Consider the following 55,601-nt stretch of genomic DNA (forward strand, 5'->3'; position numbering starts at 1 on the left):
AGCGCGCGGGCGGCCTTGCTCTGGGCGTTCATCGCGTCCTTCGAGGTCTTCTCGGTGACCTCGACCCCGGCGTGGACCACCGCCATGTCCGGCTTGCCCGTCGCGCTGCCCTCGCCGCTCACGGTCAGGACGGCGGGGCGCGGCGCGGCGGCCCGTACGGTTTCGGGACCGCTGGGCAGGGCGGCCGCCGCGGGAGCGGCGAGGGCGGGGAGCGCGAGGGCGAGCAGCGTGACCGCGAAGGCCTTGGCGGGGCGGGCGAGAGGCACGGGTGCGGTGCGGGCGAGGAGCATCGGTACGGTTCCTTTCGAGGGCGTGAGCGCGTCCCCGTGATCGGCGGGGGCGCGGGTGCGGCCCCGTCGACTCGGGGGCATGCGTATGTCCCGCATCCCAGCACCTGGCGATCACCACCGGCGGGCACCACACCCGCGCGTCACCTCTCTGGCCGCACCCGGGCCTGCGGGGGCGAACGCTCTCAACTCACCCGTTGCGCCCGCCTCTTGAGCGTCCCCATCCGCACCTCGGCCGGCAGCCGGTCGAGGCCGGCGGAGTCGCGGGCCGTGGCCAGCGCCTCGTAGGTCATCCGCTGGAGCGTCTCGCGGGGCGCGGCCTGCGCCTCCAGTACGAGCTGCACGCGTGCCTCGGGCGCACTGCGCCGGCCCACGAGCAGCACATCCGCCCGCTCGACCCCGTGCAAGTCCTCGGCCGCACCGGCCAGTACGCCCGCAAGGGCCCGCGCCCGCAGCAGCGCGCCCTGGCCGTCGCCGCTGTCCACGAGGACCTCGGTGAGCCGGTTGCGCCGGGCCTGGGCGATCAGCGACCACACCATCAGGCCGAACAGCAGTCCAAGCGCCCCGAACACGGCCGGCCACCACCAGGTGTCCTCGCGGTAGCGGTCCCGTGCGGACTCGGCGAGCAGCACATCGCTCCGGGCGTCGTAGAACCACCACTCCGGCAGCGGCCCGCCGAGCCCGGCGATCAGCACACTGCCGCCGAGGACCAGGAGCGCGAGCCCCACGAGCCCGATCAGCACACGGTTGGCGATCCGCAGCATGGCCTCAGCCCTTCCCCGGTCGTGACACGGTCACCGAAAGAGCGGGGCCCGCGACCAGGCCGAGGGACTTGATGCCCTCGCCGAGCGCGGCGTCCAAGTCGGCCCGTACCTCGTCGAGTTCGCGGAAGTGCGAGACCGCCCGCACCTCGACCTTCGCGCGGTACACACGGACCCGCACCGACTGCACCCCCGACACCTCCATCGCCCGGTCGCGCAGCACGAGCGCGGCGGCGGCGCTGTCCAGCCAGGCGCGGACGTCGGCGTTGCCGCTGCGCAGGGGCAGCGCGGAACGGTGTCCGGGCGCCGCGGCGAGGACGAGCAGACCGATGCCGAGCACGACGGCCACCGCCGCCCCGGCCAGCACCCAGGGGTCGTCCAGGGGCCGGCCGCCGAACTGTTCGGCGAGCTCCTTGCGCCAGGCCATCGCCGGCTGTTCGGCCCGCACCGCCGCGAGGTCGTAGAGCAGCAGCCCCGCACCGGCCGCGAGCAGCAGCGCGAGCACGCCCGCGGGGATCCGGCGCACGGACCACAGCCTGCCGCCGTCACCGTCCTCCTCGGGGGTGGCCACCGGGCCGTAGCGCGCGGCGGATGCCGACTGGTCGAGCTCGGACTGTGCCCGCTGGAGCACCTCGGCCTCGGCCTTCTCGCCCTTCTCGGCCTTCTCCAGGACGGGCAGACTTCGTGTGGTGCCCTCGCTCTCGGGGCCGGGCGGCGCCGCCCGGCCCTCCGGACCTTGGCTCATCGTGTCCTCCCCTGCGCCCGCGCGGGATGCAGCCGCTCCACCTGGACCGCCACCTCGGGCACGGTCATCCCCGCCAACGCCTCTACCCGCTGGGCGACTTGACGACGCACGGCCGCGCAGCGGGCGCCGATGTCGCAGGGGTAGCCGAGCTCCAGGGTGATCCGCGCCCGCACGACCAGATCCCGTACGCGCACCACGGCCTGCGGTGCGCCGGCCTCGGCGGGCACACCGGAACCGAGCGCCTCACGGGCCGCGTACGCGGCGATCTTCTCCACGACCCGGTCGGCGATGACGGTCGCGCCCCGCTCGCCCGCGGGCACCGCCCGCGCACCGGGACTGCCGGCCGCGCCCATCAGCGCCGCCGGTCGCCGCGTGACTCACCGCGGCCGCGGAACAGGTCACCGAGGTCCAAGTCCCCGTCCGCGTACCGCCCGACAAGGAACCCGAGCGCACCGAGCGCCGCCACGAGCAGGAACGCGCCGAACCCGCCGAAGTACGCGGCGAATCCGAGCGCCATCCCGGCGAGCAGCCCGATCGAGGCCCTGCTCATCTCGCCACCTCCGTCGCGGAAACCGCCATCGGAGCCGTCACTGGAGCCGCGTCTCGTCGTCGTCCTCCTCGTCGGGCAGCTTCACGTCGCCGACCGCGATGTTGACCTCGACGACCTCGAGCCCGGTCATCCGCTCCACAGCGGCGATGACGTTCTCGCGTACGGCACGGGCCACATCGACGATCGAGACGCCGTAGTCCACGACGATCTCCAGATCGAGCGCCGTCTGCACCTCGCCGACCTCGGCCTTCACACCCCGGGTCACGGACTTGGCGCCGGGCACCCGGTCCCGTACCGCGCCGAAGGTGCGCGCGAGCCCCATCGCGTGCACACCCACCACATCCCGCGCGGCGAGCCCGGCGATCTTCTCCACCACTCCGTCGGCGATGGTGGTGCGCCCTCGCGTCGCGGGATCGCCGCCGCCCCGCTTCTTCACCGTCCCGGCGGCGCCCTGTTCCCCGGGCGCGGCCTCCAGCGTCACTTCCTGGCCTGGTTGTGCGGTCTCGGTCATCGCGTATCCCCTCGCCACCGATTGCGCTCCTTCGCCCACCGTAAGTGCGGGTGCCCCGTCGGTCACCGGGCAAGCTGCATCCATGGACCCTTTGGCACAGGTGATTCGTCAACAGCTGCACCTGGGACGCCTGTTGCCGCTCGGCGGGCCCGCCGACGGGGCGTGGATCGCGGAGTCGGCGGCGCGCGCGGTCCTCGAAGGCGCCACCGCCGCGATACGGGGAGCGCGCGTCGATTCCGTACGCCTGGCGCTCGCCGACCCGGACACGGCCGCCGAGCCCGTGGTGCCCGGACCGCCGAGCGCGCTGCCGCCGGCGCCGCTGCGGGTGACGGCCGAATGCGCCGCGGCGACGGACGAGCCGCTGCCGGCCGTCGTGGGGCGGCTGCGGTCGGTGCTCGCGATCGCCGCGCATGGCCTCGGCCTGGTGGTCGAGGCGGTGGATCTGCGGATCACCGATCTGGTCGCACCCGGCGAGCTCACGGCCCGTACTCCCGCGCCGGGCAGGCGTGTTCCGACCGTACGCACGGACCGCGGCCCGGCCGCCCGCGCCGCCCTCGCCGTACCGGGGGTGACCCGGCTGACGGGGACGCAGGCGGGCACGGGCCGCGCCGTACAGATGCAGGAGCGGCGCTCACCCGGTGCGCTCGCGACGCGCCATCTCCGTATCGAGCTGGCAACCGCCGCCCATCACAACGCCCTCGAGGTGGCCCTCGCGGTCCGCCGCGCCGCTTCGGCGGCGCTCCCCGACCGGCCGACGGTGGCGGTCCTGGTCACGGAGGTCGACGGACTCGCGTAGGAGAACGGAGGCCGACGGACTCACGTAGAAGAACGGAGGCCGACGAACTCACGCAGGGAACGGAGGACCACGGACTCACGCAGGAGCCCGCCGGGAATGCTCAGTCGCCGATCCCCGCCAGATCCCGCAGCCGTCGCGCCTGCGCCGCGCGCTCGGCGACGCGCTGGTCCTCGTAGGAACGCTCGACCGCACCCTGCAGCAACGCCTTGGTCTCGACGACGGCGTCGCGCGGCGCGGCGAGCAGTGCGCCCGCCAAGTCGCGTACGGCAGCGTCGAGTTCGGCCGCGGGCACGACAAGGTTGGCGAGGCCGATGCGTTCGGCCTCGTCCGCATGCACGAAGCGCCCGGTGACACAGATCTCCAGGGCGCGCGCATAACCCACGAGAGAGACCAGCGGATGCGTACCGGTCAGGTCAGGTACGAGTCCGAGGCTGGTCTCGCGCATGGCGAACTGGGCGTCCTCGGCCGCGACCCGCAGGTCACAGGCGAGCGCCAGCTGGAAGCCGGCGCCGATCGCATGCCCCTGCACCGCCGCGACGGTCAGCACATCGCTGCGCCGCCACCACGTGAACGCCTCTTGGTACTCGGCGATGACCGCGTCCAACGACGCGTCATCGCCGCGTGCCATCTCCAGGAACGAGGGCTCGCCCTCGAACCCTTCCGGAGTGAATGCCTGCCGGTCGAGCCCGGCGGAGAACGACTTGCCCTCGCCGCGCAGCACCACCACGCGCACGCTGCCAGGCAGCGCCCGGCCGGCCTCCGTCAACGCCCGCCAGAGTGCAGGACTTTGGGCGTTGCGCTTGGCCGCGTTGGCCAGGGTCACCGTGGCGAGCGTGTCGTCGATGGTGAGCCGGACGCCGTCCTTGTCGAGGACGACGGTGCCGGAAGTGTCGTACGAGGTCATGAGCGTCTCCGCATGGCCGCAGTCAGATACAGCATTGAAGTGACTGCACAGTAACCACCCGGCCGGCCATGGAACCGACCGGGTGGCACCACCGAAGACCGATGAGCAGCGGGAAGGTCAGGAAGCTGCCTTCTTGCCCCGCGTCGCCCCGCCGCGTCCCCGCAGCGTGACCCCGGACTCGCTGAGCATCCGGTGGACGAATCCATAGGAGCGGCCGGTCTCCTCGGCCAGCGCCCGGATGCTCGCACCGGAGTCGTACTTCTTCTTCAGGTCTGCCGCGAGCTTGTCGCGCGCGGCGCCGGTTACCCGGCTGCCCTTCTTCAGAGTCTCGGCCACCCGTGCCTCCTCATGGGAAGTGCGCTCTGGACTTCTCATGATCACCCCTCCTGAGCGTCCTGGCCACCCATTCGGCAAGGTCCGTCCGGCCGGAATTCGCGCCTCCAAGGCGGTCCTCACAAGCGGAGGGAATGATTCCGGTGACCTTGGTTCACGCCGTCGAACAGGTCCATGAACGAATCGGCAGGTCAAGGCGCACAAGGTCACGGTCAACCGCACGCGGCCAGGCAAGCCCTTGATCCGGTGTACGACACACCGCGGTACTAGGCGATCTCACTCATACGAAGGATCACGCGTCAGCAGAATGATCCATACGAAGTGGATCAGCGGCATCCGTTCGGGTTCGGATGCCGCGTCCGGCCGGGTCCGGATGTCAGGCGAGCGCCACCAGGTCCTGGTAGTCCGCGCCCCACAGGTCCTCGACACCGTCGGGCAGCAGGATGATCCGCTCCGGCTGCAGCGCCTCGACCGCGCCCTCGTCGTGCGTGACCAGGACGACCGCGCCCTTGTACGTGCGCAGCGCGCCGAGGATCTCCTCGCGGCTGGCCGGGTCGAGGTTGTTCGTGGGCTCGTCGAGGAGCAGCACGTTGGCGGAGGACACCACGAGCGTCGCGAGCGCGAGACGGGTCTTCTCACCACCGGACAGGACACCGGCCGGCTTGTCGACGTCGTTACCGGAGAACAGGAACGAGCCGAGCGTCTTGCGGACGTCGACGAGATCGAGGTCCGGGGCCGCGGAGCGCATGTTCTCCAGGACCGTGCGGTCCGGGTCGAGGGTCTCGTGCTCCTGCGCGTAGTACCCGAGCTTGAGCCCGTGGCCGGGCGTGACCTCGCCCGTGTCGGGCTGCTCGACACCCGCGAGCAGCCTCAGGAGGGTGGTCTTTCCCGCGCCGTTGAGGCCGAGGATGACGACGCGTGAGCCCTTGTCGATCGCGAGATCCACATCGGTGAAGATTTCCAGCGAGCCGTACGACTTCGACAGACCCTCGGCGGTGAGCGGGGTCTTGCCGCACGGCGCGGGCTCGGGGAAGCGCAGCTTGGCGACCTTGTCGGACTGGCGCACCGCTTCGAGGCCGGAGAGCAGCTTCTCGGCGCGGCGGGCCATGTTCTGCGCGGCCACCGTCTTGGTGGCCTTGGCGCGCATCTTGTCCGCCTGCGAGTTGAGGGCCGCGGCCTTCTTCTCGGCGTTCTGGCGCTCGCGCTTGCGGCGCTTCTCATCGGCCTCGCGCTGCTGCTGGTACAGCTTCCAGCCCATGTTGTAGACGTCGATGTGGGAGCGGTTGGCGTCCAGGTAGAAGACCTTGTTGACCACCGTCTCGACCAGGTCGACGTCGTGGGAGATCACGATGAAGCCGCCGCGGTACGTCTTGAGGTACTCGCGCAGCCAGACGATCGAGTCGGCGTCGAGGTGGTTCGTGGGCTCGTCGAGCAGCAGGGTGTCGGCGTCCGAGAACAGGATGCGCGCGAGCTCGACGCGGCGGCGCTGACCGCCGGAGAGTGTATGCAGCGGCTGGCCGAGCACCCGGTCGGGCAGGCCGAGAGCGGCGGCGATGGTCGCGGCCTCGGCCTCGGCGGCGTACCCGCCCTTGGTGAGGAACTCGGTCTCCTGGCGCTCGTACTGCCGCAGCGCCTTGTCGCGGGTGGCGCCCTGGCCGTTCGCGATGCGCTCCTCGTTCTGCCGCATCTTCTGGATCAGCGTGTCCAGGCCGCGGGCGGACAGGATGCGGTCGCGGGCCAGGGTGTCGAGGTCGCCGGTGCGCGGGTCCTGCGGCAGATAGCCGACCTCGCCGGAGCGCGTGATGCTGCCGGCGGCGGGCTGGCCCTCACCTGCGAGGCACTTGGTGAGCGTGGTCTTGCCGGCGCCGTTGCGCCCGACCAGACCGATGCGGTCGCCCTTGGCGACGCGGAAGGTGGCGTTCTCGATGAGGATGCGGGCGCCGGCGCGCAGCTCGATGCCGGTGGCGGTGATCACGGGACAGACTCCAGGGCAGTGTGGGGGACGGCGAGGGCAGGACGACAGGGCTGAGGGACGTGTCGACGCCGCCTAATGCACAAGGAGAATGGCCATGCGGCCAGTCTAGCGGTGGGCTGCAACTGGTTTTGGGGGCGTGGCTGCCCGCGGATCGGGCCCCGCGGTGGGCCTATCGCGCTGCGGCCTTCGGGCCGGGCAGGGCGTTCCCCATGGGGCGGCGCTTCGGTGCGATGCGCCCGAGGTCGTCGACCGCCACCATCTGCGCGGACCAGGCCACGCTCTCGTCGGCGCAGGGCTGCGCGATCAGCCAGGCTCCGTCACCGCGTACGGCCCGCTCGGGTGCGAAGCCGCAGCCGCGGCGGGCGGGCAGCACCCAGCGCAGGTCCCCGTCGGCGCTGCGGTAGGCGGTGATCCGCTCGGGCGTCACCACGGCGATCATGCGCGCCGCCGGGTCGAGCGCCCGCAGCACCCCGTCGGCGCCGTGCCCGCGCAGCCATTTCGCCCCGCCCGGGATGGCGCGGTGCCACCGCACCCCGCCATCGCCGGCGTGCTCGGTGTCGGTCACCAGGCCGTCGTCCCACAGCACCGCCGCATGGCCGGGCGCGGGCAGCAGCGCGAGCGGCCGGCGTCCGTCGCGCGAGTGCGACCAGCGGGTGCGGCCGCTGTTCCGGTCGTACGCGTGGACCGCCTTGCCCTCGATACGGAGCCGGGGCTCGTCGGGAGCGGTCAGCGTGCCCCCGGGGCGGGCGGTGGCGTCCGCGTACCGCACCAGGCGGTCCCCGAACGGTGCGGGCCGCGCGTCCTGCGCCGCGGTGATCAGCGGGACGGCCGCCGCGAGGGCGAGCGCGAGCGGGAGCACAAGGCGGGCGGTACGGCGCGGCGGGCGCCGTGGGCCCGGCGGCCGGGGCGGTGCGTAGGGCCCGCCTGCGGGCCGGCCGTCGGCGCGGGGCTCCTGCGCCGGGAAAGTCACGGCTGCGGTCCCCATCGGTACGCCGCTCACGTACCCCCCTCTGTCCCTGGTGGTGGCCGGTCCGGCGGCTGTCCGTCCCCGGTGCGGGCCGGTGCCACTGCCGCCGGCCGGCTCCGGTCCGGCGCGCCTCGCGCGGCCTCGGATCAGGCGCAGAGCGTAGTCCCGGGCGTGGGCGCCGGGCGGCCCGGCGGCGGGCGACACGGCCGGGCGGGGACCGTGCGTCGCCCGTTCGGTCCTCTGCCCCACGCCGACACCGAACGGGCATAACAGGATAAAGAGGCCGATACTCGGCACTAGGAGGGTGGTGCGCCCGTGCAGTTCGACGACAACGCCAATCTGGACACCTCGGAGGTCCAGGACGTCCGGGGCAGCCGGATGAAGAGCAAGGCGGCCATCGGTGGCGGGTTCGCCGGCATCATCGCGCTGATCATGGGGCTCTTCTTCGGTGTCGGCCCGGACAATCTGGGACTGACCTCGGGCAACGACGACCCCACGGACACCGCGTCGAGCGCCGCCCAGGTGCAGCAGACCTGCCGCACCGGACAGGACGCCAACACCAAGGACGACTGCCGGATGGTCGCGGTGGTCAACAGCGTGCAGGACTACTGGCGCCAGGAGTTCCCGCGCCGCAACGCGCGCTACGGAGATGCGCAGACCGTGTTCTTCTCCGGGCGCGTCAACACCGCGTGCGGCGCCGCGACCTCGGCGGTCGGGCCCTTCTACTGCCCCGGCGACCGGAAGGTCTATCTCGACCTCGGCTTCTTCGACGAACTGCGCACCAAGTTCGGCTCCAGCGGCGGCCCGTTCGCCCAGGCCTATGTGGTGGCGCATGAGTACGGCCACCACGTGCAGAACCTGGCCGGCACCCTGAAGCGGGCCCAGGACGGGCGGACCGGCGCGAACAGCAATGCCGTACGGGTCGAGCTGCAGGCGGACTGCTACGCGGGCGTGTGGGCCAAGCACGCGACGACCACCCCGGACGAGGCCACCGGCCGGCCGCTGATCACCTCGCTCACGGACCAGGACATCCGCGACGGTCTGGACGCGGCGGCCGCGGTCGGCGACGACCGGATCCAGGAGCGGTTCCAGGGCCGGGTCACGCCGGAGAACTGGACGCACGGCTCGGCCGAGCAGCGCCAGCAGTGGTTCTACCAGGGGTACCGGACCGGCGACATGGCGCAGTGCAACACCTTCCGGTGACGACGGGCGGTGCCGCGTCGGCGTCCGGCGGGCGTTGTCAGTGCCGGGTGCCAGACTGAGCCGCAGGTCACATCCGCATGGAAATCCTCTGAGGAGTGGATCCCCATGGCACAGTCACCGACCATCACTCCGACCCTGCTCTACCAGGACGCGAAGTCCGCGGTCCGCCAGCTCACGGAGGCCTTCGGCTTCACCGAGACCGCGCTGTACGAGGGTGAGGGCGGCATCGTCGAGCACTGCGAACTCACGTACGGCAATGGCGTCGTGATGCTGACCTCCAAGGGCCGCGGCGGCGTCTTCGCCAAGGCGATGGAGCACGCGGGCCCGGCCGGCCTGTTCATCCATGTCGACGATGTCGACACCCACCACAAGCGGTCCGTGGAGCACGGCGTGGAGATCCTGATGCCGCCCACCGACCAGGACTACGGATCGCGGGACTACATGGCCCGCGATCTGGAGGGCAACGTCTGGAGCTTCGGGAACTACAGCCCGCAGGCGGGCTGACCCCGTCAGGCTCCCCCGGTGTGGACCTGGAAGGCCGCCCGCCGTACCGCCTTGGCAAGCGCCGGGTCGGGGTGGGCGGCCGCCAGCGCGACCAGGACCTGGACCGTACGGGGATGGCCGACAGCGCGGACCTCGGCGAGCAGCTGCGGGATCGTCGGCTGCACCGCCGCTTCCAAGTGCCGTACGAGCAGCGTCGCTTCGCCGTGGTCCGCGACCGCCGCGGCGGTGTCCACCCACAGCCAGGTGGACTCCTCGCGGGTGAGCACGGAGTGCACGTCCTCGGGGTCGCAGCCCTCCTGCTCGGCGAGCCAGATCAGGGCGTACGGACGAAGGAGCAGCTCGTCGGACGCGGCCCGTACGTCGGGTTCGGCGGGGGCGCCGACCACGCGCAGGGCCTCGAAGGCGAGGCCCCGGAGCAGCGAGTCCTCACCGCGGGCCGCGTCGAGGAGCTCGCCGACGGCGCTGCCCACGGGTCGGGCGGCGAGCCAGGCGCGGTATTCGGCGCGGGCGGCGTTGGGGCGCAGACGGGCGCAGCCGCGGAGCATGTCCTCGGCGGCCTGCTCGATGTTCCCCGCGGGGCTCTGCGCTGCCACGATGATCTGTTCCAGCTTGACCCAGACCGCCCAGCTGCCGAGCGGTGTCATCGTCGCCTGACCCTCGTCGCCCTCGTCGAGCGTCAGTGCGCCGACCGCGGCCAGGCCGGCGAGCGCCCAGTCGAGCAGCGGGGCCAGATCGGTGTCGGCCGGGACGGGTTCGGGCTGCGGCCCGTACGGGATCTCGCAGCGCTCGTCGCGGAGTTCGGTGACGCGCTGGCCGAGCAGGTCGAGCAGCTGGGGCAGCGGCACGGGGCCCTGCGAGAGCTGCAGGACGGACAGCAACTGCGGTACGGCCTCGATCACTTCGGACACCGCGGCGGGTGCGAGCTCGGCCGGTGCGGGGTGCACCAGGGACCACGCGTCGAACAGGGCCACCCAGCCGCGCAGGACCGCGGAGTCGTCCCGGTCCCAGGCGCGCAGCCGCCAGCCCGCGCGTGCGGTGTCTCCGTGCACCTCGATCAGTCCGGCGAGCCGCGCGGTGTCCCAGTCGGTGCGCACCTGCTGAGGCGTCAGCTCCAGTGCCGCGGCGGCCTGTTCGGCGGCGGCCGCGGTGAGGGCGCCGCCGGGCGCGGTGCGCAGCACGTTCGGCTGTCCCACGGCGCCGGTGTGGCCGGCCCAGCGGGCGATCCGCGCCGCGGAGGCCAGGCCCTCGCGTGCCATCGCGGCGAGCTCGGACGGGGCGGGCGTGCCCTCGGGAGGCCGGGGGGCGGGCCGGCGCCTGGCCCTGGGAGGCGCTGCTGCGGGGACGGGCGCCAAGGGGCGCGGGCGGACGATGCGGAGCCTGGAGTCGCGCGGGTTACGGGACGTCACAGGGTGCAGTCTTCCCGCTCCGACCCCGAAAACCCAATCGGGGGTCCGGTGTGGGGGCTTCGCCCCGATCGGCCCCCATCGGGGGACAGCGGCGCGCGAAGCCCGGCGGGCGGCGGAAACACCTGCTAGGGCGGGTGCTCGCCTGCGCCGGGCGGGCTTCCGGCGGATCGGAGGGGCCCGCTAGAGCAGCGGGGTGAGGAAGCGGCGCATGGTCTCCTCGTAGCCGCGCGGGTCCGCGTTCCACATCGCGCCGTGCGTGGCGCCGGGCACCGAGTGCAGGGTGATCAAGTCCGGGCGGCGGGCGGCGAATTCACGGGTCGCGGCCCAGGGCGCGATGGTGTCGTCGGGGCCGTGGAAGACGAGGACCGGGATGTCGACGGCGGCGGATGCGGCGACGCCCGCGGTCCGGTCGCCGCTCAGTCCGGTGCGGCCCTGTGCGGCGCGCACCGCGAGCGGAAGCAGCGGCGCGGGCGTCCGTCCTGCGGCGAGCGCGCGGACCGTGCCCTCCCAGTCGAGTACGGGCGAGTCGAGGATCAGTCCGCTGATGCGGTCGCGCAGGGCGGAGTGGGTCAGGGCGTGCAGCGCCATCGTGGCGCCCGTGGACCAGCCGTGCACGACGATGTTGCGGGCGCCGTAGCGCACGGCGTAGCGCAGGGCCGCGTCCAGGTCGCGCCACTCGGTCTCACCGAGATGGGCGAGGCCGTCCGGTGAACGGGGTGCGCCGAGGTCACCGCGGTAGGCGATGTCGAGCACGGGGATCCGCATGCCGTGCAGGAACTCCATGACGACCATGGGGTGTTCGCGGGTGGCGCCGAGGCCGTGCACGGTGATCACCCAGGTGTCGCGGTCCGCGGGCACGAACCAGGCGGGCAGCCCGCCGAGCTCGCCGGGGATGTCCACGTCGGCATGGTCGAGACCGAGGGCCGTACGTGGGTTGCCGAGGTGGACCTGCGGGGTGAGCCAGACCTTGGTGCCCACGTCGAGGGTGCCGTGGGTGACGCGGTCGAGGCGGCGTACGACGGTGTCGGCGGTGTGCGGGGCGTGCTCGACGACCGGGCCGACGACGGCGTGGCAGGCGTGGCCGGTCAGCCCGAAGACGCCGGGGCGCTGCGAGGCGAGGGAGCGGGTCAGGGCGACCTGGTGGCTCGCGGTGGCGTGCACCGTGAGTGCGGGGTCGGTGGGCAGCGGTTTGCCCGGCTCGACCTTCAGGGCGGCATCGCTGGCGTGGCGGCCGGCCGCGAGTGTGGCGGCGGCGCCTATCAGGGCGGTGACGGCTGCTGCCGTCGCGGTGGCGGGGCGCACGGGTCCAGTGTCCGTGTGTGGCCGGCTTGCGGCCAGTGGGCGGGGGCCGGCTGGGGCGGTTCGGCTGCGGTGCGGTTGCGGCTGCGGGCCGCCTGCGGTTCGGTCTCGTCGCCGGGTGCGGGTGGGTTGCGCCTGCGGCGGGCTGATTTCCCCTACCCGCCCCTTCCCGAAACCGGGGCTCCGCCCCGGCCCCCCCATCTGCGGAGCCCCTCGGGGTGGGTGGGACCGCGGGGGCTTCGCCCCCTGCACCCCCTGTCGCGCCTTAAGGGCGCTCGTCCTCAAACGCCGGACGGGCTGGGTCGGCCGGACCGGCTGGGGATTGCCCGTACCCCTTCAGCTTCTCCCCCACCTCCAGCAATTCGCCCTCGGAAAGCAAACGCGGGGCCCGGCCCGGCAGGGAGTTCGCCGTGAGCCAGAGGTGGGACATCCATTCGAGCTGGGCCGTGCGGTCGTAGGCCTGGGTGAGGGTGGCTCCGTATGTGACCGTGCCGTGGTTCTGCAGTAGACAACCAGTGCGGTCGCGAAGTGCGACGAGCATGTTCTCGGCCAATTCGGCCGAGCCGTAGAGCGCGTACGGGGCGACGCGGACCACTCCGCCGAGCGCGGCCGTCATGTAGTGGATGGGCGGCAGCTCGTCGACGAGGGTGGAGACGGCCGTCGCGTGGACCGCGTGGGTGTGGACCACGGCCCGGGCGTCCGTCGAGCGGTAGACCGCGAGGTGGAGCGGAAGTTCGCTGGTCGGGGCGAGTTCGCCGAGCGTCTGGCGGCCGTCGAGGTCCACCGCGATCGCGTCCTGGGGACGCAGCCGCTCGTACGGGACACCGCTGGGCGTCACGAGAACCAGGTCGCCGACGCGTACCGAGACATTGCCGGAGGTCCCGACGACCAGGCCCTCGTCCGCGGTCCTGCGGGCCGTCGCGACCAGCTCGGCCCAGGCCTCCGCGACCGCCTGCTCCTGCACACGCTCCTGCCACTCTCCTCGCACCATGGCCCGATCCTGCCAGGCCGTGCGGACGCCGCGACAGGGCAGGCGCCGCCACCTGCAGCGAGCGGCGGGAAGCCGGGCACTGTAGTGCGGAACGCCGACTTCCGAAAGGGTGTAAATGCGCATACGTACGGTTCTCTCCGGATTGGCCGAAGATCGACGGGCATCGACCGGCTTTCCAGTAACCTCTGGGGGATTTGTCATGCACGTCGCCATCCGGGGGGGAAATATGGCTCGTGGCATTTCGTCACGCCGTCACAGCCGTCGTCTGCGCATGCTGGCCGCATCCGCCGCGACGCTCGCACTGGGGGGAACGGCACTCGTCGAGGCACCCGCGTCAGCAGCCTCGAAGCCGAAGGGACATGACGTCTCCTCGCACCAGAAGAACGTGAACTGGCAGAAGGCCAAGTCCAAGGGCGCGAAGTTCGTCTACGTGAAGGCGACCGAGTCGCACACGTACAAGAACCCGTACTACGGCCAGCAGTACAACGGCTCGCGCCAGGCCGGGATCATCCGGGGCGCCTATCACTTCGCCCTGCCGAACAAATCGTCCGGCACCACCCAGGCCCGCTTCTTCGTCCGCAACGGCGGGGGCTGGCGCGCGGACGGCTGGACGCTGCCGCCGGCGCTGGACATCGAGTACAACCCGTACAGCAAGAAGAAGTGCTACGGCCTGAGCAAGGCGAAGATGGTCGGCTGGATCCGCGCCTTCAGCGACGAGGTGGTCCGGCAGACCGGCCGGCGGCCCGTCATCTACACCAATACGAACTGGTGGAAGCGGTGCACGGGCGATTACTCGGGGTTCGGGCGCAATCACGCGCTGTGGCTCGCGCGGTACAGCTCCTCCCCGGGACCGCTGCCCGCGGGGTGGTCGTACCCGACCTTCTGGCAGTACGACAACGGGGGCGCACTGCCGGGTGATCAGAATCTCTTCAACGGGTCATCCACGGCGCTGAGGAAGTTCGCGAGGGGTCGTTAAGCCCGATTTTGTGGGGATTGGCCGCATTCGCCAGGCTCGCGACGTGCGCCAACCCTCATTCCGGCCACCCTGGCGCCCGGCTCAGTTCACCTTCCGTTCACCCAGGTTGCCTACGTTCATCTGGCCACTGACATCGAACGATTGCCTGGGTAAATGGAACACTTCACGCTGCTGCTTGCGATTGTCGTCGCCGTAGCTCTCGTGTTCGATTTCACGAACGGTTTCCACGACACGGCCAACGCGATGGCGACGACCATCTCGACCGGCGCCATGAAGCCCAAGGCGGCGGTCGCCATGTCCGCCGTGCTCAACCTCGTCGGAGCCTTCCTCTCGGTGGAGGTCGCCAAGACGATCTCCAGCGGTCTGGTGAGAGAGGACGGGATCCAGCCCGAGGTGATCCTCGCGGCGCTCGTCGGCGCCATTCTGTGGAACCTGCTGACCTGGCTGGTCGGCCTCCCCTCCAGCTCCTCGCACGCCCTCATGGGCGGCCTGATCGGCGCCACCGTCGCCTCGATCGGCTTCAGCGGGGTCAACGGCGACGTCGTCGTCACCAAGGTGCTGATCCCCGCGATCGCCGCGCCCGTCGTGGCCGGTCTGGCCGCGATGCTGGCCACGCGCCTGACGTACAAGCTCGGCAAGAACGTCGGCGAGAAGTCCTCCGCGAAGGGCTACCGCGCCGGTCAGATCGCCTCCGCCGGTCTGGTCTCGCTGGCCCACGGCACCAATGACGCCCAGAAGACGATGGGCATCATCACCCTGGCCCTGGTCGCCGGCGGCGCGCTCGCGCCCGGCTCCAACCCGCCGGTCTGGGTGATCGTCTCCGCCGGTATGGCGATCGCGCTCGGCACCTACCTGGGCGGCTGGCGCATCATCCGCACCATGGGCAAGGGCCTGACCGACCTGCAGCCGCAGCAGGGCTTCGCCGCCCAGACCTCGGCCGCCGCGGTCATCCTGGCCTCGTCCAACCTGGGCTTCTCGCTCTCCACGACGCACTCCTGCTCGGGCGCCGTGATGGGTGCGGGTCTGGGCCGCAAGGGCGGCGTCGTGCGCTGGTCCACCGCGACCCGGATGTTCGTCGCGTGGGGTCTGACCCTGCCGGCCGCCGGTCTGATGGCCGCGGGCGCGGAGTTCGTGGCCCGGCAGGGCGACTGGGGTGTCGCGGTCGTCGCAGTCTTCCTGGTGGTCTCCTGCGCCGGCATCTGGCTGTACTCGCGCCGCCAGGTCGTCGACCACACCAACGTCAACGAGGTCGAGCCCGCCACGCCGGTGGCCGACGAGCCCGGTGTCGTGACCACCGCGATCGCCGCGGTGACCCCGCCGCCGACCGTTGCCGCGGAGGCCGCCGAGGCGCTCGCCTCGGACGTGCCCGTCGTCAAGACCACCATCTCGGCCCCGACGCCCGCTGCCGACTCCACGCAGCCGGCCGGTGCGACCGCCTGACGGCGTTCGCCCGAACAGTTAAGGAATCTGCAGCATGAAGATCGACTGGGCAGCTCTGGGCTCCGTCTTCGGAGTCAGTCTTCTGGCCACCGTGCTTCTCGTGGGTCTGTTCACCCTCGGCATCATGGGTCTCTCCAAGCAGGAGGCGGCCACCGAGCAGGGCGGTTCGGCCTCCCTGGCCGTCACCGGCGCGTACGCCTGCTTCGCGCTGTGCGCGGCGGCGGTGGCGTACGGGATCTTTCTGATCGTCACGTGAGGTCCGCCCTGTAAGGCGCACCTCTTCGAACCGCCCTGCGGCGAGGCCCTGATGGGTCGCCGCAGGGCGGTTTCGTGTGCGCCGGAGTACGCCCGCGTGTGTGTCTGCGCACACTCTTCCGTCGCAGGTCAACGCCGAGTTGACGGGTGTTCGCGGTGCGTGGTGGACTGCCGGAGCCAATACGGCAGCAGTAGAGGAAGCCGGTGTGAATCCGGCGCGGTCCCGCCACTGTCACCGGGGAGCAGTCCCCGGGAGCCAGGAACTCTCGCAGCCGTCTCCGTCGAACCAGGGCGCGGACACCCTGAGTGAGGACATAACGCCATGCCAGGCTGCATCGCTCTGCCAAGTACCTCCTGTACGAAGGTTCTTCGAGGCGTATCGGCGGTCTGATCCGTGGGTGCCGATCGCACTTTCGCGTACGGCGCCGCGGCCGGCCTGCTCGGCGATCTGCTCTTCGGTGATCCACGCCGTGGGCATCCGGTTGCCGCGTTCGGGCGCGCCGCGAGCGCTGTCGAGCGTGTCCTGTGGCGTGACAGCCGGGCCGCCGGCGCCGTGCACACCGCCGTCTGCGCGGGTGGTGCCGTGGCCCTCGGCGCGCTGGCCTCCGCCGCCGCCCGCCGCTCCCCCGCCGCATCCGTCGCCCTGACCGCCGCCGCCACCTGGTCGGTGGTGGGCGGTACTTCGCTCGTACGGGAAGCGCGGGCCATTGCCGCCGCCCTGGACGCCGGCGATGTCGAGGCGGCACGTGAGCGGCTGCCGCATCTGTGCGGGCGGGATCCCCAGGCCCTCGACGAGGCGGGTATCGCGCGTGCCGTGGTCGAGTCCGTGGCCGAGAACACCTCCGACGCGGTCGTGGGCGCGCTGGTGTGGGGGGCTGCCGCCGGGGTGCCGGGCCTGCTCGGGTTCCGTGCCGTGAACACCCTGGACGCGATGGTGGGGCACAAGTCGCCCAAGTACCGGCGCTACGGCTGGGCTTCGGCGCGCCTGGACGATGTGGCGGGCTGGCCCGGCGCCCGGCTCACGGCCGCCCTGGCCGTCCTCGCGGGTGGCGATCCGCAGGGCGCCGTGCAGGCATGGCGGCAGGATGCGGACGCGCATCCGAGCCCCAACGCAGGCCCGGTGGAGGCCTCCTTCGCGGGCGCGCTCGGCGTACGGCTGGGGGGTGTTCTCTCGTACGGGGGTCGAGTGGAGCACCGTCCGGTGCTCAACGACGCCGGGCGCGCCGTCCAAGTGGCGGACATCGAGCGGGCCGTACGGCTCGCCCGCCGGGTGAACTGGCTGGCCCTCGCCGTCTGTGTGGCGGCGGATCGGGTTGTGCGCGCCCCACGTGCCCGAACGCGCGCTCCACGGACAGGAAGAGGAACATCATGAGCGGTGGACTGCTGGTCGCCGGGACCACCTCGGACGCCGGCAAGAGTGTGGTCACCGCGGGGATCTGCCGCTGGCTGGCGCGGCAGGGGGTGTCGGTCGCGCCGTTCAAGGCGCAGAACATGTCGCTCAACTCCTTCGTGACGCGCGAGGGTGCGGAGATCGGCCGGGCACAGGCGATGCAGGCGCAGGCCGCGCGGGTGGAGCCGACGGCGCTGATGAACCCGGTGCTGCTCAAGCCCGGCAGCGACCGCTCCAGCCAGGTGGTCCTGATGGGCAAGCCGGTGGGCGAGATGAGCGCGCGCGGCTACCACGGGGGCCGACAGGAGGCGCTGCTCGGGACGGTCGTGGACTGCCTGGAGCAGCTGCGGAGTGCGTACGACGCCGTCATCTGCGAGGGGGCCGGGAGTCCCGCGGAGATCAATCTGCGCCGGACCGACATCGTGAACATGGGGATCGCGCGGGCGGCGCGGTTCCCGGTGGTCGTGGTCGGCGACATCGACCGCGGAGGTGTCTTCGCGTCCTTCTTCGGTACGACCGCGCTGCTCGCCAAGGAGGACCAGGAACTGGTCGCCGGGTATCTGGTGAACAAGTTCCGCGGGGATGTCTCGCTGCTCGAACCCGGCCTCGACATGCTCAAGGGGCTGACCGGGCGGGCGACTTACGGCGTGCTGCCCTATGCGCACGGGCTCGGGATCGACGAGGAGGACGGGCTCAGGGTGTCGCTGCGCGGTGCCGTACGGGAGTCCGAGGTCGCGCCGCCGGTCGGCGAGGAGCTGCTGCGGGTCGCGGTCTGTGCGATCCCGCTGATGTCGAACTTCACCGATGTGGACGCGCTCGCCGCCGAGCCCGGTGTGGTGGTGCGCTTCGTGGACAGGCCGGAGGAACTGGTCGACGCGGATCTCGTCGTGATCCCGGGAACCCGCGGCACCGTCGCGGCGTTGGAGTGGTTGAGACGGCGGGGATTCGAGCGGGCGCTGGGGCGCAGGGCAGCCGAGGGACGTCCGATTCTGGGGATCTGTGGCGGATTCCAGATCCTGGGCGAGCACATCGAGGACGAGATCGAGTCCCGCGCGGGAGCGGTGGACGGGCTTGGCTTGCTGCCGGTCCGGGTCCGCTTCCGGCGCGAGAAAACGCTGACGCGTCCAGTGGGCAGGGCACTGGGCGAAAACGTCGAAGGTTACGAGATTCATCACGGGGTCGCCGAAGTGCTCGGCGGTGAAGCGTTCATCTCTGATGACATTGGACAGAGTTTGGACGGCTGCCGGGTGGGCGGCGTGTGGGGGACGCACTGGCACGGGTCGCTGGAGAGCGACGCGTTCCGGCGTGCGTTCCTGTGCGCGGTCGCGGCGGACGCGGGCCGGCGTTTCGTGCCCGCGCCCGACACGAGCTTCGGTGCGCTGCGCGAGGAGCAGCTCGACCGGCTCGGCGACCTCATCGAGGAGCACGCGGACACCTCCGCGCTGCTCAGGCTCATCGAGACCGGTGCACCCGCTGGTCTTCCTTTCATCGCTCCGGGGGCTCCTTCATGACCGTTCTTCTTCTGTCCACCGCCGATACGGATCTGCTCGCGGCGCGGGCGTCCGAGGCGCCGTACCGCATCGGCAATCCGATGCGCGTGGACGTGGCCGAGGAGCTGCCCGGGCTCCTCGACGGCGCGGACATCGCGGTGGTGCGGCTGCTCGGCGGCAAGCGGGCCTGGGAGGACGGGCTCTCCGCGCTGCGTGCGGCGGGGATACCGACCGTGCTGCTCGGCGGCGAGTCCGTGCCGGACGCCGAGTTGATGGCCGAGTCCTCGGTGCCGGCGGGCGTGGTCGCCGAAGCGCTGCGGTATCTGGTGGAGGGCGGTCCGGGAAACCTCGCCGAGCTGGCGCGCTTTCTGTCGGACACCGTGCTGCTCACCGGTGAGGGTTTCGCCGAGCCGGAGAAGATGCCGGAGTTCGGGCTGCACGGCGCGTATGCGCGGGTGGAGGGGCGGCCGACGGTCGGCGTGCTCTTCTACCGCGCGCATGAGCTGTCCGGGAACACCGCGTTCGTGGACACCCTGTGCGCGGCGATCGAGGACGCGGGGGCCAATGCGCTGCCGGTGTTCTGCGGTTCGCTGCGCGGTGCGGACCCGGCGCTCTATGAGCTGATCGGGCAGGCCGACGCGCTGGTCGCGACCGTGCTCGCGGCCGGTGGCACGCATGCGTCCGAGGCGTCCGCGGGCGGGGACGAGGAGGCTTGGGACATCGGCGCCCTGGCGGATCTCAACATCCCTGTGCTGCAAGGACTTTGCCTGACCTCCTCGCAGGCCGCGTGGGAGGCGTCGGATGCGGCGCTCTCCCCCATGGACGCGGCGATGCAGGTGGCGATCCCGGAGTTCGACGGGCGGCTGATCACCGTGCCGTTCTCGTTCAAGGAGCAGGGGCCCGACGACGTCCCGGTCTACCGGGCCGATCCGGGGCGGGCCGCGCGCGTGGCCGGGATCGCGGTGCGCCATGCGCGGCTGCGGCACAAGGACAACGCGGAGAAGAAACTGGGCCTGGTGTTCACCGCGTACCCGACGAAGCACTCGCGCGTGGGCAATGCGGTGGGCCTGGACACCCCCGCGTCCGCGGTACGGCTGCTCGACGCGCTGCGTGATGCCGGGTACGGAGTCGTGGGGCATCCGGCCGAGGGCGACGAGCTGATCCACCGCCTGATCGAGGCCGGCGGACACGACGTGGAGTGGCTGACCGAGGACCAGCTTGCGGCGGCGCCCGCGCGGGTGCCGCTGGCCGACTACCAGGCCTGGTTCGCGCGGCTCGAACCCTCGCTGCGCGAAGGGATGCTGGAGGCGTGGGGCGAGCCGCCCGGCTCGCTGTACGTCGACGGCGAGGACATCGTGCTGGCGTCCCTGCAGTTCGGGAACGTCGTGGTGATGATCCAGCCGCCGCGCGGCTTCGGCGAGAACCCGATCGCGATCTACCACGACCCCGATATGCCGCCTTCGCACCACTACATGGCGGCGTACCGCTGGTTGGAGAACACATTCGGCGCCGACGCCATCGTGCACATGGGCAAGCACGGGACGATGGAGTGGCTGCCCGGCAAGGGCCTCGGTCTGAGCGGGAGTTGCGCTCCGGACGCCGTGCTCGGCGACCTGCCGCTGATCTATCCGTTCATCGTCAACGACCCGGGTGAGGGCACCCAGGCCAAGCGGCGCGGGCACGCCACGGTCGTGGACCATCTGGTGCCGCCGATGGCGCGCGCCGACACCTACGGGGACCTGGCGAAGCTGGAGCAACTCCTCGACGAGTACGCCCTGGTGAGCGATCTCGACCCGGCGAAGGCACCGGCCGTACGGGCGCAGATCTGGACGCTGGTGAAGGCCGCGGAGCTGCACCACGATCTGCATGTCGACGACCAGCCGGACGACGACGCGTTCGACGAGTTCGTGATGCACATCGACGGCTACCTCTGCGAGATCAAGGACGTGCAGATCCGCGACGGACTGCACATCCTCGGCGGCGGCCCGGTCGGCGAGGCGCGGGTCAACCTCGTGCTCGCGGTGCTGCGGGCCTCGCAGGTGTGGGGCGGTACGGCCCATGCGCTGCCGGGGCTGCGCGCCTGTCTCGCCGAGCACTTCGGTCTTGTGGAGAAGGAGCTGCTGGCCGAGCCGGGGGCCGCGGTGAAGGTCGCGGACGGGCTGACCTCGCTGGTCGACGGTCCCGCACGGACCGGCTCGGACGCGCTGGACCTGCTCGAGCAGCTGTGCCGGCGGCTCGCAGAGGGCATGGAAGAGCGGGGCTGGGAGCTCTCGGCCGTGCGCGCACTGGTGCGGGACGTGGTCGGTGTCGAACTGCCGCCCGCGGTCGCCGTGTTGGGCTTCGCCTGCGAGGAGGTCGTGCCGCGCCTCGCCCGGACCACGGACGAGATCGGGCACATCCTGCGGGCGCTCGACGGGGGCTATGTGCCCGCAGGGCCGTCCGGATCGCCGACGCGCGGTCTGGTGAACGTGCTGCCGACCGGGCGCAACTTCTACTCGGTCGACCCCAAGGCCATCCCCTCGCGCCTGTCGTGGGAGGTCGGGCAGGCGCTCGCCGACTCGCTCGTGGCGCGGTATCTCACGGACACCGGTGAGTACCCCAAGTCGGTGGGTCTCACCGTGTGGGGCACGTCGGCGATGCGCACCCAGGGCGACGACATCGCGGAGATCCTGGCGCTGCTCGGCTGCCGTCCCGTGTGGGACGACGCCTCGCGGCGCGTGACCGGGTTCGAGATCGTGCCCCTGGAGGAGCTGGGGCGGCCCCGTATCGATGTGACGGTGCGGATCTCCGGGTTCTTCCGGGATGCGTTCCCGCATGTGGTGGGGCTGATCGACGATGCGGTGCGGGCCGTCGCGGAGCTCGACGAGCCCGCGGCCATGAACTACGTGCGGGCGCACGCCGACGAGGACACCGCCGAGCACGGCGACCGGCGCAGGGCCACGGCACGGATCTTCGGGTCCAAGCCCGGCGCGTACGGCGCAGGTCTGCTGCCGCTGATCGACGCGCGCAACTGGCGCTCCGACGCGGATCTCGCCGAGGTGTACGCGGTGTGGGGCGGCTATACGTACGGGCGGGGGCTCGACGGGCGGGCCGCGCGCGGGGACATGGAGACGGCGTTCCGGCGGATCGCGGTCGCGGCGAAGAACGTGGACACGCGCGAGCACGATCTCGTCGACGCCGACGACTACTTCCAGTACCACGGCGGGATGGTGGCGATGGTGCGCCATCTGACCGGTGTGTCACCCGAGGCGTACGTGGGTGACTCGGCCGTGCCGGATCAGGTGAAGACGCGCACCCTCGGGGAGGAGACGCATCGCGTGTTCCGCGCGCGGGTGGTCAACCCGCGGTGGATGGCGGCGATGCGGCGGCACGGCTACAAGGGGGCGTTCGAGATGGCGGCCACCGTGGACTACCTGTTCGGGTACGACGCGACGGCCGGGGTCGTGGACGACTGGATGTACGAGAAGTTGGCCGCGGAGTACGTGTTCTCCGAGGAGAACCAGGAGTTCATGCGGAAGTCCAACCCCTGGGCGCTGCGCGGGATCACGGAGCGGTTGCTCGAGGCGGCGGACCGGTCGTTGTGGGCGTCGCCCGATGCCTCGACGTTGGAGCGGCTGCGGGAGCTGTATCTCCAGCTCGAGGGCGATCTGGAAGGTGACGGGGCGTGAACGTGGTCGCGACGACAAGGGAAGAGCTGGACGCCGAGTTGATGGTGGAGGCCACCGCATGAACACGCCCTATCCGTTCACCGCTCTCGTCGGGCAGGACGACCTGCGGCTCGCGTTGGTGATCAATGCCGTCTCCCCCGCCGTCGGCGGTGTGCTCGTACGCGGCGAGAAGGGGACCGCCAAGTCGACCGCCGTGCGGGCGCTTTCGGCGCTGCTGCCCGAGGTCGAGGTCGTGCCCGGGTGCAGGTTCTCCTGTGATCCGCAGGCGCCCGACGCCCAGTGCCCGGACGGGCCGCATGACGCGGCCGGCACGGTGGCGCGGGCCGCGCGGATGGTCGAACTGCCCGTCGGGGCCTCCGAGGACCGGCTCGTCGGGGCGCTCGACATCGAGCGGGCCCTCGCCGAGGGCGTGAAGGCCTTCGAGCCGGGGCTGCTCGCCGATGCGCACCGCGGGATCCTGTACGTGGACGAGGTCAATCTGCTGCACGACCACCTCGTCGACCTGCTGCTCGACGCCGCCGCGATGGGCGCCTCGTACGTGGAACGCGAAGGTGTCTCCGTACGGCATGCCGCGCGCTTCCTGCTCGTGGGGACGATGAACCCCGAAGAGGGCGAACTGCGACCGCAGTTGCTCGACCGCTTCGGCCTGACCGTCGAGGTCTCGGCCTCGCGCGAGCCCGACCAGCGGGTGGAGGTCGTGAAGCGGCGCCTCGCCTATGACGACGATCCGGCCGGGTTCGCCGCGCGCTGGGCCGACGAGGAGCGGGCCGTACGGGCCCGGATCGTGGCCGCGCGGGCGCTGCTGCCCTCCGTACGGCTCGGGGACGGGGTGCTGCGGCAGATCGCCGCGACCTGTGCCGCGTTCGAGGTGGACGGGATGCGGGCCGACATCGTGATGGCCCGTACCGCCACCGCGCTCGCGGCCTGGGCGGGGCGCGAGGAGGTCACGGCGGAGGACGTGCGGCAGGCCGCGCTGCTCGCTCTGCCGCACCGCAGGCGCCGCAACCCCTTCGACGCACCGGGCCTTGATGAGGACAAGCTCGACGAGACCCTTGAGGAGTTCGGGTCCTCCGACTCCTCGGACGGCGACGGCCCGGACGACGATCCGGATCCCGACGGCCCGGACGGCGGCGGGCGCCCGCCCGAGGACGGCGGGGACGACGGGGACGCGGGGCCTCAGGTCCCGCCGCAGTCCTCGGCTCCGCAGGCGCCGGACCCCAAGGAGTCGGACGGCAAGGAGCAGAGCGAGCAGTCCGCGTCCTCCGGAGCGGGTGAGCAGAGCCCGGCCGCGGCCGCCGAGCCGTTCCGCACCAAGCTGCTCAGCGTGCCCGGTACGGGCGCCGGCGCGGCCGGACGGCGGTCGCGGGCGCGCACCGACCACGGGCGGACCACGGGCGCACGCAGGCCTCAAGGTGCCCTCACCAAGCTGCACTTGGCGGCCACGGTGCAGGCCGCGGCGCCGCACCAGCGGGCACGCGGACGTGCGGGCCGCGGCCTCGTCGTCCGCAGGGACGATCTGCGGCAGGCGGTACGCGAGGGGCGCGAGGGCAATCTCGTGCTGTTCGTCGTGGACGCCTCCGGGTCCATGGCCGCACGGCAGCGGATGAGCGCGGTGAAGGGCGCCGTGCTCTCGCTGCTGCTCGACGCGTACCAGCGGCGGGACAAGGTGGGCCTGGTGACCTTCCGCGGCGCGGGCGCGGAGGTGGCGCTGCCGCCGACGTCCTCGGTGGATGCCGCCGCCGTACGCCTGGAAGCGCTGCCCACCGGCGGCCGAACCCCGCTCGCGGCGGGGCTGCTCAAGGCGCATGAGGTGCTGCGTGTGGAGCGCCTTCGCGATCCCGTACGCAGGCCGCTTGTGGTGCTCGTGACGGACGGGCGCGCCACCGGCGGGCCCGAACCGGTGGCCCATGCGGCGCGTGCGGCGGGTCTCTTCGCGGCCGAGTCGATCGCGTCGGTGACCGTGGACTGCGAGTCGGGGCCCGTACGGCTCGGGCTCGCCGGGCAGCTCGCGCAGGGGCTCGGCGGCACCGTCGTCACGCTCGACGAGCTGCGCGCGGACTCGCTCGCCGGACTCGTCAAGGATGTTCAGGACCACAGGAACCGGAGGGCCGCCTGATGCCCCAAGGACAGCCGGCCGTCGTGCCGGACGACGGGCTCACCACCCGCCAGCGCCGCAACCGTCCCCTGGTCGTGGTGCACACCGGGATCGGCAAGGGCAAGTCCACGGCCGCGTTCGGACTCGCGCTGCGGGCCTGGAACCAGGGCTGGCCGATCGGGGTGTTCCAGTTCGTCAAGTCGGCGAAATGGAAGGTCGGCGAGGAGAACGCGCTCAAGGTGCTCGGTGCCTCCGGCGAGGGCGGCAGCGTGGACTGGCACAAGATGGGCGAGGGCTGGTCGTGGATCCAGCGGGCGCCCGCCGAGGGCGAGATGAGCAACGAGGACAAGGCCCGCGAGGGCTGGGAGCAGGTCAAGCGGGACCTCGCCGCCGAGACGTACAAGCTGTATGTGCTCGACGAGTTCGCGTATCCGATGCATTGGGGCTGGATCGACACCGACGAGGTGGTGTCCGTGCTGCGCGACCGGCCCGGCACCCAGCACGTCGTCATCACCGGGCGCAATGCGCCGGCCGCGCTGGTGGAGTTCGCGGATCTCGTCACCGACATGTCCAAGGTCAAGCACCCGATGGACGCCGGGCAAAAGGGCCAGCGGGGCATCGAATGGTGAGCCGCCCGCGTTCGGCGGCGGGCTCGCCGGGCTCGGGCAGCGCCGTGCCGCGGCTGGTGATCGCCGCGCCCGCTTCCGGGTCCGGCAAGACCACCGTGGCGACCGGCCTGATGGCCGCGTTCACGGCGGCCGGTCTCGCCGTGTCCCCGCACAAGGTGGGGCCGGACTACATCGACCCGGGCTACCACGCACTGGCCACGGGCCGCGTCGGGCGGAACCTGGACGCGTATCTGTGCGGTGCGGAGCTGATCGCGCCACTGTTCGCGCACGGGGCGCAAGGGTGCGATCTCGCCCTCGTGGAGGGCGTGATGGGGCTCTACGACGGTGCGTCCGGGCAGGGCGAGCTGGCCTCCACGGCCCAGGTCGCCAAGCTGCTGCGGGCGCCCGTGGTCCTGGTCGTCGACGCCTCCTCGCAGTCGCGGTCGGTGGCCGCCCTGGTGCACGGGTTCGCGTCGTGGGACCCCGAGGTACGGATCGCGGGGGTGATCCTCAACAAGGTCGGATCGGACCGGCACGAGGAGCTGTTGCGGGACGCGCTCGACGAGTCCGGGGTGCCGGTGCTGGGTGCTTTGCGGCGCGTGGACCGAGTGAGCCAGCCCTCGCGGCACTTGGGCCTTGTCCCGGTGGCCGAGCGTTCCGCCGAGGCGGTGGAATCGGTGGCCGCGCTCGCCGCGCAGGTGCGGCAGGGCTGCGATCTGGAGCAGCTGCTCGCGCTGGCGCGCAGCGCGCCGACGCTCGACGTGCGGCCGTGGTCGCCCCGGGCCGCGCTCGACGCGGGCACGGTCTCGGCCTCCGCCGATGCGACCGGACCCGCAGCTGCCGGGCGTGACGCCACCGTCCCCGCAGCCGCCGGGCTCCACGCCACCGACGCCGAGGCTGCCGGACCCGGGGCTTCACGCGACGGCGACCCCTCCGTGCGGCAGCGGCCCGTCGTGGCGCTCGCCGCCGGTCCCGCCTTCACTTTCTCGTACGCCGAGCAGGCCGAACTCATGACGGCCGCGGGCGCCGAGGTCGTCCCCTTCGATCCGTTGCGCGACGAGCAACTGCCGGACGGGACCGCAGGGTTGATCATCGGGGGCGGTTTCCCCGAGATGCACGCGCCCGAGCTCGCCGCGAACGAGCCGCTGCGCAAGTCCGTCGCGGAACTCGCCCTGTCCGGCGCCCCGGTCGCGGCCGAATGCGCCGGACTGCTCTACCTGGCACGCGAGCTGGACGGCAGGCCGATGTGCGGAGTATTGGACGCCGAGGCGCGGATGTCGGAGCGCCTCACCCTCGGCTACCGGGAGGCGGTCGCAGTGACGGACAGCGTCCTCGCGGCGGCCGGGACCCGGACCCGGGGGCATGAATTCCACCGCACCGTGATCGAGCCGGGTGCGGGCCCGGCTCCGGCCTGGGGCATGCACGCTCCGGAACGCCGGGTCGAAGGATTCGTGCAGCAGGGCGTGCACGCGAGCTATCTGCACACGCATGCGGCAGCGCTCCCCGGCGCCGCCCACAGGTTCGTAGAGAGGTGCGCGCAGTGGACAGCGCAGTGAGCCGCAGGCTGATCGGGGTCGGAGTGGGCCCCGGCGACCCCGAGTTGGTGACGGTCAAGGGTGTACGCGCGCTGCGCGAGGCGGACGTCGTGGTGGTGCCCGTGATGGCGGCCCCCGACGGTTCGGACGGCGGGGAGCCGGGCCGGGCCGAGACGACGGTCCTGGAGTACGTGGCGCGCGAGAAGGTCGTCCGTGTGGTGTTCGCGCTCAATGAGCGCTCCGACCGCGGGCGCCGCGAGGCGGCCTGGGACGCGGCGGGCGCACGGGTGGCCGGGCTGCTCGCCGAGCACACCACCGTCGCCTTCGCGACGATCGGGGACCCCAATGTGTACTCGACGTTCACCTATCTCGCGCAGACCATCACCGAGCTCACCCCTGGTGTGGTCGTGGAGACGGTGCCCGGCATCACCGCCATGCAGGACCTCGCGGCGCGCAGCGGCGCCGTACTGACGGAGGGCACCGAGCCGTTGACGCTGGTGCCGGTGACCGCGGGCTCGGCGGCGCTCAAGGACGCGCTCGACGGTCCCGGCACGGTGGTGGCGTACAAGTTCGGGCGCCTCGCGCGGGAAGTGGCCGACGCGCTGCGGGAGTCGGGGCGGATCGAGGGTGCGGTCTGGGGCTCGGCGCTCGGTCTGGAGCAGGAGTCGATCCGGCCGGCGAGCGAGCTGGCCGAGGGGCCGCTGCCGTATCTGTCCACGCTGATCGCTCCCGCGCGGCGCGGGGACGGGCGCGGAGGGAAGCTGTGAACTCCCCGGCGTGCGATGCGGCGTGGAGGTGGACCGGGAACGCCCCGGTGTGGAGGAAGGCTGTGCACTCCCCCGCCCTGTCACTCCGCCGCGCCCACCACCAGCCAGATGAAGGCCACGCCCGCGACGGTGCAGAGCACCGTCGACTTGGCGGGGTGGTCGTGGTGCGCCTCGGGCAGGATCTCGGCCGCGGCCAGGTAGAGCAGGGCGCCGCCGAAGAAGCCGAGGTAGGCGCCGAGCAGTTCCTCGGGCAGCGTGAACAGCAGCGTGGAGGCCGCGCCGACCACCGGTGCCGCGGCGTCCGCGAAGAGCATGGCGACGGCCTTGCGGCGGGCGTTCCCGTACAGGCGCGTGATCGTGTACGTGTTGAAGCCGTCCGCGAAGTCATGGGTGATGACGGCGAGCGCGACGGTCAGGCCCATCGCGCTGCCCGCCTGGAACGCGGCACCGATCGCGATCCCGTCCATCAGGCTGTGCCCCACCATCGCGGAGGCCGCGCCGAGGCCGACCTGCGGGACGCGTTCGCCGTCGGCGCCGTGGGCGGCCTGGCGCAGCGCGAGCAGTCGTTCGAGCAGATGCGCGGTGAGGAAACCGCCCACGAACAGGAGCAGCGCCTCCGGCACACCCCAGATCTCCCGGCCGGCGGCGTCCATCGCCTCCGGCAGCAGATCGAGGCCGACCACGCCGAGCATCAGACCGCCGGCCAGGCCGAGGACGAGATGACGGCGGTCGGTGACGCGCTGCGCCGTCCAGCCGCCGACCAGCGTCATGAGGAACGCGCCGAGCGCGACGAACACCGCCATGCGCCTTTGCTAGCCGATCATGCGGGCCACCGCCCGCACGGCTCGCCGCGAGGGGGTCTCTTTCGGATCTTGTCGGCCACGGAAGCAACACCTTTGACGGCTGCCGAAGCGGGGTCTGGCGCGTGCAGTTGCAAGGCGGAGGAGGGAGTGATGGCGGAGCCATCGCGACCGACGACAACGCGGCAGATGTGCGTGCCAGACCCCGCGCCCCCGGCAAGATCCGAAAGAGACCCCCTGGGCGAGGGCGCCCCGGACGGGTTGCGCGAGGGACCACCCCTGCGCAGTGCCGCCCGCCCCTGAGACATCACCGAACCACCTGGAAGGACCCCATCCCATGGCTACCGAGGACGCTTCCGTGACCGGCAAGGTCACCTTCGTCGGCGCGGGGCCCGGCGCCGCCGATCTGCTGACGTTCCGGGCGGCGCGGGCCATCGCGGACGCGGACGTCGTGATCTGGGCGGCGAGCCTGGTGCAGGCCGAAGTCCTGGAACACGCACGCCCGGACGCCGAGATACTCGACTCGGCGACGATGTCCCTGGAGGACGTCGTCGCCGTGTACGAGCGCGCCCTGCGCGACGGGCTGAAGGTGGCGCGGATCCACTCCGGGGACCCCGCGCTGTGGGGCGGCACGCAGGAGCAGCTCGACCGCTGCACCGCCCTCGGTCTGGAGACCGAGATCGTGCCGGGCGTCTCCGCGTTCTCCGCGGTCGCCGCGCTCGCGCAGCGCGAGCTGACCATCCCCGAGGTGGCGCAGTCGGTGGTCCTGACCCGGCTCGGCGGCGGCAAGACACCGATGCCGCCGGGCGAGGAGGTACGGGAGTTCGCGCGGCACGGCACGACCATGGCCGTGTTCCTTTCGGCCGCGCGCTCGGGGCAGTTGGCGCGTGAGCTGCTCGAAGGCGGCTATCCGACGTCGACGCCGGTCGTGGTGGCGTATCAGGCGACCTGGCCCGAGGAGCTGATCGTGCGCTGCACGGTCGGCACGCTCGAGGACACGGTCAAGGAGCACAAGCTCTGGAAGCACACGCTGTTCCTGGTCGGCCCGGCGCTCGACGCGTCGGGGACGCGCTCGCATCTGTACCACCCGGGCCATTTCCACGGGTACCGCAAGGCGGACCCCGAGGCCCGCAAGTCCCTTCGTACGCAGAGGGCCGGGACATGACGATCCCTTCGTCCGCAGAAGGCCGGGACGTGACGATCCCTTCGTCTGCGGAAGGCCGGGACGTGACGATCCCTTCGTCCGCAGAAGGCCGGGACACGACGGACGGCGAGACCCTCCGGACCACCGGGGCCGTCGCGGTCATCGGCATGGGCGCGGGCGGCGCGCCGCTGGACGCCCGTGCCCGCGAGCTGCTCGCCGCGGCCACGGTCGCGGTCGGCGGCAAGCGGCATCTGGACGCGGCCCACCTGCACGACGGCGTGGAGCGGATCGTGCTCGGACCGTTGGCTCCCGCACTCGATCTGCTCGCGGAGCGGCTCGCGGACGAGCGGGCGCGCGTGGTCGTCCTCGCCTCCGGCGACCCTGGATTCTTCGGGATCGTCCGGGCGTTGGCGGAGCGATTCGGTCCGGATGCGCTCGAGATACGGCCGGGGGTGTCCTCCGTCGCCGCCGCGTTCGCGAAGGCGGGGCTGCCCTGGGACGACGCGGTGGTGGTGAGCGCGCATGGCCGCGATCTGCGGACCGCGGTCAACGTGTGCCGTGCGCACCCCAAGACGGCCGTCCTCACCGGCCCCGGCGCGGGCCCGCGCGAACTGGGCGCGGAGCTGGTGCACCGGGCCGAACGCCGGGTGCTGCTCGTCGCGTCGGCGCTCGGCGACCCCGAGCACGAACGCCTGAAGCGGGTCACGCCCGCCGAGGCCGCCGAGCGGGTGTGGGACGCGGTGAGCGTGGTGCTGTGCCTGGACGAGGAGCGGCTGCTTTCGCCGGTACGTACGGTCGCGGGGCCCCGGCCGGCGCCGGACCGCTGGGCGCTCGACGAGGGTGCGTTCGCGCACCGGGACTCGATGATCACCAAGTTCGAGGTGCGGGCACTCGCGCTGGCCCGGCTCGGTCCGCGGACCGGTGACTTCGTCTGGGACGTGGGCGCCGGATGCGGTTCGGTGGCCATCGAGTGTGCGCGCTTCGGTGCGGCGGCGGTCGCGGTCGAGAAGACCGCGGACGGGGTCGAGCGGATCCGGGCCAACGCGGCCGCGCACGGCGTGGATGTGCGCGCGGTGCACGGTGCCGCTCCGACGGTGCTTTCCCATCTGGCCGATCCCGACGCGGTGTTCATCGGGGGCGGCGGCCGCGAGCTGCCCGCCATCGTCCGGGCCTGCGCACGGCGTGCACGGCGCACAGTGGTGGTGGCGCTGGCGGCGCTCGACCGGGTGCCTCAGGTGCGCGCCGCGCTCACGGAGTCCGGTTACACCTGCGACGGCGTCCTGCTGCAGTCCTCCCGCCTCGCGCCGCTGCCCGGTGACGTGACCCGGCTCGCGGCGGCCAATCCGGTGTTCCTGCTGTGGGGCGACCGGACCGACCTCTTGGCGGCGGGCAACGGCCCGTCCCCGTACGAAGGAGTCCTGAAGTGATCGGCCTGATCTCCGCCACGGCGGCGGGTGCCGCGGCGAGCGAGCGGCTCGCCGCGGCCTGGCCCGACCGGGTCCGGGTGTACGAGGGGCCTGTGGGTCCTTCCGTACAGCGGGCGTTCGGCGAGTGCACGCAGCTGGTGTGCTTCCTCGCGACCGGCGCGACCGTACGGCTCCTTGCGCCGCTGCTCGCCGACAAGGCCTCCGACCCGGGGGTGGTGTGCGTGGACGAGGCGGGCCGTTTTGCCGTGTCCCTCGTCGGCGGCCACGGGGGCGGGGCGAACGCGCTGGCCCACGAGGTGGCCGAGGTGCTCGGCGCGCAGCCGGTGGTGACGACGGCGACGGACGCGGTGGGGATCCCGGGGCTCGACACGCTCGGGCTGCCCGTCGAGGGCGATGTGGCGGGGGTGAGCCGGGCGGTCCTGGACGGCGAACGCGTGGAACTGGCGGCGGACTTCGCTTGGCCGCTGCCGGCGCTGCCTCCGCAGGTACGGGGTGGTGACGCGGCGCGGGCCGATGACGCAGCACAGCCTGGTACCCAGGGAGCGGGCGGATCGGAGGCTGCCCCGACCCCGCCCGCCGGAGCCCGGATCCGGGTCACCGACCGCGCCCTCGAACCGGCCGTACGCGAGGCCGTGTTGCGGCCGCCGTCGCTCGTCGTCGGGGTCGGGGCGTCCAAGGGCGCGCCGGTGGACGAGGTCCTCGACGTCATCGGCGCGGCGCTGGCCGACGCCGGGCTCAGCCCGCGTTCCGTCGCCCGTCTGGCGACCGTGGACGCCAAGGCCGAGGAGCCCGGCATCGTCGAGGCGGCCGCGCGGCTGGGCGTCCCGCTGGTGACCTACTCCTCCGAGCGGCTGGCCGCCGTTGACGTGCCCAACCCCTCCGACGCTCCGCTGGCCGCCGTCGGCACACCGTCCGTGGCGGAGGCCGCGGCTCTGGCCGAGGGCGGCGAACTCCTCGTACCGAAGCGGAAGTCGGCGCCCGAGGGCCGCGCCGCCATGGCCACCTGCGCCGTGGTCCGCAGGGCGCCGCGCGGCCGGCTCGCCGTCGTGGGGCTCGGTCCCGGCGCCCGCGACCTGGTCACCCCCCGCGCCAAGGACGAACTGCGGCGCGCCGCCGTCCTGGTGGGCCTCGACCAGTACGTGGACCAGATCCGCGATCTGCTCAGGCCCGGCACCGTGATCCTGGAGTCGGGGCTCGGGGCCGAGGAGGAGCGGGCCCGTACCGCCGTGGCCGAGGCCCGCAAGGGGCAGGCCGTGGCGCTGATCGGCTCGGGCGACGCGGGCGTCTACGCGATGGCCTCGCCCGCCCTTGCCGAGGCGAGCGACGACATCGACGTCGTCGGCGTGCCGGGCGTGACAGCCGCCCTCGCGGCCGGTGCGCTCCTGGGCGCGCCGCTCGGGCACGATCACGTGTCGATCAGCCTCTCCGATCTGCACACCCCCTGGGAGGTGATCGAGCGCCGGGTGCGCGCGGCGGCCGAGGCGGATCTCGTCGTCACCTTCTACAACCCGCGCAGCCGCGGCCGCGACTGGCAGCTGCCGAAGGCCCTCGCGATGCTCGCGGAGCACCGCGCACCGCGCACCCCGGTGGGCGTCGTGCGCAACGCCTCGCGCGCCGACGAGTCCGTACGCCTGACGACGCTGGCCGCCCTCGACCCGGCGACGGTCGACATGATGACCGTGGTCACCGTGGGCAACACGGCCACGCGCGAGATAGCGGGGCGGATGGTGACCCCGCGCGGCTACCGCTGGCAGCAGGACCCCGACACCGTGGCGGCCGAGGCAGTGGAGGCACAGCGATGAACACCCGTGTCGTGCACCCCATCGAGCAGGAGTCGTTCCGCAGGCTGCGCGCCCGCCTCGACACCTCGCACTTCGCGCCGCTGACCCGGGCGGTCGTCGAGCGTGTGATCCACTCGGCGGCCGACCTCGACTACGCCACGGATCTCGTCACCGACGAGGCCGCTCTCGTACGGGCGCACGCCGCCCTGCACGCGGGCGCGCCCGTGGTCGTGGACGTGGAGATGGTCGCGGCGGGCATCACGCGGCGCGAGACCGTCTGCCGTTTGAAGGACGCCGAGTCCGGCCCTGGGCTGACCCGTTCGGCGCATGCGATCCGGCTCGCCTACGAGCAGGTCGGGCCCGGTGCGCTGTGGGTGATCGGCTGTGCGCCCACCGCCCTCGAAGAGCTCCTGACGCTCGACGCCGACCCCGCCCTGGTGATCGGACTGCCCGTCGGTTTCGTCGGTGCGGCCGAATCCAAGGCGGCGCTGCGCGCAAGCGGGCTGCCCGCCGTCAGCAATGTCTCCGAGAAGGGCGGCTCGGCGGTCGCCGCCGCGGCGCTCAACGCGCTGCTCTACCACCCGCCGCACCAGACCCCGATGCAGGCTTCGGCCCACCCTCAGCACGACCCCCGTACGAAGGAGAACCAGTGACCACCCCTCCCGCCCTGCTCGTCGCAGGACATGGCACCCGGGACGACGCCGGGGCCGATGCCTTCCGCGCTTTCGTCCGGGAGTTGGGGCGCCGCCACCCCGAACTGCCCGTCGCGGGCGGCTTCATCGAGCTCTCGCCGCCGCCGCTCGGCGAGGCGGTGACCGAGCTGGTGGAGCAGGGGGTACGGAAGTTCGCGGCCGTTCCGCTGATGCTGGTGTCGGCCGGGCACGCCAAGGGCGACATACCGGCGGCGCTCGCCCGTGAGAAGGAGCGGCACCCCGGTATCTCGTACACCTACGGCCGTCCGCTCGGCCCGCACCCCTCGCTGCTCGCCGTACTGGAGCGGCGCGTAAACGAGGTGCGCGGCGACTGGGCGCGCGAGGACGTCACCGTGCTGCTCGTCGGGCGGGGTTCGACCGACCCGGACGCCAACGCCGAGGTGCACAAGGCGGCGCGGCTGTTCTGGGAGGGCCGCGGTTACGCGGGGGTGGAGACCGCGTTCGTCTCGCTCGCGGCGCCCGATGTGCCGAGCGGGCTCGACCGGTGCGTGAAGCTGGGGGCGCGGCGCGTGATCGTGCTGCCGTACTTCCTGTTCACCGGGATCCTGCCGGAGCGGGTGCGGCAGCAGGCCGAGGGATGGGCACAGGCGCACCCCGAGGTCGAGACGCGGTGCGCCGAAGTGATCGGCCCGGAGCCGGAGTTGCTCGATCTGGTGATGGAGCGCTACCGCGAGGCCCTGAAGGGCGATCTGCGGATGAACTGCGATTCGTGCGTGTACCGCATCGCGCTGCCCGGCTTCGAGGACAAGGTGGGTCTGCCGCAGCAGCCGCACTTCCACCCGGACGACGACGGGCACCACCATCACCACGGCGCGGGTCACCACCACGGCCATGCACACGCGCACTGAGCAGCAGGCGCCTGCGCCGGCTTCCGACCTCGCGTACGACCTGCGGCATCACGGGGACGCCGAGGTGCGTGACGGTTCGCTGACCGATCTCGCCGTCAACGTCCGTACGGGAACGCCTCCGCAGTGGCTGCGGGACGAGATCGCCGCATCGCTGGGCACGCTCGCCGCGTACCCGGACGGGCGGGCGGCGCGTGCCGCGGTGGCCGCGCGGCACGGGGTCGGTCCGGAGCGTGTGCTGCTCACAGCGGGGGCCGCGGAGGCGTTCGTGCTGCTCGCGCGGGCGCTCGACGTACGGCAACCGGTCGTGGTGCACCCGCAGTTCACGGAGCCGGAGGCGGCGCTGCGGGATGCGGGGCACACGGTGCGGCGCGCCCTGCTGCGCGCCGCCGACGGCTTCCGCCTGGACCCTTCCACGGTGCCCGACACGGCGGACCTGGTCGTCATGGGCAATCCGACGAACCCGACGTCCGTTCTGCACCCTGCCGATGCGGTGGCCGAACTGGCCCGGTCCGGGCGGGTGTTGGTGGTGGACGAAGCGTTCATGGACGCCGTGCCCGGCGAGCGGGAGTCGCTCGCCGGGCGTACGGATGTGCCCGGGCTCGTGGTGCTGCGCAGCCTGACGAAGACCTGGGGTCTCGCGGGGCTGCGGATCGGGTACGTCCTGGCGGATCCGGCGGTCATCGCGCTGCTCGAGCGCGCCCAGCCGCTGTGGCCGGTGTCGGCGCCGGCGCTCGCGGCGGCTTCGGCGTGCATGCGGGCGGCGGCGCTGGCGGAGGCGGAGGCTGCGGCGCGGCGGTACGGGGAGGACCGGGCTCATCTGGTCGCGGGGCTGCGGAAGTTCGACGAGGTGTCGGTCGTCGGCGAGCCTGCCGGGCCGTTCGTGCTGCTTCGGCACCCTCGGGCCGCGGACGTTCGCGAACGGCTGCGGGACGCAGGGTTCGCCGTGCGGCGCGGCGACACGTTCCCGGGGCTCGGGGCGGAGTGGCTGCGTATCGCTGTACGGGACCGGGGGACGACGGATCGGTTTCTGCGGGCGCTGGCGGGGGCCGGGGTCCGGTAGAGGCGGACGGGCCGGGTTTACGAGGGAAGGGCGGCACAGGGATTTCCGCCCTTCCCTCGCTCAAGCCCCGTACAGCTCAAGGGAGTTCACTGCAGGGACGTCGTGCGGGCCGCCGAAGCGGCCGTAGGAGGCCCGCAGCCGCGGCCCGGCTGGGGGACGGGCGTGGCTGCGGGCCGGACCGGGGCAGATCGGCGACCGCCCCGGCCGGTCTGAGGCTCAGCCGCGGCTGCGGGCGCGGGCCAGGACCAGTGCGCCGCCGCCCAGGCCGAGCAGGAGGACCGCGCCGCCGGCGATGAACGGCGTGGCGGAGCTGCCGCCCGTCGCGGCCAGGTCCTGCTGCTGCTCACCGGCCGACTGGGCGCGTACGCCTTCGTCCGTGATCTTGTCCGCGGGCTTCGCCGGCTGGGACTCGGCGGGCTTCGGGGCGCCGACGGGCGACTCGCAGGTCGCCTCGGCCAGCGCGACGACGCCCTCGACCTCGGCCACGTTGAGCTTCAACGGGTTGACGGAGACCTTGAGTTCGAGCGCGGCCGCCGCGGCCGTCTTCGACGTGGTGTGGGTCTTCGACAGGGTCAGGCTCACCTCGCCGACACCGGGCACGGCGACCCGGGTCACACCGCCCGCGGAGAGCGTGACCTTCTTGCCGAGCACCTTCACCGAGCCGAGCAGATTGGACTCGGCGACCGGCTGCTTGCCCGCCTCGCAGACCGCCTTCGACGTGACCTGCTCGACCTCGATGAGAGAGAGCAGGGGCAGGCCAGGGACGTGGATCTTCGCGTGGGCGAGGTTCGAGGAGGCTTCCGCCTTGTGCTGGTCCGTGGTGGCCTTCGCCGTGGCGACGTCCGCGCGCAGCAGGCTGATCGGCTGCCCCTGCTCGACACCGTCCAGGGTCACGGTGAGCGCGGTCTTCTCCGCCGACTTGGGCGCCTGCACCTCGTTCAGCGTCGCCTTCAGCGGGACCTGCACGGTCTTGTTGAGCAGCCCGACATCCAGCTGCGTACGGAGCACAGCCGCACTCGACTTGCCCTCGTCGCCCGTGGCGTGGGCGGGAAGGGCGCTCGCGAGGACCACGGGACCGGTGGCCAGGAGCGTCGCCGCGGCCGTCGCGGCGATTCTGCGTGCGGGCATGCCAATGGTGTTGCTGTTCAAGATGGTGGAACCCCCAGGGAGACATGGAGCCGCCGAACGCACGCGGTACTTCCGGGACATGCGCCGCGCCGACGACCTCGACGCCGAGAATCTTTACGCACGGAGAGTGAACTGGCAGCAGCGCGGCGCGAGTTCACCCCAATGGGGGGTTTCCGGCCTTGCATTCGATTTCTGGGGCATATAGCGACTCGTACGTCACCCGCGTCACCGACATCGTCCGAACGCGAGCGAATGCGCTGGTTGACGCCCCGGCGCACGCCGATTCAAGCAAACGACCGTGCTCTGCCGTTGGTTACGGTGCGTCAACCTGAGGCATGATCGGCGTCATGGTCGCGACAAGTGAGACATGGGCGGGGCAGGGCGGTCACGGGGTGCGGTTCGAGTGGGGTCCCGCGGGGGCCCGGCAGCTCGGCTCCTCGGTGGCCTGTCTGGTGGTGGTCGATGTGCTGTCGTTCACGACGTCGGTCGATGTCGCGGTCGCGGCCGGTGCGCAGGTACTGCCGTACCCCTGGCGCGACGACTCGGCGGCCGCGTACGCGAAGGAGCAGGGCGCGGCGCTCGCGGTGGGGCGGCGCGCGGTGAGCGCCGCACACCCCTGGTCGCTCTCGCCCGCGAGCCTGCGCGGTGCGGAGCTGCCGCCCCGGCTGGTGCTGCCCTCGCCGAACGGCTCGACCATCGCGGCCGCCGCGCCGGACGGGGTGGCGGTGGTGGCCGCGTGCCTCAGGAACGCCTCGGCGGTGGGCAGTTGGCTGACCGGCGCGGGATACGGCACGTCCGCGCGCCCCGTGGGTGTGATCGCCTCCGGTGAGCAATGGCCGGACGGTGCGCTGCGGCCGGCCATCGAGGACCTGCTCGGCGCGGGGGCGGTGATCGCGGCGCTCGGTGCGCCGGGCGAGCTGTCGCCGGAGGCGGCGGGCGCGCGGGCCGTCTTCGACGGTACGCAGGACGTCGAGGCGGCGGTGCGCGCCGGGGCTTCGGGGCGTGAGCTCGTCGCGTACGGGTTCCCGCAGGACGTGGACGTCGCGGTCGAGCGCGACGTCTCTCGCACGGTGCCGCTCCTGTCGGCGGGCGCGTTCACCGCCGCGAGCTGACCCGCACCACGCGACGGCACCCGCTCAGCCCACGACCGGCCGACCCGTCGCCACCACCTGAACCCACGAGCGGCCGGCCCGACGGCACCACCTGAACCGACGACCCGCCGGCCCGTCGCCACACCCTCAGCCCACCACCACCCCATTCACCACCACCCTGCGCGGCGCCCCCAACACCCGTACGTCCGCCCGCGGATCCGCCTCGTAGACCACCAGGTCCGCGGGGGCGCCCTCCTCCAGGCCGGGCCTGCCGAGCCACTCGCGCGCCCGCCAGGTCGCCGCCGACACGGCCTCGACCGCGGGGATGCCCGCGGTCACGAGCTCGCCGACCTCCGCACCCGCCAGACCGTGCGCGAGCGCCCCGCCCGCGTCGGTGCCGACGAACACGGGGACGCCCGCGTCGTACGCGGAGCGCACCGTGTCGTAGCGGCGCTCGTACAGGCGCCGCATGTGGTCCGCCCAGATGGGGAACTTGGCGTCCCCCTGCTCGGCGAGGCGCGGGAACGTCGCGATGTTCACGAGCGTCGGCACGATGGCCACACCCCGCTCGGCGAACAGTGGGATGGTCTCCTCGGTCAGGCCGGTCGCGTGCTCGATGCAGTCGATGCCCGCCTCGACGAGGTCCACCAGGGAGTCCTCGGCGAAGCAGTGCGCGGTGACCCGCGCGCCGAGCCGGTGCGCCTCGGCGATCGCGTCGCGGACCGCGGCAGCGGGCCAGCAGGCGCCGAGGTCGCCCGAGGAGCGGTCGAGCCAGTCGCCGACGAGCTTGACCCAGCCGTCGCCGCGCCGCGCCTCCTGGGCGACGTACTCCACGAGCTGTTCCGGCTCGATCTCGTGCGCGAAGTTACGGATGTAGCGGCGGGTGCGGGCGATGTGCCGCCCGGCCCTGATGATCTTCGGCAGGTCCGCGCGGTCGTCGATCCAGCGGGTGTCGGAGGGCGAGCCGGCGTCGCGGATGAGCAGGGTTCCCGCGTCCCGGTCGGTGAGCGCCTGCTTCTCGGCCACCTCGTCCGGCACGGGCCCGTGCGCGTCGAGTCCGACGTGGCAGTGCGCGTCGACCAGACCGGGCAGCGCCCAGCCCTCGACGGTCGTCACGTCCCGCGCCCCGGCCGGCGCCTCGTACGAGATCCGCCCGCCGACCACCCACAGCTCGTCCCGTACGTCCTGGGGCCCGACGAGCACCCGCCCCTTGACCCGCAGCACCGTCGACTGATCGCTCATGTACGGCAGCGTAGAGGGCACTCGGTACGCTCGGACACGCATGCCCGTGCATGCGCCACCTACTGCGCCGGACCGAAGAGAGCACGACCATGACGCGCGAACCGCACCCCTTCCTCGATCTGCCCCCGATGAGCGCCGCCGAGTTCGCCGCGGTCGAGGACAAGGTGGCGCGGCTGCTGCGCACCGAGCAGGACGTGGTGATCATGCAGGGCGAGGCGCTGCTGCCCCTGGAGGCCTGCATCCGCTCGGCCGCACAGCCCGGCACCGTGGCCCTGAACGTGATCACGGGCCCGTACGGACAGACCTTCGGCAACTGGCTGCGCGACTGCGGCGCCGAGGTGATCGACCTCGCGGTCCCCTTCCACACGGCCGTGACCGCCGGGCAGATCCGCGAGGCCCTGGCCGCGCGTCCCGACATCGACTTCGTCTCGCTCGTGCACGCGGAGGCCGCGACCGGCAACACCAACCCGGTCGAGGAGATCGGCGCGGTCGTACGCGAGCACGGCGCGCTCTTCTACCTGGACGCGGTCGCGTCGGTGGGCGCCGAGCCGCTGCTGCCCGACGCGTGGGGCGTGGACCTGTGCGTCATCGGTGCGCAGAAGGCCATGGGCGGTCCCGCGGGCGTGTCCGCGGTGTCGGTGAGCGAGCGGGCCTGGAAGCGGTTCGCGGACAACCCGCGCGCACCGCGCCGCTCGTACCTCTCGCTGCTCGACTGGAAGGAGCGCTGGGTCGACGGCGGCCGCAAGGCCCTGCTGCACGCGCCCGCGCAGCTGGAGATGCTGGCGCTCGGTGCGTGCGTGGACCGGATCGAGGACGAGGGTCTCGACGCCCTGATGGCCCGGCACGCCGAAGCCGCCCGTGCCACGCGCGAGGGTGCCGCCGCCGCGGGGCTCGCGCCGTATGTGCACGACGAGAAGGACGCCGCTCCGGTGGCCACCACTCTGCGGACGCCCGAGGGCGTCGACGCCTCCGCCGTCGTCGCCGCGGCGCTGGCCGCCGACCCTTCCCTGCCGGTCGCGGCCGGCGGCGGCGCGCTCGCGCAGGAGATGATCCGCGTCAACCACTACGGCCCCGACGCCCGCGCCGACGTAGTGGAGCGCGCGCTGGCCGCGCTCGGTGATGCGCTCCGCAAGGTGTCCGGTTCCTGAAATCCGGCAGCATCAACCCTTTTCATGCACCTCTAATTCAATAAGAATTCGTTAAAACGGGAAGCGCATTTACGTGCAGCTTCCCGTTTTGCTTCTGCCCGCTTTCCCGGGGCCTAAACGCGAAGATTTTGCGAACACTTCGAGCCTGTGACGGACCCCACACGCCGGCCGATTTGCGCCTTATTTGCCGCACAAACTCGGGCATTTCACTGAAGGCTCGCCCGCGCGGGATAACAGATGACGCCGTCTGATGTAACCCCTCAGGCCCATGCGATTTTGATTTCCGGTCGGTAAATTCAATCCGCATGACCACTGCACAGGCTGTGCCTATTCAAAAACTCCGGCTCGACAGCCCCGGCGTGAAGGACGGGGCAGCACTGTGGCGTATCGCCCGTGACTCGAAGACGCTCGATCTGAACTCGTCGTACAGCTATCTGCTCTGGTGCCGTGACTTCTCCGGCACGTCGGTGGTGGCGCGGGACGAGCAGGGGGAACCGATCGGCTTCATCACCGCGTACATACGGCCCGAACGCCCCCGCACCCTGCTGGTGTGGCAGGTGGCCGTGGACGCGGCCCACCGCGGGCGCGGGCTCGCCGCGACGCTGCTCGACGGTCTCGTGCGCCGCGTCGTCGACGTATACGACGTGACCTCCGTCGAAACCACGATCACGCCCGGGAACACCGCCTCCGAGCGCCTGTTCACCTCGTTCGCCGAGCGCCATGGCGCCGGGGTCGAACGCGAAGTGCTGTTCAGCGCCGAGGAGTTCCCCGACGGCAGCGCCCACGACCCAGAAGTGCTCTACCGCATCAGCCCCCTGACGACGCTGACGACCAAGGAGTCCCTGTGACCATCACCCAGCCCGACCTCAGCGTGTTCGAGACCCTCGAGTCGGAGGTGCGCAGCTACTGCCGTGGCTGGCCCACCGTCTTCGACCGCGCCCAGGGCAGCAAGATGTACGACGAGGACGGCCATGAGTACCTCGACTTCTTCGCGGGAGCCGGGTCACTCAACTACGGGCACAACAACCCGGTGCTCAAACGCGCCCTGATCGACTACCTGGAGCGCGACGGCGTCGTCCACGGCCTCGACATGTCGACCTCGGCCAAGCGCGCCTTCCTGGAGACCTTCCAGGAGACGATCCTGCGGCCGCGCGATCTGCCGTACAAGGTCATGTTCCCGGGCCCGACGGGCACCAACGCGGTGGAGTCCGCGCTGAAGCTGGCCCGCAAGGTCAAGGGCCGTGAGTCGATCGTGTCGTTCACGAACGCCTTCCACGGCATGTCGCTCGGCTCGCTGGCCGTGACCGGCAACGCCTTCAAGCGGGCCGGCGCCGGCATCCCGCTGGTGCACGGCACCCCGATGCCGTTCGACAACTACCTCGACGGGCGTACCCCCGACTTCATCTGGTTCGAGCGGCTCCTGGAGGACTCCGGCTCGGGCCTGAACCAGCCCGCCGCGGTGATCGTCGAGACCGTGCAGGGCGAGGGCGGCATCAACGTCGCGCGCACCGAGTGGCTGCGCAAGCTCGCCGATGTCTGCAAGCGCTGGGACATGCTCCTGATCGTCGACGACATCCAGATGGGCTGCGGCCGCACCGGCGGCTTCTTCTCCTTCGAGGAGGCCGGCATCGTGCCGGACATCGTCACGGTCTCGAAGTCCATCAGCGGTTACGGACTTCCCATGTCGCTCTGCCTGTTCAAGCCGGAGCTCGACGTGTGGGAGCCGGGCGAGCACAACGGCACCTTCCGCGGCAACAACCCGGCCTTCGTCACCGCCGCCGCCGCGCTCAACGCGTACTGGGCCGACGGCCAGATGGAGAAGCAGACCATCGCCCGCGGCGAGCAGATCGAGCAGGCCATGGTCGCGATCCGCGCCGAACACCCCGAGGCCACGCGGGAGTACCGCGGCCGCGGCCTGGTGTGGGGCCTGGAGATGACCGACCCGGAGCACGCAACGAAGATCGCCCGCCGCGCGTTCGACCTGGGCCTCCTGGTGGAGACCTCGGGTCCGGAGAGCGAGGTCGTCAAGCTGCTCCCGGCGCTCACCATCTCCCCGGAGGAGCTGGACGAGGGCCTGCGCATCCTGGCCCGCGCGATCCGCGAGACGGTCTGACCGACGGCCCGAAGGCCTGATCCGGGCCCAGCAGACCACCCGTACACGCAACAGAGAAGGAAGCAACTCACCGTGATCGTCCGCTCGTTCCAGGAGATCGAAGGCACCGACCGGCACGTGAAGGCCGCGTCCGGAACCTGGGAGTCCAAGCGCATCGTGCTCGCCAAGGAGCGCGTGGGCTTCTCCCTGCACGAGACCGTGCTGTACGCCGGTACGACCACGTCCATGTGGTACGCGAACCACATCGAGGCCGTCGTCTGCGTCGAGGGCGAGGCCGAGCTGACCAATGACGAGACCGGCGAGAAGCACACCATCACGCCGGGCGTGATGTACCTGCTCGACGGGCACGAGAGGCACACCATGCGGATCAAGAAGGACTTCCGCTGCCTGTGCGTCTTCAACCCGCCGGTCACCGGCCGCGAGGACCACGACGAGAACGGGGTCTACCCGCTGCTCACGGAGCCCGACCCGGTCTGACACAACCTGGCACCCCAGGACCGTACGTAAGGAGAGGAAGGCACCACCATGACCACCGCACCCGAACGCACCGACCTGTATCCGACTCGCGCCGCGACCGAGGTGATCACCGAGCGGAAGGACCCCGTCGTGTGGTCCGCGCCGGGGGCGCCGGGGCCGATGGCGCCGTCGGAGCTCGGGGAGTTCGAGCGGGACGGGTTCCACACGATCGAGCAGCTGATCACGCCGGAGGAAGTGGGCCTGTACGCGGGTGAGTTGGAGCGTCTGATCGCCGATCCGGCGATGCGCGCCGACGAGCGCTCGATCGTCGAGCCGAAGTCGGGGTCGATCCGCTCGGTCTTCGAGGTGCACAAGATCAGCGAGGTGTTCGCGCGCCTGGTGCGGGACGAGCGCGTGGTCGGGCGGGCGCGGCAGATCCTCGGCTCGGACGTGTACGTCCACCAGTCGCGGATCAACGTGAAGCCGGGCTTCGGTGCCAGCGGGTTCTACTGGCACTCGGACTTCGAGACCTGGCACGCGGAGGACGGTCTGCCGAACATGCGGACCGTGTCGGTCTCGATCGCGCTGACCGAGAACTACGACACCAACGGCGGGCTCATGATCATGCCGGGCTCGCACAAGCTGTTCCTGGGGTGCGCCGGTGAGACGCCGAAGGACAACTACAAGAAGTCGCTGCAGATGCAGGACGCGGGCACGCCGTCCGACGAGGCGCTGACGCGGATGGCGGACCGGCACGGGATCCGTCTCTTCACGGGCAAGGCCGGCTCGGCGACGTGGTTCGACTGCAACGCGATGCACGGCTCGGGCGACAACATCACGCCGTACCCGCGCTCGAACGTCTTCATCGTGTTCAACAGCGTGGACAACGCGGCGGAGGAGCCCTTCGCGGCTCCGATCCGGCGGCCGGAGTTCATCGGGGCGCGGGACTTCACGCCGGTGAGGTAGGGCTCGAAGCTCAAGCAGGGCTCACAGGTCCAGCAGGGCTCACAGCCAGGCGATCCGGGCGGCACGTTCCAGTACGGAGCGTGCCGCCCGGCCGTCTCCGGCGAGGCCGCGCGGGACCTCGGCCGGGTCGTAGCGGCCGGCCAGGAGCAGGCAGAAGCCGACGGGGTCGAGGACGAGTTCGGCCGCCACCGGATCGTGCTCGCCGCCGAGCACCCACTCCCCCTCGGAGCCGTGTCCGGCCACCGTGAGCAGGACGGGTACGGAGTCCTCGGCGAGCGCGAGGTCGAGGATGCGCACGCCGAGCCGGACCATCCGCCACAGGAGCGGATCGGGCGGGACGGGCACCGGGCGGCCCAGCGCGCGGCCGATGTCGTCCGTGTGGATCCAGGTCTCGAAGCCGCGCACCACATAGTGGTCGGCGATCGGCAGCCGGACCCCGAGCAAGGTCGTCGCCTGCGCGGCGAGTTCGGTGTCGGTGGCGTGCGGATCCGCGAGCAGCGCGGCGGACTGCTCCCGCCAGGACGCCACGGTCTGCGCGGGGCTGTGCGCCCGCTCGTACGCGATCACCTCGTCCGTGCGGTTCGCCCAGATGGTGCGCCAGGACACGTCCTGGGGCTGTTCGCCGAGCGGTGTGCGCGCACGGTGGCCGAGCCGCAGGGCCAGGGATTCGTCCGCGGCGAGGAGATGCGCGACCGTGGCGTGCACGTCCCAGTCGTGCACGACCGGGGTGCTCCACGGGCCCCTGTCCCCCAACTCCCGCAGGAGCGCCTGGAGTCCGGCCACCGCCGCGGCATACGGCGCGGCGTGGCCGGCCACGCTCGGTGCGGCGGGACGCCTCGCCAGTACGGAGGCGAGCAGGCGTCCCCGTACCTCCTGACCGCCGTCCTCGTGCACGGCCGTCTCACCGGTGGCCGCGCGGTCGATGCGCTCGTAGGCGAGCGCGGCGTCACCGCCGTCGAGCAGCCGTACGGTGTCGCGCAGCCGCTCCGCCTCGTCGGCGCACCATTCGCACTCGGCGAGATGGCCGAGCAGGCGTGGTTCGTCGGCGGGCGGCACCGCCCCGAGAGCCCATGCGCCGAGGAGGTCCCGTACGCCTTCGTGGTCCGAACCCATCATGTGCCCTTCTCTTTCCCGGCCCATCTCACGCACCCCACTCCCCTGCCCGGCGCATCACGCACCCCGCTCCACTGCCGGATCCGGCGGTTCGGCGAGACTCGCGGCGAGCCGGCGCAGCGCGGTGCGCAGCCGGGTCTTCGCGGTGCCTTCGGGGATGCCGAGCTCGGCGGCCACCTGGCGGTAGCTGTGCCCGGCGAAATACGCCAGATGCACGGCCTGGCGCTGCGGCAGCGGGAGTTCGGCGAGCGCGGAGTGCAGCAGCAGCGCCCGCTCCATGTCGACGACCGCCTCGTCGGGCCCGGGGCCCGGCGCGGGGATCGCGTGCAGCGCCGCCTCGTCGGTGTGGGCGGCCTTGCGGTGCCGTTCCTCGGCCCGCACCCAGTCGACGGAGCGGCGGTGGGCCAGCATCGACAGCCAGGTGCGCAGGGTGCCGCGCTGGGGATCGTAGGTGTACGGACGGGACCACAGATGCGCGAACACCTCCTGGGCCACGTCGTCGGCGGCGCCCGGCGCATGCGTCACACGCAGGGCGATCCGTCTGACGAGTCCGCCGTAGGCGTCGTACGCCGCGGCGAGGGCGGACTCGTCCCCGTACACCAGACGCCGGTGCAACTCGGCGTCGGTCGGCGCCTGTTCGGTCTCCACCGGCACCGCCTCCTCCCCGCCTTCGTAGCGCCCTTGCGGGCCTGGCGCCAGGGTGCGGCGGGGAACGTCTAGGCGAGGCCCTCCAGAAGCCGGTCGACGTCCTCGTGGGAGTTGTAGAGGTGGAAGGAGGCCCTCAAGTTGCCCGCGCGGTCGGAGAGTTCGACGCCGGCGGCGCTGAGCTGCGGCTGGCGGGCGCCGAGGCCCGGCACGGAGACGATGGCAGACCCTGGCGCCACGACCGGCGCCTGGCCGAGCGCGGCCAGGCCCGCGCAGAAGCGGTCGGCGAGTGCGGCGTTGTGGGCCTGGATCGCGGGGATGCCGAGGTCCTCGATCAGTTCGAGGCCGGCCAGGGATCCCGCGTACGAGTAGAGGCTCGGGCTGATGTCGAACCGCCTTGCGGAGTGGGCGAGTTCGGTGACCGGGCCGTAGCAGCTGTCCCAGGGCTTCTCGCCCGCCACCCAGCCGGCGAGCAGCGGGGTCAGGCCGCCGAGGTCCTCGGGCACGACGAGGTAGGCGATCCCGCGCGGGCCCATCAGCCACTTGAAGCCGACGGCCACGAGGAAGTCGGCGCGCGGCAGCGGCAGCCAGCCGGCGGACTGCGAGGCGTCGACGAGGATACGGGCGTCGTGCGCGTCCGCGGCCGCCCGGATCGCGTCGACGGCGGCGATCCGACCGTCGGCGGACTGGACATGGCTGAACGCCACCAGATCCGTGCCCGGCCGGACGCTGTCCGCCAGGTCCTCCAGGGCGACCGTGCGCACCTTGAGGCCGGGGCGGCCGTGGAAGGGGTTCACGAGGGAGCTGAAGTCGTCCTCGGCGACGAGGACTTCGGCTCCCTCGGGCAGCGAGGCCGCGATCAGCCCGGCGTAGACCGCGACGGAGGCGCCGGTGGCGACCTGCCGCGCGGGGACGCCGGCGAGCCGCGCGAACGCGGCCCGCGCGGCCTCCACATCGCGGAAGTGGTCGAGCGGGCGCCCGGCCGCGGTGGCAAGGACGCCTTCGTGCATCGCGGCAACCCCCGCGGCCGGGATCAGTCCCGTGCTCGCCGTGTTGAGATATGTCGACTGCGGCGCGAAGGCGTCGCCTCCCAGGCGTTCCATGGTGTCCATGACTGCCATGCTCGTACGCGGCCAACTCCCCGTCCATTGCGCAGATGTGCACGGTCCGTCTTAGCGCTGCTTATACGTGCCGTCTGAACTGCGCATACGTCGCCGGAGACAGGTACGGGGCGCCGCGCAACTGCTGTGCGCGGCGCCCCGTATCGCTCACCGGACTCAGGCCTGCGGCACCGCGCATCCGTCCGGGCCGCACGCCTCCGCCTCGCCCTGGTCGATGACCTTGAGCGGGGAGCGCTCGCCCCAGGCCTGCTGCAGCGCCTGCGTGAACACCTCGGCGGGCTGGCCGCCGGAGACCCCGTACTTGCGGTCGAGGACGAAGAACGGCACGCCGGTGGCGCCCAGTTCGGCGGCCTCGCGCTCGTCGGCGCGGACGTCGTCGGCGTAGGCGTTCTCGTCGGCGAGCACCTCGCGCGCCTCGGTCTCGTCGAGTCCTGCCTCGACGGCGAGCGTCACGAGCACCTCGGGGTCGTAGACGGAGCGCTCCTCGGAGAAGTTGGCGCGGTAGGCGAGTGCGAGCAGCTCGTCCTGCCTGCCGCGGGCCTTCGCGAGGTGCAGGAGGCGGTGGATGTCGAAGGTGTTGCCGTAGAGGCGGCCGTCGGTGCGGTAGGCGAGGCCCTCGGCATGCGCGTTGGAGGCCACGTGCTCCTCCATGGCGCGGGCCTCGTCGAGGCTGCGGCCGTACTTCTTCGCGATCATGTCGATCACCGGGGTGGTCTCGCCCTTGGCCCGGTTGGGGTCGAGCTCGAAGGAACGGTGCACGATCTCGACGTCGTCGCGGTGCGCGAAGGCGGCCAGACCGTCCTCGAAGCGCTTCTTCCCGATGTAGCACCAGGGACAAGCGATATCCGACCAAATCTCCACGCGCATGCTGTTTCTCCAGGTCAGGGACTGCTCAGGTGGTTAGGTGAACGTTGAACCGGATGGGTTCATTCCCGGGCCGCGGCGACGTGGGTCACGCCGCCCCGAGCCGGCTGAACTGGGCCCGGTACGCGCTCGGCGTCAGGCCCGTCCGCCGTACGACGTGCTGGCGCAGGGAGTCCGCCGTGCCCAGGCCGCAGGCGCGGGCCACCTGGTCCATGGGCAGCGCGGTCGTCTCCAGGAGCTCCTTCGCGCGCTCGATGCGCTGGTGCAGCAGCCACTGGAGCGGACTGACCCCCGACTCGGCGTGGAAGCGCCGGGTGAGCGTGCGCACGCTGACGCCCGCGTGCCGGGCCAGATCGGTCAGGGTCAGCGGCTGGTCGAGCCGCCGCATCGCCCAGCCGCGGGTGTCCGCGCAGGCGGTGCCGCGCTCGGGCGGCAACGGGGTCTGCGTGAACTGGGTCTGGCCGCCCGGCCGCACCGGGGCCACGAGCGCGAGACGGGCGACGGTGTTGGCCGCGGCCGCCCCGTAGTCGGTACGGATCATGTGCAGGCACAGGTCGATCCCGGCCGCGTAGCCGGAGGAGGTCATGACCTGGCCGTCCTGTACGTAGAGCACATCGCCCTGCACGTCGAGCGCGGGATAGCGCTCCCGCAGCTCCTGGGTGAGCTGCCAGTACGTGGTGGCCGAGCGGCCTTCGAGCAGTCCGGCCTCGGCGAGAACGAAGGCGCCGCTGCAGATCGACGCGACCCTGAGCCCTGCGGCCGCGACCTCGCGGACCGCCTCGACCGTACGGGGATCGGGCAGATAGCGGTGGCCGGTCCCTGCGATCAGGACGGTGTCCGCGCCGTCCAGGGCCTCCAGGCCGCGCGGCACCTCCAGGGTGAGGCCGCCGGTGGTGGTGATCGGTCCCGGCTCCGGTGTGCAGACCACCACCTCGTATCCGGGAAGGCCGTCGATCTCGACCTTCTCGAAGAGCATCTCGGGGATCGCCAGATTGAACATCGACACAGGTGAGGGCGCGATCACGACGATGCGGTGCGGCCGCCGGCCGGTCCGGGAGAGCGTCATGGCCAGAACCTCCGGATGCATGGCAATCAGGCCACTACTGTACGCCGTGGGAGATCGCCAAGGTAGAGGCATGGCTCTTCAGACCGCAGACCACAAGGCCCGGACCGGGGCCCAACTGCCCACCGCAGCAAGCCCGGAGCGCGCCCACTCCCCCGCGCTCACTCTGCTCGCCGCCCTGCTCGGCTTCTTCCTGATCACCCTCGACGTGTCCGTGGTCAATGTGGCCCTGCCGTCGATGGCCGACTCGCTGGGCGCCGGCATGACCGGGCTGCAGTGGGTGGTGGACTCGTACACCCTGGCGCTCGCCGCCCTGATGCTCTCGACCGGCGCGTTCGCGGACCGGATCGGGGCGACGAAGGCGTACGGGATCGGTGTCGCACTGTTCACGGCGGCGTCCGTGGCCTGCGGTCTGGCCCCGGACCTCGCGACCCTGACCGGCGCGCGGGTGCTGCAGGGCATCGGCGCCGCGATCGTGCTTCCGGCCTCGCTCGCGCTGGTACGGCGGGCCTTCCCCGATCCGGTACGGCGGGCCCGTGCTGTCGCGGCCTGGGCGGCGGGCGGTTCGGCGGCCACCGCGTTCGGGCCGGTGGCGGGCGGCGCCCTGACCACGGCCTGGGACTGGCGCGGGATCTTCTTCATCAACGTGCCGTTCGGGCTGCTCGCACTCGCCCTGCTGCTGCGCGCGCCGCGCTTCGAGCGCCGCCGTACGCCGCTCGATCTGCCCGGGCAGATCAGCGCGACGGTGGCGCTGACCGCGGTGGCCTTCGCGCTGATCGAGCGCGGCACGGTCGGGGTGGCCGCCGCGGTGGTGGCCGTGCTCGCCGCGGTGGTGTTCGTGCGGGTCGAGCGGCGGCAGGAGCATCCGGTCGTGCCGCTCGGACTGTTCCGCGACCGCACGGTCGCCGTGATGGTGGCGACGGGCGCGGCGGTGAGTGTCGCGTTCTACGGGATCGTGTTCGTCTTCAGCCTCTTCTTCCAGCAGGTGCAGGGGCGTTCGGCGCTGACCGCGGGGCTGATGTTCCTGCCGATGACGGCGCTGATCGCGGCGTCCAACATCGTCGCGGGCAAGCTCGCGGGGCGCTACGGGCCCCGGCTGCCGATGCTGATCGGCCAGCCGCTCGCGGTGCTGGGCCTGTTGCTGCTGCTGTTCGTGGGCGAGGACAGCTCGACGGCGTTCCTGTCGCTGATCATGATGCCGCTGGCCATCGGCTCCGCACTGACCGTGCCGCCCCTGACGGCCGCGATCCTGGACGCGGTACCGGCCGAGCGTGCGGGCCTCGCGGCGGGCGTGCTCAACTCCGCCCGCCAGGTGGCGGGTGCGCTGAGCGTGGCCGGGTTCGGGGTGCTGATCTCGGGCACGTTCGTGCCGGGCCTGCACGCGAGCGTCCTGATCGCGGCGGCGTTCCTCGCGGCGACGGCCACGGCGACGGCGTTGCTGCGCAGCGCCCGCGTCGACGGTTAGGCAGACTTTCTGCCAGGTAGACTGTCGGCATGACTGCCGTGAAGCGCCGCCGTAGGCCGCACCTCGTAGCGACGCCCTTGCGCAAGAAGGGCGTCATCACCATCCCGCAGGACATAAGGGATCAGCTCGACCTCCGTGAGGGCGATCAGCTGGTCGTCGCTGTCGAAGACGGCCGCATCATCCTGACGCCGGCCTCTGTCGTGCCGGACGACCAGGCGTGGTTCTGGTCGCCGGAGTGGCAGGCGAAGGAGCGCGAGGTGGAGGAGTCGCTGTCCGAGAGCGAACGGGGAGAGGTCCACGAGGACGGTTCCGCCCTGCTGCGCTCGCTGGCCGACGACGCCGGCCTCGATCTGGGGGAGATCGAGAAGCGTGCCGACGTATGAGACGCTCCGCCACTTCCTGCGCGACTGGAAGGGCCTGACGGCCGAGCAGAAGGTCGCGTTCCTGGTGGCCATTGCCCAGTTCGTCGCCGATCTACGGGCGGGCACCGGCTTCCGTCGCGGCCTGCGCGTCAAGAAGATGCAGGGATACGACGACGTCTGGGAGATGTCGTGGGCCCCGGACGGACGTGCCACGTTCCACTACGGCCCGTCCGTCACGGACGGTGAGCCGCACGTCGTGTGGCGCCGCATCGGGACCCACTCCACCTTCAACCGACCCTGACCATCAGGCCGGTACACCGCCCTCGCGCCGCCCGTCCACCTGGCGCGGCAGACCAAGGGGGTTGGCGTCGCGCAGCTCCGGCGGGAGCAGGGCCTCGGGCGTGGTCTGGTACGCCACCGGGCGCAGCCAGCGCTCGATGGCCGAGCCGCCCACGGAGGTCGAGGTGGAGGTGGTGGCCGGGTAGGGGCCGCCGTGCTGCTGGGCCGGGGCGACGGCGACACCGGTGGGCCAGCCGCCGACGAGGACGCGTCCGGCGAGCGCGGTGAGCTCGGCGAGCAGCGCGGCGCCACGGCCCTCGGGGTCCTCGGTCTCCGCGTCGGACAGGTGCAGGGTCGCGGTCAGGTTGCCGGGCAGGCGCGACAGTACGGCGGAGATCTCGGCCTCGTCGTCGTAGCGGGCGACGACGGTGACCGGGCCGAAGCACTCCTCCAGGAGGATGTCGTGCGCACCCGGCTCGACCAGGCGTGCGGCGTCCACGGTCAGGAAGCCCGCGCCGACGCTGTGCTCACCGCCCGCACCCGGCGTGACCGGTGCCTCGACGCCCTCCAAGGCGGCGCGCTCGGCGACGCCCGCGATGAACGCGTCGCGCATCCGGTGGTCGAGCAGCACCCCGGCGTCGACCTCGCTGACGCCGTGCGTCAGCTCCTTGAGGAGGGTGTCGCCGTTCGCGCCGGCCGGCACGAGCACGAAGCCCGGCTTGGTGCAGAACTGGCCGACGCCCATGGTCATCGAGCCCGCGAGCCCCGCGCCGAGCTGCTCACCGCGCTCGATGGCGGCGGCCTCGGTGACGACCACCGGGTTGAGCGAGCCGAGCTCGCCGTGGAACGGGATCGGGTGCGGCCGGGCAGCCGCCGCGTCGAAGAGGGCGCGGCCGCCGCGGATCGAACCGGTGAAGCCGGCCGCGGAGATCAGCGGGTGCTTGATGAGCTCGACGCCGGCCTCGAAGCCGTGCACCACCTGCACGACGTCCTCCGGCAGTCCGCACTGTGCGGCCGCGCGGCGCAGCACCGAGGCGCAGATCTCGGAGGTGGCCGGGTGGTCCGGGTGCGCCTTGACGACCACGGGGCAGCCCGCGGCGAGCGCGCTCGCGGTGTCGCCGCCGGGGACGGAGAAGGCGAGCGGGAAGTTGGAGGCGGCGTAGACGGCGACGACGCCCAGCGGCACCTTGTAGCGGCGCAGGTCCGGCCACGGCGGGGTGCGGGTGTCGTCGGCGTGGTTGATGACGATGTCCAGGAACGCGCCCTCGTCGACGAGGCCGGCGAAGGAGCGCAGCTGGAAACTGGTGCGGGCGAGCTCGCCGTTGAGACGGCCGGGGCCGAGCGCGGTCTCGGCGTCGGCGGCCTCGACGACATGGGCGGCGGCCTCGTCGAGCAGATCGGCGGCGGTGCGCAGGAACGCCGCGCGTACGGTGCGGTCGGCCAGCGTCTCCCGTACGGAATGGGCCGCGCGCACGACGCGGTCGATCTCCTGAGCTGTGGCCTCGACCGCAACCTGCTCACGCGGCTTCCCGGTACGGGGGTCGACGCTCCAGACTTGTGCTGCTGCCACGGCCGGTCCTTCCAGATGTCGAGAGCGGTGGGTTTCTTTGCGCAGAAGCCTGCCGCTCACCAGGGCTGTTCGATATGCTGAACGCTGTCTCCGAATGTGAATCGCTTCGGAGGCTATGCGTAGGCGAACGAAGGGGTCAAGGGCGATGTCTGCAGCCGACACCGGCGGTGGTGCGCAGGTCAAGTCCGCTGTGCGGACCGTGGAATTGCTCGAATACTTCGCGGGCAGGCCAGGTATGCACTCGCTGGCGGCGGTCCAGGAGGCCGTCGGGTACCCCAAGTCCAGTCTCTACATGCTGCTGCGCACGCTGGTGGAGCTCGGCTGGGTCGAGACGGACGCCACGGGGACGCGCTACGGCATCGGCGTCCGCGCCCTGCTCGTGGGCACGTCGTACATCGACGGCGACGAGGTGGTGGCCGCGGCCCGCCCCACGCTCGACCGGCTCTCCGACGACACCACGGAGACCATCCACCTGGCACGCCTCGACGGCGTCAACGTGGTGTACCTGGCCACGCGTCAGTCCCAGCACTATCTGCGCCCGTTCACGCGCGTGGGACGCCGGCTGCCCGCGCACTCCACCTCGCTCGGCAAGGCGCTGCTCGCCACCCACACCGACGAGCAGGTGCGCAAGATGCTCCCGGAGACCCTCGCGCCGCTGACCGAGCACACGATCACGGACCGCGAGCAGCTGATCGAGGAGCTGCACCAGATCCGCGAACAGGGCATCGCGGTGGACCGCGAGGAGAACACCCTGGGACTGCGCTGCTTCGGTGTCGCGATCCCCTACCGCACCCCGGCCCGGGACGCGATCAGCTGCTCGGTGCCGGTCGCCCGGCTCACGCCCGCGCATGAACAGATGATCAAGGACGCGCTGTTCGACGCGCGGGACCGCCTGACGCTCGCGACCCGGAGGCTCTGATGTTCGACCACCTGCCCCAGCCCTCGCAGGACGTCTCCCTGCGCCCGGTCCACCCGAGCGATCTGCCGGTGTTCTTCCGGCAGATGAACGATCCGGAGTCGATGCGCACGGCCGCGTTCGTCTCGCCGAAGTCGGCGGACTGGGATCTGTTCCAGGCCCACTGGGAGCGGATCTGTGCGCAGTACCACGTCCGTGCGGTGCTGCTCGACGGCGATGTGGTGGGCAGCGCCGCGGTGTTCGGCGAGCCGGGCGAACTCGAGGTCACGTACTGGATCGACCGCGCGTACTGGGGCCGCGGGGTGGCCACGGCGGCCCTGCGCCTGCTGATCGCCGAGGTGCCCGAGCGCCCGCTGCACGCCCGTGCAGCGGCGGACAACACGGGCTCGGTCCGGGTCCTGGAGAAGTGCGGCTTCGAGGTGACGGGGCACGATTCGGGGTTCGCCGCGGCGCGGGACGCCGAGGTCGACGAGGTCGTCCTGCAGCTCGCGTAGATGCCCTGCGGCCGGAGTGCATCAAGTCCCCTGCAAACTCCCGTCCTTCGCGTGCAGCAGATCGGCCCCTCGGCACGTCAGGTAGGGCAGGAAGCCAAGGCGGCTTCGTAAGGGGGCGGCGAACATGGGGAAGAGATACGAGCCGGGGCCCGCGCATGCGGGCGGCTGACGTGCCGGCCTTCACGGCCTTCGTGCAGGCACGGTCGTCGGCGCTGTTCCGCACGGCGCTGCTGCTCACCGGCGAGCGTCATCTGGCCGACGATCTGGTGCAGTCCACGCTGGAACAGGTGTGCCGCCACTGGCGGCGGGTGCGCTCCGCCGACGCTCCGGAGGCCTATGCCCGCCGGATCCTGGTGAATCTCGCCAACGACCGCTGGCGCAGGCTGCGCGGGCGCGCGGAGATCCCCCTGGACGAAGGCATCGGGAGCGACGGCACCGGCCGCGGCGCCGAGCCGTACGGGGGCACCGATCCCTACAAGGGGCTCCATGTCCGCGACGAGTTGATGCGTGTCCTGGGCACCCTGCCGGTCGGCATGCGGACCGTCCTGGTGCTGCGGTATTTCGAGGACCTCAGCGACGCGGAGATCGCCCGCCTGATGGACATCTCGGCGAGCTCGGTCCGGTCCCAGGCGGCCCGGGGCCTCGCGAAGCTCCGCTCGACCATCGATCCCCAGCCGGCGCGCGCGAGTTCAGGAGGGGCGGCATGACCCACTTCGACCTGGAGGAAGAGCTGGCCGCGGCCATGCACGACCGTACGCGGCAGGAAGCTCCGCACACCTACGACGTGGACACGGTCGTCACCACCGTGCGGCGGCGCCGGCGGCGGCTGCAATGGGCCACGGCGGCGGCCGTCGCGGCCGTGACCCTCGGGGCCGGCTTCGTCGCCCAGACCGGATCGGGCCGGGTCGCCGCGCCACCGCAGACATCGACCGCGCCGAGCGTCCCTGAGCGCCCCACGAAGCCGCCCACGCACGTCGAACCGACCCGGTCCACCGATCCCGCACAGACACTGCACAGCCTGTATCTGGCCGCCCTGCGCCACCAGAACCCGGCGACCCGCGCCGCCGTGGATCCGGCCGCCGTGGCGGCGCTGTTCGCCGACCGGGCCGCGTACGAGCGGATCTGGGGCACCGACTCCCTCGGCGTGACCTGCGGCGAGCGGGCCGACGGGGTGCTCGCGTCGGGTGAGGTCTCGCTCTACCGGGGCAGCGAGCGGGTGGGCCGGTCCGCGCGCCTCGACTTCGACGCGGCCACGGGGCGGGTGAGGGACGTGACCTGCACGCCCGTCGCCGGGCACGGCAAGGGCGGTGATCCCGCGATGGCCGGGTTCTACGGCGGACTCGTGGCGGCGGGGTCCGGGGGCGGCGAGGCCCGCAGGGCACAGCTCGCGCAGGAGTTCCTGACCGACGAGCTCCGCTCCGGCCAAGGAGCGACCGCCGGCACCTGCTCCTCCCGCGCCCCGAAGTTCTGGCTGGCCGACAACCCCTCGTCCGCGACGCTCACCCACGGCTGGACGGTGACGCTCGACGACGGCCGCGGGTTCCCGGTCGAGATCGACGAGGACGGGAAGATCGCGCGCTCCTGCGGCGGGTGAGACCCCCAGGCGGTCCGTCTCCCCCGCGCGGCGGAGGCGGATCGTCTGTGCGCAGGACGTGGCGACACGGGTGCGGGCGGGACCTTGGTGGCATGACCACACCACCGCTCGTCCAGTCGCTCGCCCGGCCGACCACCCTGTCGCCCGCCCGCAGGATCCTGCGCCTTCTCGCGATCGTCTCCTGCCTCCCGTATCTGACGCTCAAGGTCGCCTGGATCCTCGGCAGTCACGTCGGCATCCCCGACGGCAGCTCGCTGCTCGAACACCGCACCACGATGGTGGTCGCCAACACGGTCACGGTCCTGATGGACGCCTGTGTGATCGTCCTCGCCCTGTTGCTCACCCGGCCGTGGGGACTGCGGGTGCGGGCCTGGCTGCTGCTTGTGCCGGTGTGGGTGGCGAGCGGGCTGCTCGCGCCGATCATGACCGGGTTCCCGGTGCAGCTCCTGGTCAAGGCGGTCGGCGGGAGTGTGCAGAAGCCGTCCGCGTCCGAACCGTTCCTGGACGAGTGGGTGTTCGGGGTGGTGTACGGGGGCTTCATCCTCCAAGGGATCGCGCTCGGCGGCCTGTTCGTGCTCTATGCGCGGCAGCGGTGGGGTCACCTGTGGCACGGCACGGTGGGAGAGGTCGCCCTCCCCGTCTCCCGCCTGCTCGCCCTGAGCGCCACCGCCGTCGCCCTGCTCCCCGCCGCCGTCCATCTGATGTGGGCCTTCGGCTCCACGGCGGGCCTGAGCGCGGACCT

Annotated in this window: 55 protein-coding genes and 1 riboswitch (2 of these 56 cut by a window edge); of the genes, 33 read left to right on the forward strand and 22 right to left on the reverse strand. The window is 72.1% G+C overall.

Translation table 11 applies throughout. The features are described from left to right. From H9Y04_RS04545 to H9Y04_RS04570, 6 genes are all read right to left on the reverse strand, one after another. Positions 1 to 290: the 5' portion of an SIMPL domain-containing protein gene (locus tag H9Y04_RS04545; RefSeq protein ID WP_187812354.1), read on the reverse strand. It extends 487 nt beyond the left edge of the window; the window shows 290 of its 777 coding nt (coding positions 1–290); it begins with the start codon at positions 288 to 290; the stop codon falls past the left edge of the window. A 182-nt stretch (positions 291 to 472) separates the two neighbouring features. Then, complete coding sequence (amaP, locus tag H9Y04_RS04550) at positions 473 to 1,051, reverse strand: alkaline shock response membrane anchor protein AmaP (RefSeq protein ID WP_187812355.1); 579 nt, start codon at positions 1,049 to 1,051, stop codon at positions 473 to 475. Positions 1,052 to 1,055: 4 nt separating this feature from the next. Next, positions 1,056 to 1,793, reverse strand: a complete 738-nt coding sequence (locus tag H9Y04_RS04555) for a DUF6286 domain-containing protein (protein WP_187812356.1) — start codon at positions 1,791 to 1,793, stop codon at positions 1,056 to 1,058. Continuing rightward, positions 1,790 to 2,146, reverse strand: coding sequence for an Asp23/Gls24 family envelope stress response protein (locus H9Y04_RS04560; protein WP_187812357.1), 357 nt, complete (start codon positions 2,144 to 2,146; stop codon positions 1,790 to 1,792). Before H9Y04_RS04560 ends, H9Y04_RS04555 begins: the two co-directional genes overlap by 4 nt. Continuing rightward, positions 2,146 to 2,343 carry a hypothetical protein gene (locus H9Y04_RS04565; protein ID WP_093614553.1) on the reverse strand — a complete coding sequence of 66 codons (198 nt, stop codon included), beginning with the start codon at positions 2,341 to 2,343 and terminating at the stop codon, positions 2,146 to 2,148. Before H9Y04_RS04565 ends, H9Y04_RS04560 begins: the two co-directional genes overlap by 1 nt. A gap of 37 nt (positions 2,344 to 2,380) precedes the next feature. Then, positions 2,381 to 2,854, reverse strand: coding sequence for an Asp23/Gls24 family envelope stress response protein (locus H9Y04_RS04570; RefSeq protein ID WP_187812358.1), 474 nt, complete (start codon positions 2,852 to 2,854; stop codon positions 2,381 to 2,383). 82 nt (positions 2,855 to 2,936) lie between these two features. Here H9Y04_RS04570 and H9Y04_RS04575 point away from each other — a divergent pair, with 82 nt between their 5' ends. Next, a complete protein-coding gene (locus H9Y04_RS04575; RefSeq protein ID WP_187812359.1) occupies positions 2,937 to 3,650 on the forward strand; it encodes a nucleopolyhedrovirus P10 family protein in 714 nt (237 codons plus the stop codon). 100 nt (positions 3,651 to 3,750) lie between these two features. Here H9Y04_RS04575 and H9Y04_RS04580 read toward each other — a convergent pair whose 3' ends face one another. The 4 genes from H9Y04_RS04580 to H9Y04_RS04595 all read right to left on the reverse strand — a co-directional run bounded on the left by H9Y04_RS04580 (position 3,751) and on the right by H9Y04_RS04595 (position 7,862). Then, positions 3,751 to 4,554: an enoyl-CoA hydratase/isomerase family protein gene (locus H9Y04_RS04580; RefSeq protein WP_187812360.1), complete on the reverse strand. Its 804-nt coding sequence runs from the start codon at positions 4,552 to 4,554 to the stop codon at positions 3,751 to 3,753. A gap of 117 nt (positions 4,555 to 4,671) precedes the next feature. Continuing rightward, positions 4,672 to 4,890, reverse strand: a complete 219-nt coding sequence (locus H9Y04_RS04585; RefSeq protein ID WP_046727957.1) for a helix-turn-helix domain-containing protein — start codon at positions 4,888 to 4,890, stop codon at positions 4,672 to 4,674. 373 nt (positions 4,891 to 5,263) lie between these two features. Beyond that, complete coding sequence (locus H9Y04_RS04590) at positions 5,264 to 6,862, reverse strand: ABC-F family ATP-binding cassette domain-containing protein (RefSeq protein ID WP_187812361.1); 1,599 nt, start codon at positions 6,860 to 6,862, stop codon at positions 5,264 to 5,266. Positions 6,863 to 7,031: 169 nt separating this feature from the next. Continuing rightward, positions 7,032 to 7,862 (reverse strand): PQQ-binding-like beta-propeller repeat protein, encoded by an 831-nt coding sequence (locus H9Y04_RS04595; protein WP_308800861.1) that lies wholly within the window; start codon positions 7,860 to 7,862, stop codon positions 7,032 to 7,034. Positions 7,863 to 8,144: 282 nt separating this feature from the next. Between H9Y04_RS04595 and ypfJ the strand changes: the two genes are divergently transcribed. Then, positions 8,145 to 9,032 carry a KPN_02809 family neutral zinc metallopeptidase gene (ypfJ, locus tag H9Y04_RS04600; RefSeq protein ID WP_187812362.1) on the forward strand — a complete coding sequence of 296 codons (888 nt, stop codon included), beginning with the start codon at positions 8,145 to 8,147 and terminating at the stop codon, positions 9,030 to 9,032. 105 nt (positions 9,033 to 9,137) lie between these two features. Continuing rightward, a complete protein-coding gene (locus H9Y04_RS04605; protein WP_187812363.1) occupies positions 9,138 to 9,536 on the forward strand; it encodes a VOC family protein in 399 nt (132 codons plus the stop codon). A gap of 5 nt (positions 9,537 to 9,541) precedes the next feature. Here H9Y04_RS04605 and H9Y04_RS04610 read toward each other — a convergent pair whose 3' ends face one another. From H9Y04_RS04610 to H9Y04_RS04620, 3 genes are all read right to left on the reverse strand, one after another. Beyond that, on the reverse strand, positions 9,542 to 10,942 hold the full coding sequence (locus H9Y04_RS04610) for a hypothetical protein (protein WP_187812364.1): 1,401 nt from the start codon (positions 10,940 to 10,942) through the stop codon (positions 9,542 to 9,544). A 180-nt stretch (positions 10,943 to 11,122) separates the two neighbouring features. Further along, positions 11,123 to 12,244: an alpha/beta hydrolase gene (locus H9Y04_RS04615; protein ID WP_187812365.1), complete on the reverse strand. Its 1,122-nt coding sequence runs from the start codon at positions 12,242 to 12,244 to the stop codon at positions 11,123 to 11,125. A 262-nt stretch (positions 12,245 to 12,506) separates the two neighbouring features. After that, complete coding sequence (locus tag H9Y04_RS04620; protein WP_187812366.1) at positions 12,507 to 13,232, reverse strand: class II aldolase/adducin family protein; 726 nt, start codon at positions 13,230 to 13,232, stop codon at positions 12,507 to 12,509. Between the two features lie 271 nt (positions 13,233 to 13,503). Between H9Y04_RS04620 and H9Y04_RS04625 the strand changes: the two genes are divergently transcribed. The 10 genes from H9Y04_RS04625 to cobI all read left to right on the forward strand — a co-directional run bounded on the left by H9Y04_RS04625 (position 13,504) and on the right by cobI (position 27,456). Beyond that, on the forward strand, positions 13,504 to 14,208 hold the full coding sequence (locus H9Y04_RS04625) for a lysozyme (protein ID WP_236070591.1): 705 nt from the start codon (positions 13,504 to 13,506) through the stop codon (positions 14,206 to 14,208). A gap of 153 nt (positions 14,209 to 14,361) precedes the next feature. After that, the gene (locus H9Y04_RS04630; RefSeq protein WP_187812368.1) at positions 14,362 to 15,648 is read left to right on the forward strand and encodes an inorganic phosphate transporter; all 1,287 of its coding nucleotides are present in this window, start codon (positions 14,362 to 14,364) and stop codon (positions 15,646 to 15,648) included. 34 nt (positions 15,649 to 15,682) lie between these two features. Beyond that, the gene (locus tag H9Y04_RS04635) at positions 15,683 to 15,904 is read left to right on the forward strand and encodes a hypothetical protein (RefSeq protein WP_187812369.1); all 222 of its coding nucleotides are present in this window, start codon (positions 15,683 to 15,685) and stop codon (positions 15,902 to 15,904) included. 146 nt (positions 15,905 to 16,050) lie between these two features. After that, positions 16,051 to 16,190, forward strand: a riboswitch (cobalamin riboswitch). A gap of 107 nt (positions 16,191 to 16,297) precedes the next feature. Beyond that, positions 16,298 to 17,275, forward strand: coding sequence for a cobalamin biosynthesis protein (locus H9Y04_RS04640; protein WP_187812370.1), 978 nt, complete (start codon positions 16,298 to 16,300; stop codon positions 17,273 to 17,275). Further along, positions 17,272 to 18,804 (forward strand): cobyric acid synthase, encoded by a 1,533-nt coding sequence (locus tag H9Y04_RS04645; RefSeq protein WP_187812371.1) that lies wholly within the window; start codon positions 17,272 to 17,274, stop codon positions 18,802 to 18,804. Before H9Y04_RS04640 ends, H9Y04_RS04645 begins: the two co-directional genes overlap by 4 nt. After that, entirely contained in the window at positions 18,801 to 22,451 is a 3,651-nt protein-coding gene (gene cobN / locus H9Y04_RS04650) for a cobaltochelatase subunit CobN (protein WP_187812372.1), read from the forward strand. The genes H9Y04_RS04645 and cobN overlap by 4 nt, the downstream gene beginning before the upstream one ends. 58 nt (positions 22,452 to 22,509) lie before the next feature. Beyond that, positions 22,510 to 24,567: a putative cobaltochelatase gene (locus tag H9Y04_RS04655; RefSeq protein ID WP_187812373.1), complete on the forward strand. Its 2,058-nt coding sequence runs from the start codon at positions 22,510 to 22,512 to the stop codon at positions 24,565 to 24,567. Beyond that, positions 24,567 to 25,175 (forward strand): cob(I)yrinic acid a,c-diamide adenosyltransferase, encoded by a 609-nt coding sequence (gene cobO / locus H9Y04_RS04660; RefSeq protein WP_187812374.1) that lies wholly within the window; start codon positions 24,567 to 24,569, stop codon positions 25,173 to 25,175. The genes H9Y04_RS04655 and cobO overlap by 1 nt, the downstream gene beginning before the upstream one ends. Continuing rightward, positions 25,169 to 26,710 carry a cobyrinic acid a,c-diamide synthase CobB gene (locus H9Y04_RS04665; protein ID WP_187812375.1) on the forward strand — a complete coding sequence of 514 codons (1,542 nt, stop codon included), beginning with the start codon at positions 25,169 to 25,171 and terminating at the stop codon, positions 26,708 to 26,710. The genes cobO and H9Y04_RS04665 overlap by 7 nt, the downstream gene beginning before the upstream one ends. After that, on the forward strand, positions 26,707 to 27,456 hold the full coding sequence (gene cobI / locus H9Y04_RS04670) for a precorrin-2 C(20)-methyltransferase (protein ID WP_187813034.1): 750 nt from the start codon (positions 26,707 to 26,709) through the stop codon (positions 27,454 to 27,456). Before H9Y04_RS04665 ends, cobI begins: the two co-directional genes overlap by 4 nt. 80 nt (positions 27,457 to 27,536) lie before the next feature. On the opposite strand, the gene H9Y04_RS04675 is transcribed toward cobI, so the two are convergent. After that, positions 27,537 to 28,259 (reverse strand): ZIP family metal transporter, encoded by a 723-nt coding sequence (locus H9Y04_RS04675; RefSeq protein ID WP_187812376.1) that lies wholly within the window; start codon positions 28,257 to 28,259, stop codon positions 27,537 to 27,539. 334 nt (positions 28,260 to 28,593) lie between these two features. On the opposite strand from H9Y04_RS04675, the gene cobM reads away from it, so the two are divergent. From cobM to cobC, 6 genes are all read left to right on the forward strand, one after another. Beyond that, entirely contained in the window at positions 28,594 to 29,421 is an 828-nt protein-coding gene (gene cobM / locus H9Y04_RS04680) for a precorrin-4 C(11)-methyltransferase (RefSeq protein WP_187812377.1), read from the forward strand. A gap of 140 nt (positions 29,422 to 29,561) precedes the next feature. Next, positions 29,562 to 30,827 (forward strand): precorrin-6y C5,15-methyltransferase (decarboxylating) subunit CbiE, encoded by a 1,266-nt coding sequence (gene cbiE, locus H9Y04_RS04685; protein WP_308800902.1) that lies wholly within the window; start codon positions 29,562 to 29,564, stop codon positions 30,825 to 30,827. After that, on the forward strand, positions 30,824 to 32,629 hold the full coding sequence (cobJ, locus tag H9Y04_RS04690; protein ID WP_187812378.1) for a precorrin-3B C(17)-methyltransferase: 1,806 nt from the start codon (positions 30,824 to 30,826) through the stop codon (positions 32,627 to 32,629). Before cbiE ends, cobJ begins: the two co-directional genes overlap by 4 nt. Further along, a complete protein-coding gene (locus H9Y04_RS04695) occupies positions 32,626 to 33,261 on the forward strand; it encodes a precorrin-8X methylmutase (protein ID WP_236070592.1) in 636 nt (211 codons plus the stop codon). The genes cobJ and H9Y04_RS04695 overlap by 4 nt, the downstream gene beginning before the upstream one ends. Further along, on the forward strand, positions 33,258 to 34,169 hold the full coding sequence (locus H9Y04_RS04700) for a sirohydrochlorin chelatase (RefSeq protein ID WP_187812379.1): 912 nt from the start codon (positions 33,258 to 33,260) through the stop codon (positions 34,167 to 34,169). Before H9Y04_RS04695 ends, H9Y04_RS04700 begins: the two co-directional genes overlap by 4 nt. Beyond that, entirely contained in the window at positions 34,153 to 35,229 is a 1,077-nt protein-coding gene (cobC, locus tag H9Y04_RS04705; RefSeq protein WP_187812380.1) for an Rv2231c family histidinol phosphate aminotransferase CobC, read from the forward strand. The genes H9Y04_RS04700 and cobC overlap by 17 nt, the downstream gene beginning before the upstream one ends. Positions 35,230 to 35,445: 216 nt before the next feature. Here cobC and H9Y04_RS04710 read toward each other — a convergent pair whose 3' ends face one another. Next, positions 35,446 to 36,378: an SCO1860 family LAETG-anchored protein gene (locus H9Y04_RS04710; protein ID WP_438818073.1), complete on the reverse strand. Its 933-nt coding sequence runs from the start codon at positions 36,376 to 36,378 to the stop codon at positions 35,446 to 35,448. A 326-nt stretch (positions 36,379 to 36,704) separates the two neighbouring features. On the opposite strand from H9Y04_RS04710, the gene H9Y04_RS04715 reads away from it, so the two are divergent. Further along, complete coding sequence (locus H9Y04_RS04715) at positions 36,705 to 37,469, forward strand: 2-phosphosulfolactate phosphatase (RefSeq protein ID WP_187812382.1); 765 nt, start codon at positions 36,705 to 36,707, stop codon at positions 37,467 to 37,469. A 126-nt stretch (positions 37,470 to 37,595) separates the two neighbouring features. Here H9Y04_RS04715 and H9Y04_RS04720 read toward each other — a convergent pair whose 3' ends face one another. Further along, positions 37,596 to 38,690, reverse strand: coding sequence for an amidohydrolase family protein (locus H9Y04_RS04720; RefSeq protein ID WP_187812383.1), 1,095 nt, complete (start codon positions 38,688 to 38,690; stop codon positions 37,596 to 37,598). Between the two features lie 89 nt (positions 38,691 to 38,779). Here H9Y04_RS04720 and H9Y04_RS04725 point away from each other — a divergent pair, with 89 nt between their 5' ends. From H9Y04_RS04725 to thpD, 5 genes are all read left to right on the forward strand, one after another. After that, the gene (locus tag H9Y04_RS04725; protein ID WP_187812384.1) at positions 38,780 to 39,838 is read left to right on the forward strand and encodes a pyridoxal-phosphate-dependent aminotransferase family protein; all 1,059 of its coding nucleotides are present in this window, start codon (positions 38,780 to 38,782) and stop codon (positions 39,836 to 39,838) included. 305 nt (positions 39,839 to 40,143) lie between these two features. Beyond that, complete coding sequence (gene ectA, locus H9Y04_RS04730; protein ID WP_187812385.1) at positions 40,144 to 40,686, forward strand: diaminobutyrate acetyltransferase; 543 nt, start codon at positions 40,144 to 40,146, stop codon at positions 40,684 to 40,686. Further along, a complete protein-coding gene (ectB, locus tag H9Y04_RS04735; RefSeq protein ID WP_187812386.1) occupies positions 40,683 to 41,951 on the forward strand; it encodes a diaminobutyrate--2-oxoglutarate transaminase in 1,269 nt (422 codons plus the stop codon). The genes ectA and ectB overlap by 4 nt, the downstream gene beginning before the upstream one ends. A 72-nt stretch (positions 41,952 to 42,023) precedes the next feature. Beyond that, positions 42,024 to 42,428: an ectoine synthase gene (locus tag H9Y04_RS04740; RefSeq protein WP_187812387.1), complete on the forward strand. Its 405-nt coding sequence runs from the start codon at positions 42,024 to 42,026 to the stop codon at positions 42,426 to 42,428. A 48-nt stretch (positions 42,429 to 42,476) separates the two neighbouring features. After that, positions 42,477 to 43,373, forward strand: a complete 897-nt coding sequence (gene thpD, locus H9Y04_RS04745; RefSeq protein WP_187812388.1) for an ectoine hydroxylase — start codon at positions 42,477 to 42,479, stop codon at positions 43,371 to 43,373. A gap of 39 nt (positions 43,374 to 43,412) precedes the next feature. Here the strand turns inward: thpD and H9Y04_RS04750 are convergent, their stop codons facing one another. The 5 genes from H9Y04_RS04750 to H9Y04_RS04770 all read right to left on the reverse strand — a co-directional run bounded on the left by H9Y04_RS04750 (position 43,413) and on the right by H9Y04_RS04770 (position 48,182). Beyond that, on the reverse strand, positions 43,413 to 44,489 hold the full coding sequence (locus H9Y04_RS04750) for a maleylpyruvate isomerase family mycothiol-dependent enzyme (protein WP_306660111.1): 1,077 nt from the start codon (positions 44,487 to 44,489) through the stop codon (positions 43,413 to 43,415). A 54-nt stretch (positions 44,490 to 44,543) separates the two neighbouring features. Next, on the reverse strand, positions 44,544 to 45,140 hold the full coding sequence (locus H9Y04_RS04755; RefSeq protein WP_187812389.1) for a sigma-70 family RNA polymerase sigma factor: 597 nt from the start codon (positions 45,138 to 45,140) through the stop codon (positions 44,544 to 44,546). A 62-nt stretch (positions 45,141 to 45,202) separates the two neighbouring features. Then, entirely contained in the window at positions 45,203 to 46,243 is a 1,041-nt protein-coding gene (locus H9Y04_RS04760) for an aminotransferase class V-fold PLP-dependent enzyme (protein WP_187812390.1), read from the reverse strand. A 165-nt stretch (positions 46,244 to 46,408) separates the two neighbouring features. Then, a complete protein-coding gene (locus H9Y04_RS04765; RefSeq protein WP_187812391.1) occupies positions 46,409 to 47,119 on the reverse strand; it encodes a DsbA family oxidoreductase in 711 nt (236 codons plus the stop codon). Positions 47,120 to 47,204: 85 nt separating this feature from the next. Next, positions 47,205 to 48,182: a GlxA family transcriptional regulator gene (locus H9Y04_RS04770; protein ID WP_236070593.1), complete on the reverse strand. Its 978-nt coding sequence runs from the start codon at positions 48,180 to 48,182 to the stop codon at positions 47,205 to 47,207. A gap of 70 nt (positions 48,183 to 48,252) precedes the next feature. Here H9Y04_RS04770 and H9Y04_RS04775 point away from each other — a divergent pair, with 70 nt between their 5' ends. Genes H9Y04_RS04775 through H9Y04_RS04785 form a run of 3 tightly spaced genes read left to right on the forward strand, consistent with a single transcriptional unit; the run spans position 48,253 to position 50,307 of the window. Continuing rightward, on the forward strand, positions 48,253 to 49,644 hold the full coding sequence (locus H9Y04_RS04775) for an MFS transporter (RefSeq protein ID WP_236070594.1): 1,392 nt from the start codon (positions 48,253 to 48,255) through the stop codon (positions 49,642 to 49,644). 29 nt (positions 49,645 to 49,673) lie between these two features. After that, positions 49,674 to 50,027, forward strand: a complete 354-nt coding sequence (locus tag H9Y04_RS04780; protein ID WP_187812394.1) for an AbrB/MazE/SpoVT family DNA-binding domain-containing protein — start codon at positions 49,674 to 49,676, stop codon at positions 50,025 to 50,027. Further along, positions 50,014 to 50,307 carry a hypothetical protein gene (locus H9Y04_RS04785; RefSeq protein ID WP_187812395.1) on the forward strand — a complete coding sequence of 98 codons (294 nt, stop codon included), beginning with the start codon at positions 50,014 to 50,016 and terminating at the stop codon, positions 50,305 to 50,307. The genes H9Y04_RS04780 and H9Y04_RS04785 overlap by 14 nt, the downstream gene beginning before the upstream one ends. Before the next feature lie 3 nt (positions 50,308 to 50,310). On the opposite strand, the gene H9Y04_RS04790 is transcribed toward H9Y04_RS04785, so the two are convergent. After that, on the reverse strand, positions 50,311 to 51,855 hold the full coding sequence (locus H9Y04_RS04790) for an aldehyde dehydrogenase (NADP(+)) (RefSeq protein WP_187812396.1): 1,545 nt from the start codon (positions 51,853 to 51,855) through the stop codon (positions 50,311 to 50,313). A gap of 145 nt (positions 51,856 to 52,000) precedes the next feature. Between H9Y04_RS04790 and H9Y04_RS04795 the strand changes: the two genes are divergently transcribed. From H9Y04_RS04795 to H9Y04_RS04815, 5 genes are all read left to right on the forward strand, one after another. Further along, on the forward strand, positions 52,001 to 52,774 hold the full coding sequence (locus tag H9Y04_RS04795) for an IclR family transcriptional regulator (protein WP_187812397.1): 774 nt from the start codon (positions 52,001 to 52,003) through the stop codon (positions 52,772 to 52,774). Then, entirely contained in the window at positions 52,774 to 53,265 is a 492-nt protein-coding gene (locus H9Y04_RS04800; RefSeq protein WP_187812398.1) for a GNAT family N-acetyltransferase, read from the forward strand. Before H9Y04_RS04795 ends, H9Y04_RS04800 begins: the two co-directional genes overlap by 1 nt. Before the next feature lie 155 nt (positions 53,266 to 53,420). Further along, on the forward strand, positions 53,421 to 53,972 hold the full coding sequence (locus H9Y04_RS04805; protein ID WP_187812399.1) for a SigE family RNA polymerase sigma factor: 552 nt from the start codon (positions 53,421 to 53,423) through the stop codon (positions 53,970 to 53,972). After that, positions 53,969 to 54,859: a hypothetical protein gene (locus H9Y04_RS04810; protein WP_187812400.1), complete on the forward strand. Its 891-nt coding sequence runs from the start codon at positions 53,969 to 53,971 to the stop codon at positions 54,857 to 54,859. Before H9Y04_RS04805 ends, H9Y04_RS04810 begins: the two co-directional genes overlap by 4 nt. 92 nt (positions 54,860 to 54,951) lie before the next feature. Beyond that, on the forward strand, positions 54,952 to 55,601 hold the 5' portion of the coding sequence (locus H9Y04_RS04815; RefSeq protein ID WP_187812401.1) for a hypothetical protein. Its footprint extends 346 nt past the window's final position; 650 of the gene's 996 nt are visible here — the first part of the coding sequence; it begins with the start codon at positions 54,952 to 54,954; its stop codon lies off the right edge, out of view.

It is taken from the genome of Streptomyces polyasparticus (assembly GCF_014493765.1).
GTDB classification, from domain to species: domain Bacteria; phylum Actinomycetota; class Actinomycetes; order Streptomycetales; family Streptomycetaceae; genus Streptomyces; species Streptomyces polyasparticus.

Coding starts and splice junctions, on each gene's coding strand:
- H9Y04_RS04780 (WP_187812394.1), top strand. CDS start 49,674: ATGACTGCCGTGAAGCGCCGCCGTAGGCCGCACCTCGTAGCGACGCCC.
- H9Y04_RS04795 (WP_187812397.1), top strand. CDS start 52,001: ATGTCTGCAGCCGACACCGGCGGTGGTGCGCAGGTCAAGTCCGCTGTG.
- H9Y04_RS04725 (WP_187812384.1), top strand. CDS start 38,780: ATGACGCGCGAACCGCACCCCTTCCTCGATCTGCCCCCGATGAGCGCC.
- H9Y04_RS04555 (WP_187812356.1), bottom strand. CDS start 1,793: ATGAGCCAAGGTCCGGAGGGCCGGGCGGCGCCGCCCGGCCCCGAGAGC.
- H9Y04_RS04605 (WP_187812363.1), top strand. CDS start 9,138: ATGGCACAGTCACCGACCATCACTCCGACCCTGCTCTACCAGGACGCG.
- H9Y04_RS04570 (WP_187812358.1), bottom strand. CDS start 2,854: ATGACCGAGACCGCACAACCAGGCCAGGAAGTGACGCTGGAGGCCGCG.
- H9Y04_RS04720 (WP_187812383.1), bottom strand. CDS start 38,690: ATGAGCGATCAGTCGACGGTGCTGCGGGTCAAGGGGCGGGTGCTCGTC.
- H9Y04_RS04715 (WP_187812382.1), top strand. CDS start 36,705: ATGGTCGCGACAAGTGAGACATGGGCGGGGCAGGGCGGTCACGGGGTG.
- cobM (WP_187812377.1), top strand. CDS start 28,594: ATGGCTACCGAGGACGCTTCCGTGACCGGCAAGGTCACCTTCGTCGGC.
- cobC (WP_187812380.1), top strand. CDS start 34,153: ATGCACACGCGCACTGAGCAGCAGGCGCCTGCGCCGGCTTCCGACCTC.
- H9Y04_RS04750 (WP_306660111.1), bottom strand. CDS start 44,489: ATGATGGGTTCGGACCACGAAGGCGTACGGGACCTCCTCGGCGCATGG.
- H9Y04_RS04760 (WP_187812390.1), bottom strand. CDS start 46,243: ATGGACACCATGGAACGCCTGGGAGGCGACGCCTTCGCGCCGCAGTCG.
- H9Y04_RS04675 (WP_187812376.1), bottom strand. CDS start 28,259: ATGGCGGTGTTCGTCGCGCTCGGCGCGTTCCTCATGACGCTGGTCGGC.
- H9Y04_RS04625 (WP_236070591.1), top strand. CDS start 13,504: ATGCTGGCCGCATCCGCCGCGACGCTCGCACTGGGGGGAACGGCACTC.
- H9Y04_RS04775 (WP_236070594.1), top strand. CDS start 48,253: ATGGCTCTTCAGACCGCAGACCACAAGGCCCGGACCGGGGCCCAACTG.
- H9Y04_RS04560 (WP_187812357.1), bottom strand. CDS start 2,146: ATGGGCGCGGCCGGCAGTCCCGGTGCGCGGGCGGTGCCCGCGGGCGAG.
- ectA (WP_187812385.1), top strand. CDS start 40,144: ATGACCACTGCACAGGCTGTGCCTATTCAAAAACTCCGGCTCGACAGC.
- H9Y04_RS04635 (WP_187812369.1), top strand. CDS start 15,683: ATGAAGATCGACTGGGCAGCTCTGGGCTCCGTCTTCGGAGTCAGTCTT.
- H9Y04_RS04805 (WP_187812399.1), top strand. CDS start 53,421: ATGCGGGCGGCTGACGTGCCGGCCTTCACGGCCTTCGTGCAGGCACGG.
- cobO (WP_187812374.1), top strand. CDS start 24,567: ATGCCCCAAGGACAGCCGGCCGTCGTGCCGGACGACGGGCTCACCACC.
- H9Y04_RS04800 (WP_187812398.1), top strand. CDS start 52,774: ATGTTCGACCACCTGCCCCAGCCCTCGCAGGACGTCTCCCTGCGCCCG.
- H9Y04_RS04765 (WP_187812391.1), bottom strand. CDS start 47,119: ATGCGCGTGGAGATTTGGTCGGATATCGCTTGTCCCTGGTGCTACATC.
- H9Y04_RS04645 (WP_187812371.1), top strand. CDS start 17,272: ATGAGCGGTGGACTGCTGGTCGCCGGGACCACCTCGGACGCCGGCAAG.
- H9Y04_RS04575 (WP_187812359.1), top strand. CDS start 2,937: ATGGACCCTTTGGCACAGGTGATTCGTCAACAGCTGCACCTGGGACGC.
- H9Y04_RS04695 (WP_236070592.1), top strand. CDS start 32,626: ATGAACACCCGTGTCGTGCACCCCATCGAGCAGGAGTCGTTCCGCAGG.
- H9Y04_RS04580 (WP_187812360.1), bottom strand. CDS start 4,554: ATGACCTCGTACGACACTTCCGGCACCGTCGTCCTCGACAAGGACGGC.
- thpD (WP_187812388.1), top strand. CDS start 42,477: ATGACCACCGCACCCGAACGCACCGACCTGTATCCGACTCGCGCCGCG.
- H9Y04_RS04665 (WP_187812375.1), top strand. CDS start 25,169: ATGGTGAGCCGCCCGCGTTCGGCGGCGGGCTCGCCGGGCTCGGGCAGC.
- H9Y04_RS04655 (WP_187812373.1), top strand. CDS start 22,510: ATGAACACGCCCTATCCGTTCACCGCTCTCGTCGGGCAGGACGACCTG.
- amaP (WP_187812355.1), bottom strand. CDS start 1,051: ATGCTGCGGATCGCCAACCGTGTGCTGATCGGGCTCGTGGGGCTCGCG.
- cobN (WP_187812372.1), top strand. CDS start 18,801: ATGACCGTTCTTCTTCTGTCCACCGCCGATACGGATCTGCTCGCGGCG.
- H9Y04_RS04630 (WP_187812368.1), top strand. CDS start 14,362: ATGGAACACTTCACGCTGCTGCTTGCGATTGTCGTCGCCGTAGCTCTC.
- H9Y04_RS04565 (WP_093614553.1), bottom strand. CDS start 2,343: ATGAGCAGGGCCTCGATCGGGCTGCTCGCCGGGATGGCGCTCGGATTC.
- H9Y04_RS04810 (WP_187812400.1), top strand. CDS start 53,969: ATGACCCACTTCGACCTGGAGGAAGAGCTGGCCGCGGCCATGCACGAC.
- H9Y04_RS04620 (WP_187812366.1), bottom strand. CDS start 13,232: ATGGTGCGAGGAGAGTGGCAGGAGCGTGTGCAGGAGCAGGCGGTCGCG.
- H9Y04_RS04770 (WP_236070593.1), bottom strand. CDS start 48,182: ATGACGCTCTCCCGGACCGGCCGGCGGCCGCACCGCATCGTCGTGATC.